Source organism: Fibrobacter sp. UBA3718, from assembly GCF_002371935.1.
Taxonomy (GTDB): domain Bacteria; phylum Fibrobacterota; class Fibrobacteria; order Fibrobacterales; family Fibrobacteraceae; genus Fibrobacter.
This window is the reverse complement of the sequence record NZ_DFHR01000024.1, coordinates 115,719-173,389: the sequence shown is the minus strand read 5'-3', so window position 1 is coordinate 173,389 and position 57,671 is coordinate 115,719. Positions and strand designations below refer to the sequence as shown.

53 protein-coding genes and 1 pseudogene (1 of these 54 only partly in view) are annotated in these 57,671 nt (G+C 53.6%); 36 read left to right on the top strand and 18 right to left on the bottom strand.

The window, feature by feature from the left end; all coding sequences use genetic code 11:
- Both B4A77_RS11245 and B4A77_RS11240 read right to left on the bottom strand, forming a co-directional pair.
- Positions 1-685: the 5' portion of an L-threonylcarbamoyladenylate synthase gene (locus tag B4A77_RS11245; RefSeq protein ID WP_290740792.1), read on the bottom strand. The gene continues 281 nt to the left of window position 1, outside the view; the window shows 685 of its 966 coding nt (coding positions 1-685); it begins with the start codon at positions 683-685; the stop codon falls past the left edge of the window.
- Positions 686-755: 70 nt separating this feature from the next.
- Positions 756-3,650 carry a DUF349 domain-containing protein gene (locus tag B4A77_RS11240; protein ID WP_290731921.1) on the bottom strand — a complete coding sequence of 965 codons (2,895 nt, stop codon included), beginning with the start codon at positions 3,648-3,650 and terminating at the stop codon, positions 756-758.
- A 146-nt stretch (positions 3,651-3,796) separates the two neighbouring features.
- On the opposite strand from B4A77_RS11240, the gene priA reads away from it, so the two are divergent.
- On the top strand, positions 3,797-5,863 hold the full coding sequence (priA, locus tag B4A77_RS11235) for a replication restart helicase PriA (protein WP_290740789.1): 2,067 nt from the start codon (positions 3,797-3,799) through the stop codon (positions 5,861-5,863).
- A 53-nt stretch (positions 5,864-5,916) separates the two neighbouring features.
- Here priA and B4A77_RS11230 read toward each other — a convergent pair whose 3' ends face one another.
- Together B4A77_RS11230 and ffh are read right to left on the bottom strand one after the other, a co-directional pair.
- Complete coding sequence (locus B4A77_RS11230; RefSeq protein WP_290723375.1) at positions 5,917-7,416, bottom strand: glutamine synthetase family protein; 1,500 nt, start codon at positions 7,414-7,416, stop codon at positions 5,917-5,919.
- 188 nt (positions 7,417-7,604) lie between these two features.
- Positions 7,605-8,963 carry a signal recognition particle protein gene (gene ffh / locus B4A77_RS11225; RefSeq protein WP_290740786.1) on the bottom strand — a complete coding sequence of 453 codons (1,359 nt, stop codon included), beginning with the start codon at positions 8,961-8,963 and terminating at the stop codon, positions 7,605-7,607.
- Between the two features lie 259 nt (positions 8,964-9,222).
- On the opposite strand from ffh, the gene B4A77_RS11220 reads away from it, so the two are divergent.
- Complete coding sequence (locus B4A77_RS11220) at positions 9,223-10,650, top strand: MATE family efflux transporter (RefSeq protein WP_290740783.1); 1,428 nt, start codon at positions 9,223-9,225, stop codon at positions 10,648-10,650.
- A gap of 4 nt (positions 10,651-10,654) precedes the next feature.
- Here the strand turns inward: B4A77_RS11220 and fliB are convergent, their stop codons facing one another.
- The 8 genes from fliB to B4A77_RS11180 form a co-directional block, all read right to left on the bottom strand.
- A complete protein-coding gene (fliB, locus tag B4A77_RS11215; protein WP_290740780.1) occupies positions 10,655-11,647 on the bottom strand; it encodes a flagellin lysine-N-methylase in 993 nt (330 codons plus the stop codon).
- A 36-nt stretch (positions 11,648-11,683) separates the two neighbouring features.
- A complete protein-coding gene (locus tag B4A77_RS11210; RefSeq protein WP_173365325.1) occupies positions 11,684-12,439 on the bottom strand; it encodes a fibrobacter succinogenes major paralogous domain-containing protein in 756 nt (251 codons plus the stop codon).
- Between the two features lie 44 nt (positions 12,440-12,483).
- On the bottom strand, positions 12,484-13,251 hold the full coding sequence (locus B4A77_RS11205) for a prohibitin family protein (protein WP_290734931.1): 768 nt from the start codon (positions 13,249-13,251) through the stop codon (positions 12,484-12,486).
- A gap of 38 nt (positions 13,252-13,289) precedes the next feature.
- Positions 13,290-15,194 carry a glycoside hydrolase family 44 protein gene (locus B4A77_RS11200; RefSeq protein WP_290740776.1) on the bottom strand — a complete coding sequence of 635 codons (1,905 nt, stop codon included), beginning with the start codon at positions 15,192-15,194 and terminating at the stop codon, positions 13,290-13,292.
- Positions 15,195-15,334: 140 nt separating this feature from the next.
- A complete protein-coding gene (locus B4A77_RS11195; protein ID WP_290740773.1) occupies positions 15,335-16,441 on the bottom strand; it encodes an iron-containing alcohol dehydrogenase family protein in 1,107 nt (368 codons plus the stop codon).
- A 21-nt stretch (positions 16,442-16,462) separates the two neighbouring features.
- Complete coding sequence (locus B4A77_RS11190; RefSeq protein WP_290740770.1) at positions 16,463-16,642, bottom strand: hypothetical protein; 180 nt, start codon at positions 16,640-16,642, stop codon at positions 16,463-16,465.
- Positions 16,643-16,734: 92 nt separating this feature from the next.
- Positions 16,735-17,430, bottom strand: a complete 696-nt coding sequence (locus tag B4A77_RS11185; protein ID WP_290740767.1) for a hypothetical protein — start codon at positions 17,428-17,430, stop codon at positions 16,735-16,737.
- A 14-nt stretch (positions 17,431-17,444) separates the two neighbouring features.
- Positions 17,445-17,999, bottom strand: a complete 555-nt coding sequence (locus B4A77_RS11180; RefSeq protein WP_290740764.1) for a GNAT family N-acetyltransferase — start codon at positions 17,997-17,999, stop codon at positions 17,445-17,447.
- A gap of 81 nt (positions 18,000-18,080) precedes the next feature.
- Between B4A77_RS11180 and B4A77_RS11175 the strand changes: the two genes are divergently transcribed.
- The 15 genes and pseudogenes from B4A77_RS11175 to B4A77_RS12860 all read left to right on the top strand — a co-directional run.
- Positions 18,081-18,791 (top strand): SDR family oxidoreductase, encoded by a 711-nt coding sequence (locus B4A77_RS11175; RefSeq protein WP_290740761.1) that lies wholly within the window; start codon positions 18,081-18,083, stop codon positions 18,789-18,791.
- 484 nt (positions 18,792-19,275) lie between these two features.
- Positions 19,276-20,451: a fibrobacter succinogenes major paralogous domain-containing protein gene (locus tag B4A77_RS11170; protein WP_290740758.1), complete on the top strand. Its 1,176-nt coding sequence runs from the start codon at positions 19,276-19,278 to the stop codon at positions 20,449-20,451.
- Between the two features lie 6 nt (positions 20,452-20,457).
- Positions 20,458-21,054 carry an alpha/beta hydrolase gene (locus B4A77_RS11165; protein WP_290740755.1) on the top strand — a complete coding sequence of 199 codons (597 nt, stop codon included), beginning with the start codon at positions 20,458-20,460 and terminating at the stop codon, positions 21,052-21,054.
- 289 nt (positions 21,055-21,343) lie between these two features.
- Entirely contained in the window at positions 21,344-21,649 is a 306-nt protein-coding gene (locus B4A77_RS11160; protein WP_173348386.1) for a type II toxin-antitoxin system RelB/DinJ family antitoxin, read from the top strand.
- On the top strand, positions 21,646-22,263 hold the full coding sequence (locus tag B4A77_RS11155; RefSeq protein WP_290740751.1) for a PIN domain-containing protein: 618 nt from the start codon (positions 21,646-21,648) through the stop codon (positions 22,261-22,263). Before B4A77_RS11160 ends, B4A77_RS11155 begins: the two co-directional genes overlap by 4 nt.
- Positions 22,260-22,502, top strand: a complete 243-nt coding sequence (locus B4A77_RS11150; protein WP_290740748.1) for a DUF2442 domain-containing protein — start codon at positions 22,260-22,262, stop codon at positions 22,500-22,502. Before B4A77_RS11155 ends, B4A77_RS11150 begins: the two co-directional genes overlap by 4 nt.
- Positions 22,503-22,602: 100 nt before the next feature.
- Entirely contained in the window at positions 22,603-23,697 is a 1,095-nt protein-coding gene (locus B4A77_RS11145; protein ID WP_290740745.1) for a fibrobacter succinogenes major paralogous domain-containing protein, read from the top strand.
- A gap of 227 nt (positions 23,698-23,924) precedes the next feature.
- Entirely contained in the window at positions 23,925-24,917 is a 993-nt protein-coding gene (locus B4A77_RS11140) for a fibrobacter succinogenes major paralogous domain-containing protein (RefSeq protein WP_290740742.1), read from the top strand.
- A gap of 419 nt (positions 24,918-25,336) precedes the next feature.
- The gene (gene ilvC, locus B4A77_RS11135; protein WP_173382941.1) at positions 25,337-26,815 is read left to right on the top strand and encodes a ketol-acid reductoisomerase; all 1,479 of its coding nucleotides are present in this window, start codon (positions 25,337-25,339) and stop codon (positions 26,813-26,815) included.
- A 261-nt stretch (positions 26,816-27,076) separates the two neighbouring features.
- Entirely contained in the window at positions 27,077-28,798 is a 1,722-nt protein-coding gene (locus B4A77_RS11130; RefSeq protein ID WP_290740738.1) for an adenylyl-sulfate reductase subunit alpha, read from the top strand.
- Positions 28,782-29,108, top strand: coding sequence for a 4Fe-4S dicluster domain-containing protein (locus B4A77_RS11125; protein ID WP_290740735.1), 327 nt, complete (start codon positions 28,782-28,784; stop codon positions 29,106-29,108). The genes B4A77_RS11130 and B4A77_RS11125 overlap by 17 nt, the downstream gene beginning before the upstream one ends.
- A 58-nt stretch (positions 29,109-29,166) precedes the next feature.
- Positions 29,167-30,066, top strand: coding sequence for a sulfate adenylyltransferase subunit CysD (gene cysD, locus B4A77_RS11120; RefSeq protein ID WP_290740732.1), 900 nt, complete (start codon positions 29,167-29,169; stop codon positions 30,064-30,066).
- Positions 30,066-31,751 (top strand): sulfate adenylyltransferase subunit 1, encoded by a 1,686-nt coding sequence (locus B4A77_RS11115; RefSeq protein ID WP_290740729.1) that lies wholly within the window; start codon positions 30,066-30,068, stop codon positions 31,749-31,751. Before cysD ends, B4A77_RS11115 begins: the two co-directional genes overlap by 1 nt.
- 147 nt (positions 31,752-31,898) lie before the next feature.
- Positions 31,899-32,978, top strand: a complete 1,080-nt coding sequence (locus B4A77_RS11110) for a hypothetical protein (RefSeq protein WP_290729081.1) — start codon at positions 31,899-31,901, stop codon at positions 32,976-32,978.
- A gap of 97 nt (positions 32,979-33,075) precedes the next feature.
- Positions 33,076-33,165: pseudogene (locus B4A77_RS12860) on the top strand (hypothetical protein); the annotation flags it as partial.
- Between the two features lie 85 nt (positions 33,166-33,250).
- Here the strand turns inward: B4A77_RS12860 and B4A77_RS11105 are convergent.
- Complete coding sequence (locus B4A77_RS11105; protein WP_290740726.1) at positions 33,251-34,675, bottom strand: PLP-dependent aminotransferase family protein; 1,425 nt, start codon at positions 34,673-34,675, stop codon at positions 33,251-33,253.
- Positions 34,676-34,814: 139 nt separating this feature from the next.
- On the opposite strand from B4A77_RS11105, the gene pdxS reads away from it, so the two are divergent.
- The gene (gene pdxS / locus B4A77_RS11100) at positions 34,815-35,693 is read left to right on the top strand and encodes a pyridoxal 5'-phosphate synthase lyase subunit PdxS (RefSeq protein WP_290740723.1); all 879 of its coding nucleotides are present in this window, start codon (positions 34,815-34,817) and stop codon (positions 35,691-35,693) included.
- Positions 35,693-36,292 carry a pyridoxal 5'-phosphate synthase glutaminase subunit PdxT gene (gene pdxT / locus B4A77_RS11095; RefSeq protein ID WP_290740721.1) on the top strand — a complete coding sequence of 200 codons (600 nt, stop codon included), beginning with the start codon at positions 35,693-35,695 and terminating at the stop codon, positions 36,290-36,292. Before pdxS ends, pdxT begins: the two co-directional genes overlap by 1 nt.
- Here the strand turns inward: pdxT and bioB are convergent.
- The 4 genes from bioB to B4A77_RS11075 are packed head-to-tail and all read right to left on the bottom strand — an operon-like array spanning position 36,281 to position 39,993.
- Positions 36,281-37,231: a biotin synthase BioB gene (gene bioB / locus B4A77_RS11090; protein ID WP_290740718.1), complete on the bottom strand. Its 951-nt coding sequence runs from the start codon at positions 37,229-37,231 to the stop codon at positions 36,281-36,283. The two genes, pdxT and bioB, sit on opposite strands and share 12 nt — an antisense overlap.
- A 3-nt stretch (positions 37,232-37,234) precedes the next feature.
- Complete coding sequence (locus B4A77_RS11085) at positions 37,235-38,407, bottom strand: MalY/PatB family protein (RefSeq protein ID WP_290740715.1); 1,173 nt, start codon at positions 38,405-38,407, stop codon at positions 37,235-37,237.
- Positions 38,408-38,421: 14 nt separating this feature from the next.
- Positions 38,422-39,429 (bottom strand): DsrE/DsrF/DrsH-like family protein, encoded by a 1,008-nt coding sequence (locus tag B4A77_RS11080; protein ID WP_206674490.1) that lies wholly within the window; start codon positions 39,427-39,429, stop codon positions 38,422-38,424.
- Positions 39,430-39,453: 24 nt separating this feature from the next.
- A complete protein-coding gene (locus tag B4A77_RS11075) occupies positions 39,454-39,993 on the bottom strand; it encodes a DUF6803 family protein (protein ID WP_290740711.1) in 540 nt (179 codons plus the stop codon).
- Between the two features lie 244 nt (positions 39,994-40,237).
- On the opposite strand from B4A77_RS11075, the gene B4A77_RS11070 reads away from it, so the two are divergent.
- Positions 40,238-41,287, top strand: a complete 1,050-nt coding sequence (locus B4A77_RS11070; protein ID WP_290740707.1) for a sulfate ABC transporter substrate-binding protein — start codon at positions 40,238-40,240, stop codon at positions 41,285-41,287.
- A 115-nt stretch (positions 41,288-41,402) separates the two neighbouring features.
- On the opposite strand, the gene B4A77_RS11065 is transcribed toward B4A77_RS11070, so the two are convergent.
- On the bottom strand, positions 41,403-41,978 hold the full coding sequence (locus B4A77_RS11065) for an HD domain-containing protein (RefSeq protein ID WP_290740704.1): 576 nt from the start codon (positions 41,976-41,978) through the stop codon (positions 41,403-41,405).
- 143 nt (positions 41,979-42,121) lie between these two features.
- Here B4A77_RS11065 and cysT point away from each other — a divergent pair, with 143 nt between their 5' ends.
- From cysT to B4A77_RS10985, 16 genes are all read left to right on the top strand, one after another.
- Entirely contained in the window at positions 42,122-42,952 is an 831-nt protein-coding gene (cysT, locus tag B4A77_RS11060; RefSeq protein WP_290740701.1) for a sulfate ABC transporter permease subunit CysT, read from the top strand.
- Positions 42,952-43,794 carry a sulfate ABC transporter permease subunit CysW gene (gene cysW, locus B4A77_RS11055; RefSeq protein WP_073115762.1) on the top strand — a complete coding sequence of 281 codons (843 nt, stop codon included), beginning with the start codon at positions 42,952-42,954 and terminating at the stop codon, positions 43,792-43,794. The genes cysT and cysW overlap by 1 nt, the downstream gene beginning before the upstream one ends.
- Before the next feature lie 17 nt (positions 43,795-43,811).
- Positions 43,812-44,870 carry an ABC transporter ATP-binding protein gene (locus B4A77_RS11050; RefSeq protein WP_290729057.1) on the top strand — a complete coding sequence of 353 codons (1,059 nt, stop codon included), beginning with the start codon at positions 43,812-43,814 and terminating at the stop codon, positions 44,868-44,870.
- A gap of 123 nt (positions 44,871-44,993) precedes the next feature.
- Positions 44,994-46,220, top strand: a complete 1,227-nt coding sequence (locus B4A77_RS11045) for an O-acetylhomoserine aminocarboxypropyltransferase/cysteine synthase family protein (RefSeq protein WP_290740697.1) — start codon at positions 44,994-44,996, stop codon at positions 46,218-46,220.
- Between the two features lie 16 nt (positions 46,221-46,236).
- Entirely contained in the window at positions 46,237-47,094 is an 858-nt protein-coding gene (locus B4A77_RS11040) for a 4Fe-4S binding protein (RefSeq protein WP_290740696.1), read from the top strand.
- Positions 47,095-47,103: 9 nt separating this feature from the next.
- Entirely contained in the window at positions 47,104-47,481 is a 378-nt protein-coding gene (locus B4A77_RS11035; RefSeq protein ID WP_290740693.1) for a M67 family metallopeptidase, read from the top strand.
- Positions 47,482-47,600: 119 nt separating this feature from the next.
- Positions 47,601-49,079, top strand: a complete 1,479-nt coding sequence (locus B4A77_RS11030; protein ID WP_290740690.1) for a ThiF family adenylyltransferase — start codon at positions 47,601-47,603, stop codon at positions 49,077-49,079.
- A gap of 125 nt (positions 49,080-49,204) precedes the next feature.
- Entirely contained in the window at positions 49,205-50,170 is a 966-nt protein-coding gene (locus B4A77_RS11025; RefSeq protein ID WP_073115771.1) for a family 2A encapsulin nanocompartment shell protein, read from the top strand.
- On the top strand, positions 50,157-51,899 hold the full coding sequence (locus tag B4A77_RS11020) for a SufS family cysteine desulfurase (RefSeq protein ID WP_290740686.1): 1,743 nt from the start codon (positions 50,157-50,159) through the stop codon (positions 51,897-51,899). The genes B4A77_RS11025 and B4A77_RS11020 overlap by 14 nt, the downstream gene beginning before the upstream one ends.
- Positions 51,900-52,003: 104 nt before the next feature.
- Entirely contained in the window at positions 52,004-52,963 is a 960-nt protein-coding gene (locus tag B4A77_RS11015; protein WP_072810166.1) for a serine O-acetyltransferase, read from the top strand.
- 199 nt (positions 52,964-53,162) lie between these two features.
- Entirely contained in the window at positions 53,163-53,408 is a 246-nt protein-coding gene (locus B4A77_RS11010) for a sulfurtransferase TusA family protein (protein ID WP_072810168.1), read from the top strand.
- Positions 53,409-53,422: 14 nt separating this feature from the next.
- Positions 53,423-53,629, top strand: coding sequence for a sulfur carrier protein ThiS (thiS, locus tag B4A77_RS11005; protein ID WP_072810170.1), 207 nt, complete (start codon positions 53,423-53,425; stop codon positions 53,627-53,629).
- Positions 53,629-54,438, top strand: coding sequence for a HesA/MoeB/ThiF family protein (locus tag B4A77_RS11000; protein WP_290729048.1), 810 nt, complete (start codon positions 53,629-53,631; stop codon positions 54,436-54,438). Before thiS ends, B4A77_RS11000 begins: the two co-directional genes overlap by 1 nt.
- Before the next feature lie 67 nt (positions 54,439-54,505).
- A complete protein-coding gene (locus B4A77_RS10995; RefSeq protein WP_290723285.1) occupies positions 54,506-54,916 on the top strand; it encodes a M67 family metallopeptidase in 411 nt (136 codons plus the stop codon).
- Between the two features lie 209 nt (positions 54,917-55,125).
- A complete protein-coding gene (locus tag B4A77_RS10990) occupies positions 55,126-56,739 on the top strand; it encodes a glycosyl hydrolase family 8 (protein ID WP_290740683.1) in 1,614 nt (537 codons plus the stop codon).
- A gap of 227 nt (positions 56,740-56,966) precedes the next feature.
- On the top strand, positions 56,967-57,671 hold a 705-nt coding region (locus tag B4A77_RS10985; RefSeq protein ID WP_290740680.1), incomplete at its 3' end, for a DUF1846 domain-containing protein.

Below are 57,671 nucleotides of genomic sequence, written 5' to 3'. Positions count from 1 at the left end.
GGCGGTAATGCGTATCGCACTGGCCCGGCGCCTGCATGGCCTGCCCGGGCTTGGATGTGGATTCCTTGACGGCGACTTCGCCGAGCACCGACTTGAACATCTCGGGCGTAATCGCCCCCGGGCGGAGCACTGTCGGCACATCCCCGGCAAGCGAGATGATGGCGCTTTCGACCCCTACGGAGCACGGCCCGCCATCGACGATTCCCGCGATGCGGTCTGCAAGCTGTGCGGCCACGTGCTCTGCGGTTGTTGGGCTCACGTGCTTGAACAGGTTTGCGCTCGGGGCCGCAAGCGGGAGTCCCGATTCCTTGATAATCGCCTGCGCTACGGGATGGCTCGGGAACCTTACCGCCACCGAAGGGAGCCCGCTTGTGCACAGGTCGGGAATGCAGTCCTTTTTGGGGAGGATGATGGTCATCGGCCCGGGCCAGAAGGCTTCTGCCAGTCGGTATGCGCTTTCGGGAATGTCGCGGGCGACGTTCTCCAGTTCCGCGATGTCGGCAATATGCACGATAAGCGGGTCGAACGTGGGCCGTTCCTTCGCGGCGAAAATCTTCGCGAGCGCTTCGGGGTTGTATGCGTTCCCCGCAAGCCCATAGACGGTCTCTGTCGGGATGGCGACGACCTCGCCGGCCTTTAGCAGGTCGGCCGCTTCCGAAACGCTTGTCCAAGGGGGAAACTTCATTATGGCACAAAAATAGAAAAGGGATGGCGGTTGTGCCATCCCTAAATCCTGTTTCGTTGCTTACCGCGCTTTATGCCGGATTGCTCGGTGCTGCGGGTTCGTCCTTGCGGCCAAACGCGAATACCTTGTCGCATGCTCCGTTGAAGCGTTTCCAGACCTTGTCGCTCTGCTCGCGCGGCACTGCTCCCACGTCCTTCCACAGGCGGCGCAGGTGCTTGACCTTGTTCATGGCCTCGCCGACGGTCGCGTCGCTCAGGCCTTCGAGGAGGGCTTCTGCCTGTTCGCAGAGCAGCACTTTCTTCTGGAGGTTGTTCTGGCGGGCCTGCTCCTGGATGTCGAGCTGGTCGCGGCGGCGAGTGAAGAAGTCGTCGCAGGCTTCGCGGAACGCCTTGTAGAGTTCCGTATCCTCGATGCCGCAGGAACCGATGGTGCGCCAGTCCTTCTGGAGGTCGCGCACGGCGTCGGCCAGCTGGTTGCTGCCAGCGCTTTCGGCAAACTGCTTCACCTTCTCGATCATTTCCTGCTTCTGAGCCTTGATCTTGGCGAGCTGCTTGCTGAGGGCCTCGTCGGTAGCTGCCTGGGCCGAGATGAACTGGTTCATCTTGGTGTTGAAACGTTCGTTCACGCTCTCGATGGATTCTTTCGGAATCATGCCGATGGACTTCCATTCCTCGTCGATGGCCTTGACCTGTTCTACGACTTCGGGCGTAATGTTGCTTACGTCGATGGTGTCGAGCTTGTCGCAAAGGGCCGTTTTCTTGGTGAGGTTTTCCTGCTTGGATGCGTCGAGCGTCTCGAAGTGGGCGCGCTTCTTTTCGAAGAAGGAGTCGCATGCCTTGCGGAAGCGTGTCCAGACTTCTTCGGACTTGCTCTTGGGCACGGGCCCTGTCGCCTTCCACATGTCCTGCAGTTGCTTTAACTTATTCGAAGTTGCGTTCCAGTCGGAAGATTCCTGCAGCGCTTCGGCCTGTTCGCAAAGCTTGAGCTTCTTTTCGAGGTTCGCTTCGCGGTTCTGGTCTTCCTGCTTGAGGCTTTCCTTGTACTGGGCGAAGAATGCTCCGGTCGATGCCTTGAAGCGCTCCATGAGGGCGTTCAGGTTTTCCTTGGGTACCATGCCGATGTTCTTCCAGGATTCCTGGATCTCCTGCATGGCCTTGTACTTGTCTTTCCAGAACATCTCGGTGTTTGCGACAAGTTCGTCTACCTTCTGGCAGAGGGCTTCCTTGTCGGCGAGGTTCTTGACGCGTTCGGCCATGCGCTCTTCGATGAAGGGGGCGCAGTTCTGCTTAATCTGTTCGAACAGGGCTTGGAACTTGTCGCGGAATTCGGTAAACTTCGCGGCGGAGACGGGGCCGATATTCTTCCACTTGTTGCTGTATTCGCGCAACTTGTCGAGGACATCTTGGCTGCCGGGCTCCTTCGCGAGCATTTCCATCTCTTCGAGGACGGCTGCACGGTCTTTCTCGTTGTGCCAGGATTCCCACTGGCGCATTTCCTGGAAGCGTTCGGTGGCGGACTTGTATTCGAGCCACAGGTCGTGGTACTTGAACTTCTGCTCGCCGACAATCGTCTTCCATTCCTGGAAGGCTTCGCGGAGCTTCTGGCTGATGACCTTGAAGTCATCGTTCTCGTCGAACGACTTGACGCGGTCTATGAGGGCGCGGAGCTTGGCGGAATTTTCTTCGAATGTCTTTTGTGCGGAATCCTCGAATGCGGAAATCTTTTCCTTGAGCTTGTTGCGCAGCGAATTGTAGGTCTGCAGGATTGGGTCTTCGCCTTCGAGCAGCGGGAGCTTCTCCCAGTCGCGGACGATTCCGTGGAGGTGCTTGGAAGTGGTTTCGTTTGCGTCGGTGTCGGCGAGGGCGCGGAGCATGTCGAGCAGCTGGGTGCGTGTCTGGGTCTCGTCCGTCGCCGCTGCAGGGTTTTCGCCTTCGGCAGGCTGATCCTGCTTCTTGAGTTCCTGGCTGCGAACGAGCGCGAGGTTGAAACGCTTCACGCTTGCGGCATCCATGATGGATTTCTGTGCGTTCCATTCGTCGATGATTTCGGCGATGCGGTCTGCCTTTTCGGCGGCGTTCTCGCTATCGAGGATGCTTTCGACTTCTTCGAGCGTCTGGGTGAGGTGCGTGCGCTTTTCGGCCTTTTCGGCTTCGGCATTTTCGGCGGCGATGCGTGCTGCGTCGGCCTCGTTCACGAACTTGATGAAGCTTGCGTAGATTTCGTCGAGGGTCGCCTGGTCCGGACCCATGCCCAAGGTCCTAGCTTCTTGCATCAGGGCGTCGAACTGCGGCTTGACGGCGAGCGGATCCTTCTGGGCGGCGAAATGGTGGGCCTGCTGGACGAGCGCGTTCCTCTTGCCGGCAAGGAGAGCCGCAGCCTTGCGGCCGCCGTCTTCGGTTTCCCTCTTGACGCGGAGCTTCTCGGCGGCAATTTTACGGACGGAGGAATGCTTGGAATTCTTGGAGATGTCGGTGAGCGAAGCTTCAGACTCGATGCGTTCGACGGCAGCCTTCGCGATGTCTTCCTTGGCGTCCCTGTTCGCGGCGAGGACGAGCACGTTCACCTTGCCCGTCTTCTTGATGAGTTCGAGGCGGAGCTCGGAACTGGGCAGGGACTTGGCGAGTTCGTCGGCGTAGCGCGTGTCTTTCAGTTCGTCGATGAAACGGAGGACATCTTCGTTTGCGGGTTCGCGGAAAACCTTGAGCTTCTTGGCGACCTCTTCGAAGTAGCGGGTTTCGGCCAGGCGGCGGATGCCGGCCTCGCTGTCCTTCTTCGAAATTGCAGCGAGTGACGGGATAATCGTCAACTTCTTTACGGCTGCGGTCCTTACGCTACTATCATCATCGGAAAGGGCGATTCGTTCCAGGGTGCTCTGTTCGCGCGGATCCATCTCGGTGACGGCCTCCATGCGCTTTTCGGGGTTGGAATTCTGCCATTTCGGTTTAAATGCGTCCAATAAGCTCATAAAAATCTCCAATAGGTGGACGAACCGGTTAAGGTTCGTATATCATAATCTAAATAAAAAGATAAGAGAACGTTTAAGAAAATGGCGAATTTTTGGCAATAAAGGGGGCTGAAATAGGGCTGTCTTTACCTATCTTTGGGGGTAAAATGGCAAAACGCATACCCAAAACGGAAGCGCCCGAGCAAATTCGGGTCAAATGCGCCCCGGAAACCCTGGAGCGGTTCTGCGAGGTCTATATCCCGCAGGCGCCCTCCGTCTATACCTACGGGGTGCCCTCCGGGCTGTTCGCTGGCCCTGAAATCCGGCGGGGGAGCGTGGTCTGGGTGCAGTTTGCCACACGCAAGGCGCCATCGCTTGCGGTTGTCGCGAAGGTGCATGCGGAAAGGCCCGCGTTCAACGTGCGGTGCGCCTACCCGCATGCGTCGGGCTACGTTTTTAGCGAACGGTACATGGAATCGCTCGAGTGGGTGGCACGTTATTATATATGCACACCGATGAAGGCGCTGGATGTCTTTTGGCCTGCCGATTTCGGGAAGTATCTCGATGCGCTTGCGGCGCGGGAGACGGAACGTTCTGGCGAGGAAGGTGCGGCTGCCCAGATGCCCGCGCGCCCCGACGTGCCTCCGCTTACCGATGAACAGCGGGTGGCGCTTGACTCGCTCGTGGCCGACCTTTCGGGTACGGGCTTCCGGGGCTCGCTCTTGCATGGCGTGACCGGTTCGGGCAAGACGCGCGTGTACCAGGAACTTGCCTACGAGGCGTTGCGCTGTGGCAAGAAGGTCTTGATTCTCGTTCCCGAAATTGGGCTCACCCCGCAGACGGCGGGCCGGTTCGAGGACTTTTTGCAGGTGCCCGTGCACGTGCTGCACTCGGCGCTCTCCGCCCCGAAGCGGCGCGAATCCTTCGTCTCGATTCTGGAAGGGAGCGCGCGTGTGGTTCTCGGGACCCGGAGCGCGATACTTGCACCGTTCGATTTCGATGTCGTGATTCTCGACGAGGAACACGATTCCTCGTTCAAGCAGCAGGACCCCGCCCCGCGCTACCATACCCGCGAACTCGCGTTCCACCTGGCCTACAAGTACGGGGCGCTCGTGGTGCTCGGGAGTGCGACTCCGTGCATTGAAACTTTCCATAACGCAAGTACAGATAAATTAAAATACCTCAAGTTGCAGAAGCGCGCGACATCGGCGAGCCTGCCCGAGGTGAGCATCGTCGATATGGGGCAGGTCCGCCAGCAGAAGGGAATCCTCATGTCGCCCGATTTGCGCGACGCTCTCGTGAAGTGCGTTGCGGATGGCGACCAGGCGATTGTGCTCATGAACCGTCGCGGGTATTCCAAGGTCCGCATTTGCGGGGAATGCGGCGAGACGCTCTACTGCAAAAACTGCCATGTGCCGCTCGTTTACCACAGGCAGTACAATTCCCTGCTGTGCCACTACTGCGGGCTGCTTTACCCGGTGAACACGCCGTGCCGTGCCTGCGGGGCCGAAACATACGAGTTCGTGGGCGGAGCCATCGAAAAGCTCGAGGAAGAAATCCTGGAGTGGGTGCCGGATGCAAAGATTGTGCGCATGGACCGCGATACCACGCAGAACGTGGGCTCGGTCGAGAAGATTCTGGAATCGTTCCGGAAGGGCGAATACAACATCCTGCTCGGCACGCAGATGGTCGCGAAGGGCCACGATTTTCCGGGCGTGAAGCTCGTGGGCGTCGTGGGTGCCGACAGCGGTTTCGGGATGCCCGATTTCCGCAGTACGGAGAGGCTGTTCCAGTTGCTGAGCCAGACGGCGGGGCGAGCGGGCCGTGCCGGGGGTACGGGCCGCGTGCTAATCCAGACGCAGAACCCGAACGAGCCGGTGATGAACTTCGCGCTCCACCACGATTTTGCGGGCTTTGCCGAGATGGAAACCCGCGACCGCAAGGATGCATTCTATCCGCCGTTCTGCAAAATGGTGGAGGTCTCCTTCGGGAGCCGTGACGAGGGCGCCCTGCGCGATGCTGTCGCCCGCGTGGAAGCGCTTTGCCGCGCCGAAAAGAGCCTGATGGTCATGGGCCCGGTGGATGCGTTTATCCCCGTGGTGCAGAACGTTCGCTGGGTAAAACTGTACCTGAAGTCGAACGACCTCTCGGCGGTGCGCCGAATCCTTTCGCCTGTCGTGAACGCGCCGAAACCCGTGTTCCCTGGCGTGGATATCAAGGTGGAAATCGAATAAAGAAAGGGTCCCGGTAAAAACCGGAACCCTGTTTTGAAATTGCGCGCGATGTATTAGCCGCAGTAGAAGTACGTCTTCACGAGCTTCTGCATGGCGGTCTTGGACTTCGTGACCTGGGCGCGGAGCGTCTTGTCCTTGAAGGCCTTGAGCTGGGCCATGATGCCGTCGATCATGGCGGGGCTGAACACGCCGAATTCCTCGTACACCTTCCTCTGCTTGGCAAGGCAGTCGGCGCTGGCCCAGCAGCTGTCCGGCAGAGTGTCGAGCTTGCTCAACAGCTTCGCGTTTTCCTTCTTGTGGATGTTCACGTTCACGTAGGTCTGCTCGGCCACCTTCAGGCCGTCCTTGAGGCTAAGGCCGTAGCGGCAAGCGACGCAGAGGCCGGCCATGAGCAGGTACACGTTGGCACTGGCGTCCGGGGAACGCATTTCCACAGTCTGCTTCTGGTGCGTGTCGTAACTCGTGCCCTTCTCGTTCGGGTTCGCAATCTTGCAGAGGTCGGTCTTGGATGCCCAGCCGAGCGGTACGCGTACCAGCACGGAGCGGTTGCGGTCACCCCAGCATACGTTGGTCGGGGCTTCCTGGTGGGGTACCAGGCGCAGGTAAGAAGTCGGGTTCTGGTTGCCGAACGCGGTGATGGACGGGGCGAGTTTCATCATGCCGGCGATGGCGCGGCGGGCGGTTTCGCTGATGACTCCGTTCTTGAGCATCTGGTTGTTGCCGTCCTTCATGATGCGCATGTGGATGTGCAGGCCCGAGCCAGCCTTGCCAACGGTAATCTTCGGGGCAAACGTCACGTCGAGGCCGAGCTGTGCGCCGAGGTTACGGATAATCCACTTGGCGATGGTGAGCTGGTTGGCCGCGTCTTCTGCCGGGCAGGGGAGGAACTCGATTTCGTTCTGCTCGTAGAGCTTGCCGTCTTGCGTGAAATTGCCCACTTCGCTGTGGCCGTACTTGATCTGGCCGCCGGCCTGCGCGATGTAGAGCATGCACTGCTGGCGGAACTCGTTGAACTTCGCGAACGGTGCGGATTCGTGGTAGCCCTTCTGGTCCACTGCCGGGAATTCGCCCATGTCGTCGGCAATCACGTAGTATTCCAGTTCGCCCATGGCCTGGAATTCCATGCCGGTCTCCTTCTTGAAGGCTTCGCATGCCTTGTGGAGCGTGTATTCCGGGGAGGATTCGAGCGGCTGTCCGTCCTTGTTGAAGAAGGAGCAGAGCAGGCAGAGAGTCGGGAGTTCCGCGAACGGGTCCATGAATGCGGAGGAGAATTTCGGCACCACGTAGAGGTCGGAAGAAGAGGCCTCGATGTAGCTGAACAGCGAGGAGCCGTCCACGCGTTCGCCGCAGCTGAGGATTTCGTCCAGGTAGTCGGCATCGTTGATGACGAAGTTGAGAGTCTTCAGGCGGCCGTCTCCGCCGGCGTACATGAAGTTCAGATGGCGGATGCCGTTGTCGAAGATGTACTTCTTGATATCTTCCTTGGTGAATTTGTCGCGGGGTTTCTTGAGGGCCGTGACGAGCGCGTTAGCGGAATAGGAGGTAGATGCCATTTATTTTTCCTTGTTTTTATTGTTTTTCATTTTTTTGAAAATATTGCTGTCTACAATCTACCATTTTTCTTACAAAAAAGAAAACACTATACGAAAAAATTTTTCATATAGTGTAAAATTACGTCATTTTGTAATTATTTACGCTAAAACGCCGAAAATGCCCACGAAGGAGAACCCCTCCCTAGTCTTTATTTTCTTTTCTTTTTGACCTTGGGCGGCGTATAGTTAGACCCAATCTGGCCGCCGTTGTTCTGCTTGCGGGCCATGTCGCCCACCTTCTTGAACATTTCCTTCATGTCGTCGTACTGCTTGAGCACGGCGTTCACGCGCGAAATCTCGGTGCCCGAACCCTTCGCGATGCGGTTCTTGCGGCTTCCGTCCAGAATTTGCGGTTTCTTCCTTTCCTTCGGGGTCATGGAGCTGAGGATGGCTTCCACATAAACTAACTGCTTCTCGTCAATCTGGTCGAGCGGTAGTTTGTTCAAACCCGGGATGAGCCCGAGGATATCCTTGATGCGGCCGAGCTTCTTGATGGTGCGGAGCTGGTTCAAGAAATCGTTCAGGTCGAACGTGTTGTTGAGAATCTTCTTCTTGAGGTCCTTCGCATCCTTTTCGTCAATAACCTGCTGCGCCTTTTCCACGAGGCTCACCACGTCGCCCATGCCGAGAATGCGGCTCGCCATGCGGTCGGGGTGGAACAGTTCGATGTCGGGGAGTTTTTCGCCCACGCCGATAAAGCATATGGGCACGCCCGTCATCTTCTTGATGCTGAGGGCCGCACCGCCGCGGGTGTCGCCGTCCATCTTCGAGAGGCACACGCCCGTAAACGAGAGGCGCTGCCAGAAGGTCTCGGCCACGTTCACCGCTTCCTGACCGATCATCGCGTCGGCCACGAACAGGATTTCGTCGGGGTGGACGGCTTCCTTAGCTTTCTCGAGTTCCTGCATCAGCTCTTCGTCAATCTGCAGGCGGCCTGCGGTATCGTAAATCACGAGGTCGAAGCCATTGTCCTTTGCGAACTGGTAGCCGTGCTTGATGATTTCCACCGGGTCGCCCTGGCCTTCTTCGTAGACCGGGATGCCGATAGACTTGCCGAGTACCTGCAATTGCTTGATTGCCGCCGGGCGGTACACGTCAGCTGCCACGAGGAGCGGCTTCCTCTTCTTCTTGCTGCGCATCCAGAGGGCGATCTTGCCGGCGAAGGTCGTCTTGCCGGAACCCTGGAGGCCCGCCATCATGATGCCGACCGGAGCGGGGCCGGAGAGGTTGATTTCTTTGGTTTCGCCACCCATGACGGCCACAAGCTCGTCGTGGATGATTTTCACAATCTGTTGACCGGGGGTCACGGAATTGAGAACCTCGCTACCGAGGGCTTTTTCCTTGACGGCCTTCACGAAGTCGCGGGTCACGTTGAAGTTCACGTCGGCTTCGAGGAAGGCGCGGCGCACTTCGCGCAGCGATTCGGCGACGTTTTCTTCGGTGAGCTTGCCCTGCCCGCGCAGGTTCTTGAGGGTAGATTCTAGAGAGTCGGTCAATTGTGAAAACATAGTAGGCCAAATGTAGCAAAAACGAATTTTCCGTTGGATGGACCGGATGTCCGTGGTGCCTGTTTTTGCCGAAAAATCCCATAAATGTTGCTGTAAGCAATTCGTAATAAGTTATTTTGCGAAAAAACGGGGTTAGTCATTGAAAACAAACTTTATTTGTTATATTTGACGCATCCCCCAAAACCGTTTTTTTATACACCTCAAAAAAACGGAGGGCAGGGCTGCAAGGCCCTGTCTTTTTTTATATTTACGCGCGTTTATGGTCGATGCGATACTGAACAAGTTCTATAGGCCGCCGAAGTTCAAGAAAAACGGTGATGTGAAGGATGTGCTTGTTGTGGCGCTTCCGATGCTCCTGTCGATGTCGTTCGATACCTTCATGACGTTTATCGACAGGTTGTTTCTCTCAAAGCTCGGACCTGCCGAAATGAACGCAGCGCTTGGTGCGGGCGCGGTGCAGCTTGCGCTTACGACCTTTTTTACCGGAGCCATTAGTTACACGACTGCGATGGTGGCGCAACGCCTGGGCGCAAAACGTCAGGGGGACTGTGCGAAGGTCTTTATGCAGGCGCTCTATGTTTCGATAGTCGCGGTGCCGCTTTTGTATTTGACCATCCCCATTGGGCACTGGGTGTTTGGACTCGAACACCTGTCGGCCGACCAGCTGGAATATCAGAAAACTTACTTCAACATCTTGATGTTTGGCGGCGCCATAACGCTTGTGCGAAATGTGGCCCCTTGCTTTTTTAGTGGCATTGGCGAAACCAAGATTGTAATGCAGGCAGCCTTTGTCGGGATGATCGTGAATGTGGCCTGCAATTTTTTGCTGATATTCGGTTGCGGGCCTATTCCGGCACTGGGCGTTGCAGGGGCCGCTTACGGAACGCTGATTGGCAATCTGGTATCGACTGTTATTTTGTTTGCAAAATTCTGGGGCAGGTCGTGCAATGCCCGCTTTAGCACGCGCCGCTCGTTTGCGTTTAGCGGGGCGCTTACCCGCGAACTTCTGCAGAAGGGGATTCCCTCGGGTGTCGAGATGTTCCTGAACATGTCGGCGTTCCAGATGCTTATTCTCATGTTCCATGCTCTCGGATCGGAATCGGCGACGGCATCCTCAGTCATGTTCAACTGGGACATGGTGGCTTACGTTCCGCTGATGGGGCTCGAAGTCGCATCGACAAGCCTTGTGGGGCGCTACGTGGGAGCGAGGGACGGCGCCGCAGCATCGCGCTCAACTTATTCCGGGTTGAAACTCGGCTGGGGGTATTCCCTCGTCATGGGAATTTTCTTCGTATTCTTGCCGGGAGTGCTGACCGATATATTCAGGCCCGACATGGCGGAGGCATCGTCCGGGGCGATTGCGATTTTCGATGCCGCTCGCCCCATGAGCATCTTCATGCTGCGCATAGCGACCTTCTATATCTTCGTGGAGGTGCTGCTTGTTATCTATGCGGGAGCGCTTCGCGGTGCAGGCGATACGCTGTGGGTGATGTTTGCTAGCGCCATCATGAACTGGTGCGTGGCGGGGGCGCTGTATGTTGCCGCCTACGTCTATCACCTGCCGGCCCATTACGCCTGGATTGCTGTTGTTGCAGTCTACAGTACGGCGCCGATTATTTTCTGGCGTCGTTGGAAGAGCGGCAAGTGGCGCAAGTGCGTGATGGAAAAAGATTGCCCTGCTTCTTAATCCTTTATCCGTCAAGCGAAATCTCGACGATCTCCATGATTTCTTCGGCGTATTCCAGCTGCTTGGAAAGAATCTTGATTGCGCCAATCTTGATGGACTGCGCGTCGGCTGTCGCATTGCCCGCGAGTTCGCGCGTAAAGAACCGTGCTAGGTTCCAGAAGAATAGGGCGAACATGAGCTTGCCCTGCTCGCGTCCTTCGAAGAGACACTTGGAGTAATGGCGGTAGACGAGGTAGGCGAGTAGTCTCGCGCTTTCTGTTTCCGAGAAGAATCCCTGGTCTTCGAGAATCGTGGAATCCTTATCCAGGCGTCCTGCTTCTTGTGCGGCGTAGACCTTCGCCTTGATGCGTGCAAGAGCCGCGTCCCAGTCGGCGCCGTAGCTTTCCAGTTGCGCTAGGAATTCTACCATGGCGCTTGCGCTTTCGAAAGGTGCGAGCGGTTTGTCGCCTGTGTAGCCGAATGCTTGGTGGAGCCTTTCCTTGAAAGGGATGGATGTGTCGGCGAGCGCCTTGAAAATCTGTTCGCGGGCGAACATCACCTCGTCGCGGACTTCTCTGTCATCTTCGTCCATCTCGTCTTCGGGTTCATCGCATTCCTCGCTTGTGAAGGCGAGCGGGCCTTTGCCTTCGAGCAACAGCCGTGACGCTTCTTCGCAGCATAAACCCAGTCCACGCTCCATGATGTCGCCGTAGACTTCCACGAACCTCGGATGCTCGCGGCAGATTTCGCAGAGGGCGCCTGCGCCCAGGTGCGTGTAGATCTCGCAGAGGTTTTGCTTGTCCAAGAACGGGCAGCGGTCGTGGGGTAAAAGCTTGAAATGCCCGTCTTCGATGTTTTGGCGCAGCTTGTCGCCAAAAGCCCCTGCCACCTTGCGGTATGCCTTCTGCGATGCATCGTCGATGTCGATTTCCCAGCCCACGCAACATGTGTCGGTGCACCGCGAGGCGATGCACCTGAAGCTGTCGTAAAAGTCGGGCTTTCTTAAAATCAGCGACAAATCCCTGCGTCCAGAGTGCGCCAGATGCTTGTCTCGTTAGGCGTTCTTCACGCAGCGTACGGAAAGGGCGTCGGATCTGTAAACCCCTTCGATGTCGATGGAGTTTTCGGTGATGCTCATGCGGTAGGCGTTGGCCGTGCCGTATTCGTCCTTGCTCCAGAAGCGGGCGCGCCTGCCGAAATGGCGGAAGCTTCCGTCGTTGAAACGGTAACCGGCGGGCAGCGCGAAGAACCCGAGAGAATCCTTGCCGGGTTTCTGCCATACGCATGCGCTGCGGAGCTCGGAACCGGTCGACTTGGGGTCTATATTGGCCATGAGCTCTTCCCATTCCTTGTTGCTCGGAATGTGCCAGCCTTCCGGGGCGATGCCCTGGAAGTTCGCGTCTTTCATCTTCTCGTACATGGCCAGGTCCTTTGCGGGGGACTGGTCTGCAAATTCCGCCGGGATGTCCAGGGCGGATGTCCAGGTGTAGAGCCTTCCGAATTTTTTGATGTTGGATTCCTCGTTGCCGGGAGCGAAGCTTGCGTTCGTCTTGAAACGCAGGTTCTCGGCCATCCAGACCTGGTTGCCGATTTTCACGGTGCGGTAGGTCTCGCCGTCGCGGGCGTCGGTAAAGGAGCCGTACTTGAATGCCTTGGCGTTCTTGGCCAGGCAGTCTTCGAAGGAAATCTTGTTTTTCGCTTCGGGGGATTCTTGTTTGGCCGCCTTGGATACGTGGACGCCGATACGGTATGCGGCGATTGCCACGATGATGATGCCGAGGACGACGAATGCGATGAAAGATGCGTGCATATGGAATCCTTTGTTTGGATGTTTTTTTTAATATAACATATTTTTTACTGCATATTAATCATCGGAATGACTTTATCGTTCCCATTTACCTGCGGAAGCTTGCCATCCCACTTCTCGATCCACTTGAGCATCAGGTATTCCTTGCCATTTTGCTTCTTGAGGGCTTCCATCTGGAGCGCGATGACCGCTGAATCTGCTTTTGCTTTCGCGACGCGCTGCTCGTTCTGGTAGTCCATCTTGATCTTGATGTTCTTTTCCTTGAGCGCTTCCTGCTCCTGCACCTGCTTGGCCTCGATGGCCTCGTTGAAGGCGCGGCTGAACTGGAATTCGGTGATGGTGAAGCCGTCGATGACGATATGTGCGCCCGCGGAATCGAGCTTGGCCTTGAGTGCCGATTCCATGCGACTGCGAATTTCTTCGCGCTTCTGAAGCATCTCTTCGGGAACGTACTGCGGGGTGATGCCCGTGATGGTTTCCTTGATCTTGGGCTGTAGAACCGTGGAAACGTAGCGGGTGCCGTACTTGGAGTAAATCTTGTCGACGTTCAGCGGGTCAACGTGGTAGTTTACGTTCGTGCCCACGTAGACGGTCTGCAGGTCCTTCGAACCGGATTCAATCTTGACGGCTTCGAGTTGCGTGCTGACGGGGATGCGGACAATCTCTTTGGTGAGAATGTTGTAGAAGTTGAGGCCGGGTTCGAACGTCTCGCTGTACTTGCCGAACTGGAGAACAACGCCGCGTTCCGTTTCGTCAATCTGTGCACAGCCGAGAAGCGCGAGGGTGGCGGCTATGGTGAGTATGAGTTTTTTCATGTCAGAATCCTTTGCTGTAATCCTGACAGAAATATAATTTATTTCACATCGATTTTCTGAATTTGCATGCCGCCTGCGCTCTTGACACGCACGACGAAAACGCCCTTGCCTAGAGTTTCGCTGGCGAGTCGTATGCTGCCGCGGGCGGGGTGCTCCACTTGCAATACGTTTTGGCCGCGACTGTTGAACACGTGGAGGCTATGCACGTTGCCCGCGCCGTTGTCGATGAACCAGCTCCCGTTTCTGCGGTGCAGCAGGTTGCCGGTGGGCCTCTTGTCCGCAGAAACCACGCCCTGCTTCGGATTTGCCGTAGTGAGCAGCACTGCGGTGATAGACTTTGCCGGGAGCTTGAGCGAAACCTTGTTGCCGGCGGCAGTGGCTGTCCCTGCCTGTAGCGCATTTTCTGTATGAGAAACGAACGTTTCGCCCTTGAGGCCCTGCAGGGTGAGCGTTTTGACCGTTCCATCGGAGGCGAAGTTCGCGAGGCTGAGGTTCACGTCCTGGGCGTCCTTCTCTGCGCGGTTCACGAAGATGACCGTGAGCGAATCGCCCTTGTTACTGATGGAACTGTAGGCCGACACCAGCGAGTCGTTGCTGGAGGTAGACTGTACACGGTTCGGATGGCCGTAGCGGCTGAACAGGTGCACCGTTTCGTACATGCCGTCGCCCCATGTCCACGGGGTGAAAATCTCGACACCGTTGTCCTGCATGGTTCCGAGGAAAGACGCATAGATGAGCGCTGTCACCATAGGATCAGAATCGTTCAGGTCGGTTTCGGTAATGCCGAGTTTGATGCCGTGATCCTTGCCAAAGTATTTTTCGAGCCACTGATTGATGCGTACGAAAATGTAGGATCTGTAGCCCTTCTCCTTGTCGCTCCAGTCGCATTTGCCAGTAGCGCAACGCACCCCGTTGCCGCCCTTGTAGTAGTAGGTGGTATCGAACAGAACGCGATGCCAGTTGACGCGGCTTTCGTAGTCCTTTTCAGTGGGGTACCAGTGAATGTCAAACACGTCGAGAAGTCGTGTGCCGCTCGCTTTTTGCGCTTCGGCGATTTTCTTGGTGAAGAATTCTAGCCAGCAGTATTCCTGACCGTCGATCTTGGGCCTGCTTTCTTCGTTGTAGGCATTGATGTGGCACCATTGCCATTCGTTGGCGACCACGGGGCCGGTGAGCTTGATGTCGCCCCAGGCGGCGCGCGCCTTCTTGGCTACGTCAATGTAGTGTTCAACGAGGAAGTCGCCGGTCACGGGCAGATTCAAATCGTTGTGCGTGCCGCGCCAGATTTCTATCTCGTTGTCCATGCTCCAGTATTTAAAACGGCTCATGTCGTACTTGAGTTCATCCTTCCAGTGCGGGATGATGCCGACCGTGGAATCGGCGGGCCATTCCATATTGTAGAGCGAGGCATCGCCCGCCTTGATGAGCGTCTGGCCGTCTTCCGATACTTCGCCACCGCCCGCGAGGTCGAATGACCGTGACGGATACGAGCCGTGTTCCTGTTTCCAGTTCCAGTCGGGGAAATTGTATTCGGTGCTGCTTGCCGCGTAGCCCGTGAGCTGGAAGGCGTACATCGCGTCGACTCCCGGCATCTTGTCGAGCACCTTTTTCGCGGTGATGTCCCAGTCGTGCGCGTACACGTTGTTGAACCAGTCCGGGTGAACCGTCATTTTGTGGCTCCAGTTGTAGCGCGTGGAGTTGTTGCCGTTGTTCGCGCGCATCATGTGGATGCCCGCGTCGAGCATCTGGGCGATAAACGCTTCTTCGTCCGCGTCGCTTGCGGCGTCCGTATCGCTGATTTTGTCGATGTTTCGCCCGTAAAGGTACGGTGAAATCTTCTTGATGCCCGCATCTGCATCGACGGTAACATCGATGGCGAGTGCGGAAGAGACTGCGAGCAACGAACCGAGTACCGCACCCGCGAAAAACCTTGAATTACCCATATACAACACCTCTAGCCGCGTTTTGACCGCGGCTTTTGATAAATATATACTCAAAAAACGGGAAAGTTCAAGAAAAATACTCGTTTGTGGACAAACATGACAACAGTCACTACATTTGTCGATTGAAGACCAAATTTGATTTAGTCTATAACCAGCGACTTGCCGTAAATAAAGTCGACTTCTTCGGGCGTGATTCCTCCGGGAACGAGGTCCAGCTTGGAGCGGTTCACCTTCATGGCGGCGGCGAACTGGTCGCGCATTTCGCGTGTAACCTTGCATTTGCCTATGAGCCTTTCGAGCATCGCGGAGAAATCGGCGGTACATTCGAGGCCCAGGAGTGCCAGGATGCGCTTGACATCTTCGGGAACCTTCTTTTCGCAGACTTCCACGTAAGCGGCGAGGAAGTAACCGACGGCGGGGCCGTGCGGCACACCCTGGTGCAGCGTGAGGTCGTAGCTCATGCCGTGCGGAACAGCTGTGCTTGTGTGCGCGATGGACATGCCCGCGATCGTCGAAGTGAGCATGAGTTTTTCGTAAAGGTTTTCGCTTACGGGCGCGTCGGAAAGGAGCGCTTCCTTGAATTCGCTCCAGAGCCTGAGGCCGTATTCCGGGCACATGCGGTTGAACGCGTTGGAATAGACATTCAGGATGCTTTCGACCATGTGGGCGAGCGCGTCGACAGCGGTGTTCACGATTAGCGCTTTCTTGGCCGAGGCGAGGTACTTGCCGTCGACAAGCGCGAGCGCCGGGAAAATCTTGTGCGGGATGCTCTTCTTCAGTTGAATCTTGTGGTTCGTGATGATGGCGACCGGCGTTGCCTCGGAACCCGTTCCGCAGGTAGTCGGTACGGCAACGACAGGCACGTGGCCGAGCGGCTTTTCGGGAGCCTTGTGCAAGTTGTCCGCGATAAGATTTGGATTCGCAAGGAGTAATGCTGCTGCCTTTGCTGCATCGATGGCGGAACCGCCCCCGATGCCGATGATGTAATCGGCCCCGAATTCGCGAGCTTGCTGTGCGGCGTTCCCCACGGTGTCGGTGGACGGATTTTCTTCGACCTGGTCAAAAATCTGGTACGGCACGAGGCCTGCATCCAGAACGGCGGTGACATCGTTCAAGGAACCGTTCTTCTTGGCAGAAGTTTTGCCCGTCATGATGAACGCACGCTTCCCCATCGCAAGCAGGTTTTGCGCGTGGTTCTTCACGCAGTCCTTTTCGACGTAGATATCCGTAGGTACATAGAAACGCATAGAAAATTCCTTTCCTAGTTATTATAATCCGAGTCCTTCGATTATTGAGCGAACAGACGACTCGTCCGTGATTTCCACTTTGGCAAGAATGTTTTTTATTCCATCAATGTTTTTTGTCCGGGCGAATTCATCAAATTGGTTCATAAAACCGCCGAGATACAGCCGTTCGTTTACCGTCATGCCTTTGTATTTTTCAGTCATGTAATCATCCGCTTTAAAACTATAAGTCTTGTCTTGAATATACAAATCTTGCCGTTCGAACACCTGTCAATGTTCCAGAACGACTTGATTGATTAAGGCTTAATTACTTCTTGCTGTAGCTGGTAGAGCTTATTCCCCTGTTCTACGCAGGGGCGTAATACGCGCAACCAGGTTACCATAATCCCAATAATCGAGGCACACATTGCAAAACAGCCGGGCCTGGTGGCTACAATCCCTTCATACGCCACAATGTTGGCGAGGAGAAGGAAGATGACGAAAAGAACCAAGTCGCGCCTGGCCACGGGAGTGTATTGAATGCCGAGCACGTCTAGCAGCTTCTGCTGCCGCCGCGCGATATCCCACAAAATAAAGATGCCAATAAGATACCCGATATCAGGAATAGCCGCGCACAAGATTGCAATGGTCGGGGAAAAAGTTGTCTTGGTGAGGCAACGCAGGTTCGTCAAGGCATGGTCGAGCCACGATGGCCAGTAAATGGAAAACAGCACCCCCATAAGAGCGCCTATGACCGAAGAAGCGATTATTAGAACTATATTCACTATCGTCAAATAGTAGAGATAGTAGAGAAACCGAGCGGTATCTGCATCATTCCCGTCTGCGTTCGCCATATAGCCAGCAATCTCCATGGCGATAATGCATAGCACCATGCATACAACAATAAGGATAAGCCAAAGTTTCAAGAAGAACATGGTGCGGGCGCCGCGCCGGGAATTGTCTTCCAGACGCTTGCTATCTGAACTTGTATTTTTTGGTTGCAACGACGGCATTGAAAAAAATATAATTACGGGTACTTCGCTCCGGGGATGTCCTTGAGGATTTCTTTCCAGAAGTCGCGGAATTCTTTTTCGGTGACAATGCCGCCAGCGCTGAGTAGGCGGTAGTGTTCGCCCTGCCAGTGGTATTCGACGGGTGCGGCGCCAAAGCCGTTGCGCTGGTAAAAGTCGCGGCGTCGGTTCCTGCGTTCGAGTTCTTCGGCGTCCTTGGAATCTTCTTCGACTTCGATATCGACGACGATGCGCGTGTCGGGGTGTTGCCTGCGGATGGCCTGCAGGATTTGTGAACCGTACCCGCGGCTGCGCAGTTCTGGAACGACTGCGAAATAGACGATGTTCGTGATGCTCCCGTGCGTGATGGAGTTCGAGAACCCGCAGAACTTGGGTATCGCTGCGTTCGCGCCATCCTCCTTGTCGAAAAATGCCCAGAATTCCCGCTTGATTTTGTTGTCGAGCAAATGCTTTATCGGGATGCGTTCGTTCGCCGGAAACGCCGATTCGTACAGCGCCTTGACCTGCGGAAACCAGGGGGCATCTCTTGTGACATCGAAAAACTGGAGCATCAGCGAAAAGAATAGGATAATGCGGCATGTGCGTCAAGTGGAGGCGTGCGCTTCGGTGCGTTTTAGGGTATATTTACACTCATGAAATCGTTTGAAAATAAAGTGGTCGTGGTGACGGGCGGGGCGCACGGAATCGGCGCTACTGTCGTGAGTGAATTCGAAAAAGAGGGCGCGAAGGTCGCGTATATCGACATCCGCGAGAATCCCAGCTTTGTGGGGGATCTCTCCAAGAAGGATGTGCTCGAAAAATTCGCACAGTTCGTTATCGAAAAGTACGGGCACGTGGATGTGCTGGTGAACAATGCGCTCCCGCTGATGAAGGGCATTGACGAGTGCAGTTACGAGGAATTCAGCTACGCGCTGGCGGTCGGCGTGACGGCCCCGTTCTACCTCGCGAAACTTTTCGCGCCGCATTTTGGGTCGGGCGCGAGCATTATAAACATTTCTTCGAGTCGCGACCGCATGAGCCAGCCGCAAACAGAAAGCTATACAGCGGCGAAGGGCGGGATTGCAGCCCTCACCCATGCGCTGGCCGTGAGTTTTGCGGGCCACGTGCGCGTGAATTCCATTTCGCCGGGCTGGATAGATACGGATTTCAAGACCTACGAAGGCCCCGATGCTACGCAGCAGCCTGCGGGCCGCGTCGGGAACCCCTTGGACATCGCGAACATGGTGCTTTACCTCGCAAGCGAAAAAGCCGGATTCATTACCGGCGAAAACATCTGCATCGACGGCGGCATGACCCGCCAAATGATTTACCACAACGACTGCGGCTGGAAATTTGAAGGGTGAAGCCGCACTTTCTGGACAAGTGGGGTAGGAAAGGTTATATTTCTATTAAATAACAGGCCGTTGAGGCGAAGGAGTTCTTATGCGAAACGTCATTGCGAGGAGCCGTAAGGCGACGTGGCAATCTCTAGCTGCTTTTTTATTGCCCTTGACGCTAACGCTCGCGGCGTGTGGCGACGACGATAGCTCGTCTGCATCGGCAGGGCCGAATGATGACCCAGGTGTAGAATCTTCTTCTTCTGAGGCAATCACTTCAAGTTCCTCGGAGGAGGTTTCTTCAATTCCTTCTGTGCAAGAACCCTTTAATCCAGGGGAATATCGTACTTGTGATAAAAAGTACGAGGGTAAATTTTTAATGTATCAGTACCGGGAAACGTTAGACGCTTGGAATGGAACGTATAGAATCAATGCCGATTTTTACAAATGTGAAAATGGTAAGTGGTCTGGACCTTCTGCAACTTCTCCGGAAAATCTAACGGAAGGTGATGTGATTCGTGCTGCTCCAGACGATTGGGAAGGTGATGAGTTTTATGTTGCTCCTGACGATTGGGAATGCGATGCGGAAAACGAAGGTCAGGTGCAATCGTGGAGGTTTATGGTGTTTTCGGTTCCCCATTCGCCGATGGGTTACACGCCTACTTATTATGCACGGTGTGAGCAAGGTGACTGGGTTTTATGCGAACCGGAAAGTTCGTCAAGCAGCAGTATGGACAATGCTTCGTCGAGTTCGGTGAAGTCGAGTAGTTCTTCATCCGTCATTCTGAGCGCAAGCGAAGAATCCAGTAGTAGCTTGGCAGAGTCCTCGTCTAGCGTCGCGGAGTCGTCTTCTTCAGTCGTCACACCGCAGTCGAGCTCCAGCTCGACAAGCGTGTCCAGCAGTTCTGCTGATGTGCAGTCAAGTTCTAGCGAAACTGAGTCAAGTTCCAGTAGTAGCGAGGACAATGTGGACTGTTCGGCTCTTCTGGAAGAAGAAAGGGAAAAAGATAGGTGGAATTGGGATATTCCCAAAGAATGTCGCTTCAATCCGGATATTGCCTATGGCATCATGACTGACTCCCGCGACGGACAAACCTACAAGACCGTAAAGATAGGAGACCAGACCTGGATGGCCGAGAACTTGAACTTTGATCCAGGGCAGGGTGGTTCTGACGATGCTAAATACGATTGGTCCTGGTGCAATGAAGAACCTAAAAACTGTGCCGTGGCCGGACGCCTTTACACTTGGGCGGCAGCGATTGACTCGGTGAAACTGGCGACCGATGCCGACAATCCGCAGGACTGCGGTTACGGCAAGACCTGTACGATTCCGGCAAAGGTGCAGGGCGTTTGCCCCGAAGGCTGGCACCTGCCCACGAGTGACGAGTGGGCAATTCTGTTTGATGCGGTGGGTGGTCAGAGCAATGCGGGCAAGGTTCTCAAGTCGCAGACGGGTTGGTATCATAATGGCAACGGTACGGACGGCGTGGGCTTTTCCGCGCTGCCTGCCGGCAGGGTCTACGAAGGCAACATCGGCGTGGCTGGCATCAGCGCGTTCTTCTGGAGTTCTACCGAGGACGATGAAGACGACGCGTACAACTTGTTCTTGGACTACGACGGAGGCCTTGCGTACCTGTCCTTCCGCAGTAAGGTCAATGCCTACTCGGTCCGTTGCCTCAAGGACTAGCCGGGTATGAAAAGCCTTGTCATTTACGTGCACGGGAAGGGCGGGAACGCCGACGAGGCGCTGCATTATAAAGGTTTATTCCCTGATGCCGATGTTCTCGGGTTTGATTACAAGGCTGAAACCCCGTGGGATGCCAAGAAGGAATTTCCGGTATATTTTGATTCTGTCGCGGCGGGCTACGGCGAAGTGATTCTTATAGCAAATAGCATCGGGGCGTTCTTCTCGATGAATGCGCTGGCCGATAAACCCGTCAAACAGGCGTACTTTATTTCGCCGATGGTCAACTTGGAAAAGCTGATTTGCAACATGATGATGTGGGCGGGAGTCTCCGAAAAGGAACTTCGTGAAAAGAAAACCGTGCCGACGAATTTCGGCGAGACGCTCTCGTGGGAATACCTGTGCTATGTGCGTGAAAATCCGATTGAGTGGAGCATTCCGACAAAAATTCTGTACGGATCGAACGACAACCTGACCTCGCTAGATACGATGCGCGATTTCGCCCAGAGAATCGGTGCGCCCCTGACCATGATGGATGGCGGCGAACACTGGTTCCACACCGCCGAGCAGATGGCCTTTCTGGACAAGTGGATGCTAAATTGCTAAAAAAAAACACGATTTTAGCCTTATTGGTGCAAAAATTGTGAGTTTTGTTGCGTTATTCGTATGAAAAATGCAGAAACTATTGCAAAATTGATATGAATAATGATGGGTGTTGGATATATTAAATTACAATTAGTTCGGCCTAGATTTATAAATTATACCATTTGGTATTATATCAAATGGTATAATTTTTTTGGTGAGGGGGGGGGCGAAAAATGGTGATTCTATGCAAAAGTATTGCTTTTTGCAGTTATTTTGACTATATTTTGATATGATAGTGCAGGAGGTCTCTATGCCGATGTCGGTTTTGCAAATAAGGATTGAAGAAGATTTGAAAAAGCAGGTTTCCGACCTGTTTGAAAGCCTTGGGATGGATATACCCACGGCTGTGCGTATCTTTTTCAAGCGTGCTCTTGTCGAAAACGGAATTCCGTTTGAGGTGAAGGGAACACCTCCGACGTATAAGGGGCATGATTTGCTTTATTACCTCAATGAGGCGCAGAAACAGGCCCATGAACATGGCGTTGACAACTTGAGCGAAGAAGAAATCGAGGCCGAAATCAAGGCTGCCCGTGCGGAGAGAAGAAAAAAGAAATGATATACGCCGTAATTGATACGAATGTTTTGGTTTCTGCAGCATTGGCTTTTGGAAGGGCGTTTTCTGTTCCCTATTCTGTATTCAAGGCTGTTGTTGAAAGAAAGTTTGTTCCTTTGGTTGACGATAACATTGTTCGAGAATACTGCGATGTACTTTCCCGTTCGAAGTTTTCGTTAAAGCAGGATGTTGTTGATGGCATTGTTCAAACGATTGTTCACGCTGCGATAAATCAGCCGGTTCAACCATCTGATATAGAACTCCCTGATAGCGATGATGTTGTTTTTTATGATGTGGCTAGGGCTCATCAAGATAAAGGTGCTTATCTTGTGACTGGAAACTTGAAACACTTTCCAAATTGTGGGTTTGCTGTTTCTCCCCGTGATTTTATGAATGTCATTACACTGAATAAGGGTGCGCTTATGTTGAATGACAATACGGTAGCTTACAATCCTACTCCTACGAAACAAGATGGTTTGAATTTGCTTGCCGCCTTGCACGAGGCGCAGCGTCAGGCTCATGAAAATGGGGTGGACAATCTGACCGAAGAAGAAATCGAGGCCGAAATCAAGGCTGCCCGTGCGGAGAGAAAGAAACGGCTTGGAACGAACGGATGAACGAGATTTCGGAAAAAGATGTAAAAAGGCTTTGGGTCGAGAAAGACGCTGTTTGTGTCGAACTGAAAGACGGCCGAATCGGGCGTGAACTCATCCGCGATTACGAACCGCTGAGGAAGGCTACGCGAAAGCAGTTGGAGAATTGCCGCGTTGATTGCGATGGCGTGTGGTTTGACGATCTGGACGAAGGCCTGGAACTTTCGGGATTCTTTTCGGGTGAAAAATTTAGTCGTTCGTGATGTGCGGGCGGCTTTTGTGTTGGTGCTTTGGGCTTGTTTTGCTTTTTTGGGGTGAAAATAAATTACATTTTCTTTAGATAAATATTGTTTGGAGGCGTTTATGAAGAAGTTTCTTGTGCTGTCATCCTGGCGGACAGCACTTGGCAACTTGTTGCCTAGTGCGCATGGCCACCAAGGTGGGAGCCGCATTGCGGCGATAGGATTTATGCTTATTATGGCGATGTTGTTTGCCGCCTGCGGGGATGACGACAGCAGTTTTGCCCCACGCGACAATACTGTGTCCGATTCCGACATCGTTGCGGAATCTTTTGACGATTTGCCGGTTTGCAGCAGCAAGCGCGAGGGTGCGACAGCCTACATAAAGGACGAAAAGAACGCCTACATGTGCGTAGACGGCGACTGGACCTTGAATGACGATGCTACATCTTCATCCAGCGTCACAGCGGACGAAACGAAGCAATCCTCTTCAAGCGAAGCCCTGCAATCTAGTAGTAGTGAAGTCAGAGCAATAAGCAGTTCTTCTGAAAACATAAGCGCAGGTAGCATTTACGATGCAACCGCAAAAACGCTGAAAGATTTGCGCGACGACAAAACCTACAAGACTGTGACCATTGGCACCCAGACCTGGATGGCGGAGAACCTGAACTACGAGACGGGGAATAGCTACTGCTACGGCGATGATGCTAGCTACTGCTCCAAGTACGGCCGGCTGTACACCTGGTCGGCAGCCATGGACAGCGTCGGCACATGGACCACAAACGGCAAGGGCTGCGGTTACAAAAAGACTTGTTCTCCGACTTATCCCGTTCGTGGCGTTTGCCCCAGCGGTTGGCACCTGCCCAGCAAAACTGAATTCGAGACCTTGTTCTCGGCAGTGGACGGAGTGCAGGACGAATATTACACTACTCGTTGGAATGGAGCCGGTACGGCCCTCAAGTCCACCAGTGGCTGGAACGAATATGAAGGCGAAAGCGGTAACGGCACGGATGCTTTCGGGTTCTCGGCGTTGCCTGCCGGCATCAGGGACAGCGGTGGGAATTACGGCAACGAGGGCTACTTCGCGATCTTCTGGAGTTCTACGGAGTACTATAGCAACTACGCGTACAGCATGTACTTGTACTACTACTGCGACTACGCGGACCTGATCGACACCAATAAGGACTACGGGCGTTCTGTTCGTTGTCTCAAGGACTAGGTTGCCAACCGTCACACACCCGCTGTCACCCTGGAGCCGAAGGCGATAGGGTCCATGGCAATGCACCCGCATGGCGCCGCACCCGCAGTCGGGAACCCTCGTCACACCGTCGCCACGTAGTGGCAAGTGTGTCCATTGGCATGACGATGCGGGATAAACTAGTGCGTCCCGTGCCGAGAAATGTCAACTTAATTGCTATTTTGTAAAAAAAACAGGAGGAAACCCGTATGCGAAACAGAGTGTCCTTGGCGTTCCTTTTTTCCGGGGCCCTGCTCGTGGCCTGCAGCGACGACGACTCTTTTATCCAGCGCCCGTCCGGTGGCTTGCCTGCCGAGGTGGCCGACAAGGCAGAGCTGGAAACCTACGAGTGCAGCATGGACGTCATCGGCGAGAAGGTCTATGTGGTCGACCTCGGGGAGAACTATGAATGTGACGGAGATGAGTGGTTCCGGTCCTACGACCAGCCGAAGTCGAGCAGTTCAGCGAAGTCTTCCTCCAGCGTCACGCCGAAGTCGAGCGGTGCTACAGGCGAGGCGTCTCCCTGTAGCGCATTGCCAGGGGGTGATTGCAATTACGGTACCCTGACCGATACCCGCGACGGCCAGACCTACAAGACGGTGACCATCGGCGACCAAGTGTGGATGGCGGAGAACCTGAACTATGCCTACACCGGCGTTCCCTATAACTATAGCGGTTACACCTCCGATTCCACTAGCTGGTGCTATAAAAACGAACCCGAAAACTGTGCCAAGTACGGTCGCCTGTACACCTGGGCGGCAGCCATGGACAGCGTCGGCACATGGACCACAAATGGCAAGGGTTGCGGCTATGGTTCGGAATGCTCACCAACCGGTACTATACGCGGCATTTGCCCCGAGGGCTGGCACCTGCCGGACACCACGGAATGGAATACGCTGTTCTCGGCGGTGGGCGGCAGTTTCACAGCCGGTACGGCTCTCAAGTCCACTAGCGGCTGGAATGAAGATGAAGGCGAAAGCGGCAACGGTACGGATTCTTTCGGGTTCTCGGCGTTGCCTGCCGGCTACAGGTACAACGGTGGGGATTACGACAACGAGGGCTACGACGCGTACTTCTGGAGTTCTACGGAGTACAATAGCAACTACGCGTACTACATGCTCTTGTACTACAACTACGACTACGCGGCCCTGTACGACGGCAATAAGAACTACGGGTTTTCTGTTCGTTGTCTCAAGGACTGATTTTTGTCCTGGATTTTGAATTCGTTCATTTGTTGTGAACGGGTTCTTTTTTGTTTGGTCGGAAAGACTTGAAAAGCTGATGCTGACCTTCGTCAGCATGACTGTAGGCGAGAAATGCCGGGGCGTTGCGGGCTGGCGACTGAAGCCCGCAGAGGGGGTGTATGGAAGACTAGCCTTGGACCCTATCGCTGCGCTCCAGGGTGACAAGAAGGCTAGGCTGCAATCAGGGGGAGGCTTCCCCCTTTTATAGACGAAAGAACGGGCCATTGGCCCTATAGACTATAGGCGAAAGAGGAAAAAAGGCGTTTTGCGTGGAAAAAACTTATAATCTTTCGTCTTTCGTCTACCAGCGAAGCGGTCTTTCGTCTAATTTACTATCTTTCCCCCCGGAAACATTCTAATTAACAGAGGTTCAAAAAATGAATTATTTCAATTCTATCCCTATGCGTCGCCAACTCGAAGAAATTGGCCACTGCCGTTTCATGGAACATTCTGAATTCAGCCGTGGTGTTGAAGCCCTCAAGGGCAAGAAGATCGTGTTCGTCGGTTGCGGTGCCCAGGGTCTCCATCAGGGTCTTGACCTGCGCGATAGCGGCCTCGACGTCTCTTACACGCTCCGCAAGGAAGCCATTGAACAGAAGCGCCAGTCCTGGAAGAACGCTACTGAAAACGGCTTCAAGGTCGGTACCTACGAAGAAATGATTCCGGATGCAGACCTCGTTTGCAACCTCACACCGGACAAGCAGCACCACAACGTGATCCCGGCCATCATGAAGCTCATGAAGAAGGGCGCCGCCCTCTCTTACAGCCACGGTTTCAACATCGTTGAAGAAGGCCAGGAAATCCGCAAGGACATCACTGTGATCATGGTCGCCCCGAAGGGCCCGGGTTCCGAAGTCCGTAGCGAATACGTTCGCGGTTTCGGTATGCCTTGCCTTATCGCTGTGCACCCGGAAAACGACCCCGAAGGTAAGGGTTGGGACTACGCCAAGGCTTACGCCGCTGGCCTCCATGCCGACCGTCCGGGCGTTCTCGAAAGCTCTTTCGTTGCCGAAGTGAAGTCCGACCTCATGGGCGAACAGACCATCCTTTGCGGTATGCTCCAGACCGGCACGATCCTCTGCTACGACAAGATGGTGAAGGATTTCGGCGTTGAACCGGCTTACGCGGTCAAGCTGCTCCAGTACGGCTGGGAAACGATTTCCGAAGCCCTGAAGCACGGTGGCATCACCAACATGATGGACCGTCTCTCCAACCCGGCCAAGATCCGCGCCACGGAACTCGCCGAAAAGATGAAGAAGATCATGAAGCCGCTCTACTGCGAACACCAGGACAACATCATCTCTGGCAAGTTCTCCAGCACCATGATGGTTGACTGGGAAGCCGGCGACAAGGACCTCCTCAAGTGGCGTGGCGAAACGGGCGAACTCGAATTCGAAAAGGTCGAAGCTACTGACAAGGTGATCACCGAACAGGAATACTTCGACCGCGGCGTTCTCATGACCGCTATGATCAAGGCCGGTGTGGAACTCGCATTCGAAACCATGTGCTCCGTGGGCATCAAGCCGATGAGCGCCTACTACGAATCCCTCCACGAAACTCCGCTTATCGCGAACCTCATCGCTCGTAAGAAGTTGTACGAAATGAACCGCGTGATCAGCGATACCGCCGAATACGGTTGCTACCTGTTCGCCAACAAGTGCGTGCCTCTGCTCGCCGACTTCATGAAGAACGAAGTGAAGAAGGACGACATCGGCGCTATCTACGGCGAAGGCAAGACCACCGCTGTGGATAACGAAGAACTCATCAAGGTGAACAAGAGCATCCGTCAGCATCCGGTGGAAGAAGTCGGTGCTTGGCTGCGCGAACGCATGTCCGGCATGACGAAAGTTGTCTAAGCTTCGTCTAGCTTCGTTCTCGACCCTCTCGCTGTACTAGTTGTACAGCTTCGGGATCTGCGGCCTCGCTATACTCGCTTATCCAAGCTTTCGGAAAGAAGTGTAAAACTGGCTGTAATGAACATTTTCAAAAGCCTGTCGGGAACGCCCGATGGGCTTTTCTTATAGAAAAATTCGATAACTCCGCATAAAAACATTGTATTGGACGGGGTGAAAATCGCGTTCTATATTTGGCAGCACCTAAAGTTGTACGGAGATGCTGTGAAGATAGAACGGCTTAAAACGGATTTGCTGATTATAGGCGGCGGGACGGCCGGCTGTTATGCGGCTATTACTGTCGCTGGCGCCGGCCTCAAGATACTCGTCGTTGAAAAGGCGAATATCAAGCGGAGCGGCTGCCTCGCGGCGGGCGTGAACGCGCTGAATGCCTACATTACCGAGGGTCGCACGCCTAGGGATTATGTGGAATACGCGAAGAAGGACGCCGACGGAATCGTGCGCGAGGATTTGCTCTATTCCATCTCCGAGAGGTTTAACGAAGTCACGGCGCACTTGGAAAAGCTGGGCCTGGTCATCTTGAAGGACAAAGACGGCAAGTATGTGACGCGCGGGAACCGCAACATCAAAATCAACGGCGAGAACATCAAGCCGATTCTGGCTGCGGCAGTCGCGAAGGCGCCGAACGTTCAGGTGCTGAACCACGTGAACATTTTCGATTTTTCCGTTCACGACAACAGGATTGACGGTGCGTTTGGTTTCGGGATAGAGAACGATACTTTTTACGCCATCGAGGCGCGCGCGGTGATTGTCGCAACGGGTGGTGCCGCCGGGCTTTACCGCCCGAACAATCCGGGATTTTCGCGGCACAAGATGTGGTACCCGCCGTTCAATACGGGTGCGGGTTATGCCATGGGTATCCGTCACGGTGCCGAGATGACCACGTTCGAAATGCGGTTCATAGCGCTCCGTTGCAAGGATACGATTGCCCCGACGGGGACGCTTGCGCAGGGCGTGGGTGCGAAGCAGGTGAATACGCTTGGAGAAGTTTACGAGACCAAGTACGGGATTTCTACCTCCGAACGCGTTTACGGGACGGTGGCCGAAAATCTGGAAGGCCGCGGGCCGTGCTACCTGCGCACCGTCGGGATTACGCCCGAGCAGGAAGAATCGCTTTTGAAGGCTTACCTGAACATGGCTCCATCGCAGACGATTCGCTGGATTGAAAACGACACGCCGTCGAAGGCGAATGTGGAAATCGAAGGTACGGAACCCTACATCGTGGGCGGCCACACCGCAAGCGGTTACTGGGTGGATACCAAGCGCGCGACGACTATTGAAGGTCTCTATGCCGCGGGCGATGTTGCCGGTGGCGCTCCGCAAAAGTACGTGACGGGCGCGCTTGCCGAAGGCGAGATTGCAGCAAAGAGCGCGGCGGAATATATAGAGAGTTTGTCGGCCCTTCGGCAAGCTCAGGGAACTGACGCGCCGGGCGTGAACCCGCTGGGGAAAATTTTGGAAGAGGAGGTTGCAGAACATGTCGCAGAAATCGAGAAGTTCCTCAATAACAAGAACGGCGCGGACACCGCTGAAAGTCTTGAAGAAGCAATGCAGGCGGCTATGGACGCTTATGCAGGCGGTATCAAGACGGGCTATCGTTATAGCGAAAATCAACTAGCGATTGCCCTCAAGGAAATCGAGAAAATCGAGGCCCGCGTGGGCGACTTGCATGCCGCCGACTTGCAAGAAGTCATGTACATCTACGAACTCAAGGAACGCCTGACGGTCTGCAAGAGCGTGATTGCGCACCTGGCCGCACGTCACGAAACCCGTTGGCACAGCTTCGCCGAAAACACCGACTATCCCGAAAAAGACAACGAACGTTTCCGCAAGTACGTGAATTCCCGTCTCGAAAACGGACAAATTAAAATCATCTTGCGCGAACTCACCACAGAAGGGCAAAGGAACTATGAGCATCATCATTGATCAAGGCAAGTGCATCGGGTGCGGGCGCTGCCACGATGTTTGCCCCGGCACGTTAATCAAGATAAACGAAAACAAGAATGCGTTTATCAAGTACCCCAAGGACTGCTGGGGTTGCACATCGTGCATCAAGGAATGCCCTGTTCACGCCATCAGTTTCTTTCTCGGCGAAGACATCGGTGGCAAGGGCTGCAAGGTGCATACCGAAAAAGTCAAGGGCGAAAAGAACGATATCGTGCGGTGGTTTTTTGAACTGAATGACGGAAGCGTCAGAACCATTGACATCGACCCCAAGGAATCGAACAAGTATTAAAAGAATTCACAACAATCGTCATTCCGGGCTTGGCCCGGAATCTTAATGGAGATTTAATTTGAGCGAATTTTCACACCTCGACGAGCTGGAAGCCGAAGCAATTTACATCATCCGCGAAGTCGCTGCAGAATGCGAGAAGCCGGTGATGCTCTATTCTATCGGCAAGGACAGTTCAGTCATGTTGCATTTGGCCATGAAGGCCTTCTACCCCGAAAAGCCGCCTTTCCCGTTCTTGCACGTGAACACCACGTGGAAGTTCCGCGAGATGATTGAGTTTCGCGACCGCACGGCGCAAAAGCTCGGCATCGAGATGCTGGAATACATCAACCAGGATGGCGTCAAGCAGGGAATCAACCCGTTTGACCACGGCGCAGCATTCACCGACATCATGAAGACGCAGGCCCTGAAGCAGGCTCTCAACAAGTACGGTTTTACCGCCGCATTTGGCGGTGGTCGCCGCGACGAGGAAAAGTCCCGCGCAAAAGAACGTATTTTCTCGTTCCGCAATTCAGCACACGCCTGGGACCCGAAAAATCAGCGTCCCGAAATGTGGAAACTTTACAATACCAAGATTAACAAGGGCGAAAGCATCCGCGTGTTTCCGATTTCGAACTGGACCGAAAAGGACATCTGGCAGTATATCAAGCGCGAAAAGATTGACATTGTCCCGCTGTACTTTGCAGCCCCGCGCCCGGTCGTGGTGCGCGACGGCAACATCATCATGGTGGATGACGAACGCTTCCCGCTGCGGGAAGGCGAAACGCCCGAAATCAAGTCGGTACGTTTCCGCACGCTCGGTTGCTACCCGCTTACGGGCGGCATCGAATCAACTGCCACCACACTTGACGAAATCATTGACGAAACCTTGAGCGCGGTATCTTCGGAACGCACTTCCCGCGTGATTGACAACGAAGCCGCGGGCAGCATGGAACGCCGCAAGAGGGAGGGATATTTCTAATGAAAGGCTTGTTGAAATTTATTACATGCGGTAGCGTGGACGATGGAAAATCAACGCTCATCGGGCACATTCTTTACGATTCCAAGTTGCTTTACGCCGACCAGGAAAAGGCTCTGGAACTCGACAGCAAGGTGGGCAGCCGCAGCGGAAAGATTGACTATTCCCTTTTGCTGGACGGCCTGATGGCGGAACGCGAACAGGGCATTACCATTGACGTGGCGTATCGCTATTTTACGACGGATCGACGCAGCTTTATTGTGGCTGACACCCCGGGGCACGAGGAATACACCCGCAACATGGCGGTGGGCGCCTCGTTTGCGGACCTCTCCGTGATTCTCGTGGATGCTTCGCAGGGCGTGCTGGTACAGACCCGCAGACATGCCCGCATCTGCAAGCTCATGGGCATCCGTTACTTTGTCTTTGCGGTCAACAAGATGGATCTTGTTGGTTACAGCAAGGAACGTTTCGAAGAAATTCTCGCGCAAATCAACGAACTTGCGGCAGAACTTTCGCTCCACAGCGTCTACGTGATTCCGCTTTCGGCTACTGAAGGCGACAATGTGACCGAGAAATCCAATAATATCGCCTGGTACTCGGGCAAGGCCCTCCTGGATTATCTCGAAACCATTGATATCGACGACGCACAAACTGAAGCAGGTTTCTACCTGCCCGTGCAACGCGTGTGCCGCCCGGATCGCACTTTCCGCGGGTTCCAGGGGCAAATCGAAGCGGGCGCAATCCATGTGGGCGATACGCTTACGAGCCTTCCGAGCAACGAGAAGGCGACTGTCAAGGGAATCCTGCGCGGCGACAGGAATGTGGAAGAGGCTCACGCCGGTGAACCTGTCACCATATCGCTTGATCGCGAGGTGGACGTGTCTAGAGGTTGCGTGCTGGCGAAAGACGTGGACATCGGCAGTTACAAGAAAATCAAGGCGTCGCTTTTGTGGATGGACGATGAACCGCTTTCGCTCGGCAAGGACTTCCTTGTGAAACTCGGAACGAAGACGATTCCTGGAATCATAAATAAAATTGATTATTCCGTAGATATTAATAACGGAAAACATATCAATTCCGATGCGCTTGAAAAGAACGGCATTGCCGTAGTCGAGATTGTGTTTGCTGAAGCCATTGTCGTGGACCTTTTCGAAAAGCACAAGACTTTGGGCGAACTGATTTTGATTGATCGCGTGACCCATGCGACATCGGCATGTGGTGTTGTGGAAGGCCTTTACGAAAGGCTGATTGCTGCAGGCGAAAAGGCCGAATTCGTGCAAGGCGAACGCCATGGTCGCGGAGAAATCTTCGAAGAGTTCTTCTACGATACGGCGACACTCTCTGTGGTGAAGCAACAGCCCGTAAGGCAGCACTACACCGTAGGTGACGAAATTCCGACAGTGGGGGAGAGCTACCGCTATCCCGATGATTTCGACATTATCATTTTGCGTGACAGCGTTGCCGTGAAGGTGCGCGATAGGCGCATTTCCGAAATCACGGAAGCAGATGCGTACCTTTACGACGGTTTCCCGGTCATTAACGGACGTGGCTTTGAAATCAAGGTCCACTCCGACGAGGATGTGTCTCGTTTGCTTCGCGAATACGCCGAAGCGGGTGAAATTGACCGTGAGGAATTCTTCAAGAAGTGGACAGTTTTTGACACGTACAGGAAGGTTGTGATAAAGTAAAATATAAGGTCCCCTAGCGGGGACCTTTTTTTATAGCAAAAACCGATAACTCCGCATAAAATTAAAGTATTGGACAATGCGAAAAACCCCTTCTATATTTGTGCGCACAAAAAAACAAAACAATAACCATAACCAAGGAGTTTAAGAATGAACCAGAATTTTGCAAAGCTCGCCGCCGCTGCGGTCATTACGACTTCCCTTTTCGCCTCCAACGTTTTCGCCCAGGAAGCCCCGAAGGCAGAAGCTGCCGCGCCCGAAAAAGCGAAAGAGGAACCCGCTTTCAAACTCACCGGAAACGTGCAGGCGCAGGCCATCAAGGCCGTTTACGATAACGATGCCGACAACACGCTCGACAATTCCTTCTTGCGTGCAAACATCGGCGGAAAGTTCACTTCCGGCGATTTCGAGGCGGTAATCAACATTCGTATCTTCTCTCCGGTCTTTGGCAACAAGGTCAAGGACGGTGACGGCAAGAACTTCAGCTTCGACAAGATCAGCGCCGATACCTACTACGCCAAGTACAAGTGGAATACTGATTTCGGTGATTTCAGCGCGCAATTCGGTCGCTTCCGTACGGACTGGACTGTTGCCGGTAACTTCGGTACCTACGTGGACGTGCACCTGAACAAGCGCGGTTTCCTTGCCCGCGATTACCAGCACGACGCTCTCGGCTTCGGCTTTGACAAGGGAATTTCTAGCTTCAGCCTGTTGCTCGGTACATACGATAACAAGTTCGATACCGGTTACCTCCGCGCCGAAGAAACCGTGAAACTCGGCGATGCGAAAATCAGCGCCGCCTACCGTGGAAACCTTCTCGACCCGATTCAGCACACGGCAGAAGTCTCGCACCGCATTGCAGGCCGAGCAAGCTACTATTTCGCGAAGAATCTCGGCCTCTACGGCGAAGTTGCCTACATCACCACGGGTGACGGCGAAAACCTCTCGGCAGCAAATGCCATCAAGTCTGAATACGCCCAGGGTACCGACTACGTTCCGTTCTTCGTGGGTGTGGAAATCCCGACTGCGGGCATCTTGAACAGCCTCTATGCGGAACTTGAATACGTTGGCGACCGTGACGAAATCCAGGCCGGTGCCGATGAACTCGCCTGGACGGTGAGCCTCATCAAGAAATTCGGCAAGCACAGCAAAATTCAGTTGAGCGCCTACAGCGAAAAGGAACTCTCTGATGTTGCCATTGCTGCCCGCTTTACCGCAAGCATCCAGTAATTACATCTCCAAAACCTTCCCCTGGCGTAACCCGCGCCGGGGGCCTTTTTTTTATTTGCAATGCCTTAAAAGGGCTGCAATGTAGGCTTTGGCGTAGCGCGACGAAGTCCTTGACCTCGAAAAGAACGGCATTCGCATTATCCAGATTGACGAAGCCGCCCTCCGCGAAAAGCTGCCGCTCCGCAAAGAAACTGCGCAACGAAAAGTAAGTCGCTTTTGCATCTCGACTCGCAAAACACGTCCTCGACGTTATCAAACGCCAAGGGCGTTTTTTACTTACAGAGCAATGCGAAAGCCTGCACCGCCTTTTGCACATTCCTCTTATCCACCGAGGAATAGTTAATGACGAACTTGTGCACAGAGGGCTGCGCTTCGAAATAGTATTCCGAAAGGGCCTTGATGTTAACGCCTTTTTGGCGCAGCTGTCTGCAAAAATCGGAATCAGAACATTTTATCGACGCTTCCAAAATAAAGTGCAGACCGGCATCTTCTTCATAAATGCGAACAACGCTTGAAAGCCTGCTTTTTCTTATTGCCGATAGCAGCGCGTCGCGCTTGGCGCGGTAAAGGTTACGCATGCGGTTGATGTGCGTCTCGTAATACCCCAAGTCGATGAATTTAGCCATGACGTACTGGTCCAGATTCGATACGGAACAAGAGTAGAACGAAAGTTTCTGATGAAATTTTTCGACAAGATGCGGCGGGAGCACCATATAACTAAGCCTAATCGCAGATGTCATCGTTTTGGAGAATGTATTCAGGTAAATCACCTTCTCAGAAACATCGATGTTTTGCAACGCAGGAATAGGCTTTCCCGTCATGCGAAATTCGCTGTCATAATCATCTTCTACAATGTAGCGTCTCGGCGATTCAGTAGCCCAGCTGAGCAGGCGGTAACGCTCGCCAATGGGCATCACCTTTCCTGTCGGAAAATGATGGGCAGGGGAAATATGCATCACGTCAACGCCGAAATCTGCGACCGAGTCCACAAAGTTATCGTTCAGAATAGGGACGTGACGAACTTTGACGCCGTATTGGCTATACAGCTTCGATATTTTGCTCCAACCAGGGTCTTCTACGCCATAGCACTTGTCAAATCCGAGCAATTGTACTAGCAAGCCATAAAGGTAATCAGTCCCGGCACCAATGACAATCTGTTCTGGCGACACCTGGATATTTCTGAATTCGCGGAGCATGCGAGCGATGGCTCGGCGAAGTTCCAGCGAACCCATTCCCGGAGAAACTTGCAACAAATCGTTCTGCCTTTCGCAAAGGACCTCGCGAGTGATTTTTGCCCAAGTGGTAAAGGGGAACGCCTCGATATCGGAACCGTTGCTTGCGAAATCAGCGATATATTTCGGGTTGATATGTTCTGACTCGTCGGTGAGTTCTGCGCGGAGCCTGCGCGTGCGGGGTTTCTTGCGGTTCCGATGGACTTGCGCGTTAACCGCAGCATTTATGTCTACAACAAAGAAGCCTTTTTTAGGGAGCGAGTAAATGTAGCCTTCGGCGAGGAGCTGGGCGTAAGCATTTTCAACCGTCACGACGCTAATGCCAAGATTCTGCGCAAGATTACGTTTGGAAGGGAGTTGCTCTTCGGCAAGGACGTTTCCGCCTACGATATCTTTTTTGATGCATTGGTAAAGGTAATGGTAGAGGCTGTTTGCTCCCGCCTTGGACATATCGTAAGTGAACATGAAACTGACCTTATTAGTATTGCTAATCTGATATTTAACTGACCTTATAAAAATAGTAAAAAACTGAATATTGTGCAGGTCAAGCGAATGTTTTAAATTAAGCGCCGTAAACAAAACAATCACTTTCAAGGAGATTTACATGGCTGACCAGAATCGTTACGAACTCAATAAGAATCTTGCCCAGATGCTCAAAGGCGGTGTCATTATGGATGTGACAACCCCCGAACAGGCCAAAATCGCCGAAGCCGCAGGTGCCGCCGCCGTGATGGCCCTGGAACGCATTCCTGCCGACATCCGTGCCGCGGGCGGTGTATCGCGCATGAGCGACCCCAAGATGATCAAGGGCATTCAGGATGCTGTCTCTATCCCGGTCATGGCCAAATGCCGTATTGGCCACTTTGCCGAAGCGCAGATTTTGCAGGCTATCGAGATTGACTACATTGACGAAAGCGAAGTGCTTTCTCCTGCCGATGACATTTTTCACATCAACAAGCGCGAATTTGACGTTCCGTTCGTCTGTGGCGCGAAGGACTTAGGCGAAGCGCTGCGCCGTATCGAAGAAGGCGCATCGATGATCCGTACTAAGGGGGAGCTGGGTACGGGCGACATCGTCCAGGCCGTACGACACATGCGCCTAATGAACCAGGAAATCGCCCGCATTTCGAGCATGCGCGAAGACGAGCTCTATAACCGTGCCAAGGAACTCCAGGTGTCGTACGACCTGGTGCGCTTCGTTCACGACAACAAGAAACTCCCCGTGGTGAACTTCGCTGCCGGTGGTGTTGCCACCCCCGCCGATGCCGCCCTCATGATGCAACTCGGTGCCGAAGGCGTTTTCGTAGGCTCCGGAATCTTCAAGTCCGGCAACCCCGCCAAGCGTGCCGCAGCCATTGTGCAGGCAGTTACCAATTACACCGATGCAAAGCTTATCGCCAAGCTCTCTGAAGACTTGGGTGAAGCCATGGTCGGTATCAACGAACAGGAAATCGCGTTGCTGATGGCCGAAAGGGGAAAGTAATGGGAATTAGACCGCAAATTGGCGTACTCGCGGTGCAGGGGGCGTTCATTGAACATGAACGCATCCTCAAATCGCTGGGTGCCGAAGTATTTGAAATCAGGCAGTTACGCGACCTTGACCGCCATTTAGACGGTCTCGTACTCCCCGGTGGCGAAAGCACCGTGCAAGGGAAGCTGCTCCACGATTTGGGGCTTTTCGAGCCTCTTCGAAAAAAGATTGTCGAAGGCCTGCCTGTGCTTGCAACATGTGCCGGCGCAATCCTCCTTGCCGAAAAAATTGCAGGCGAAAACAAGGCGCATTTCGCGACACTCCCCGCCATTATTCGCAGGAATGCTTACGGAAGGCAGCTTGGCAGTTTCTTTACGGAAAACGAAGTCGCGCACGTCGGAAAAGTTCCGCAGACCTTTATTCGCGCGCCCTTCTTTGAATCAGTCGGCAAAGGCGTCGAAGTCCTTTCGCGTACGGCAAGTTCAAATACTGCAGATGCTCCCGAGCAAATCGTTGCCGTTCGCTACAAGAACCAGATTGCACTTTCGTTTCACCCGGAACTTAATAGCGACACGAGCATTCACCGGTATTTCTTGAAGTTAGTGGGATGATTCGCTTTCTACTTGCCAGGTGAAGCCCGCCGCCTCGATGGTGCGGAACGTTTCTTCGAGGCTCTGGCCGCCTTCGGTGAGGTAGCCCGAGGCAAAAATAGAATCAGCGATTTTGAAGAGCGTCTTCTCGTGCCCCTTGAAATACACTTCGCGACCGGCGGCGCAGCGGATATCCGATTTCGGGAGCATCAGGCGCGCAAGGCAAAGCACCTTGATGCAGTATTCGGGCGTCAGCGCCGAAATATCACGCTTCGCTAGGCGCGTGCCTTCTACCGGCAACAAGAAATTGATGGGCACCGAATCCGGATTGATTTCAAGCAGTTCGAAAAGCATATCGACGACATCTTCGGGCGTTTCACCCATGCCGATGATGCCGCCGGAGCAGATTTCGAAGCCGAGGCCTTTCAGCATTTTCAGGTTGTCGATTCGTTCCTGGTAAGTGTGCGTGGTGCAGATGCTCGGGTAAAAACGACGGCTGCTGTTCAGGTTGTGATTGATGCGGTTGAGGCCTGCCTCTTTAAGAATCAACGCCTGCTTTTCGGTCAGGAACCCGATGGAACAACAGATTTGCGTGTCGTTCTTTTTCATCTTGCGGATGCGTTCGGCAAGTTTTTCGATGTCATCGTCCGCAAAACGGATGCCGCTGAGCCCGATGCAGTGTCTCGCCAAATGCATTTCGTCAACGAGGTCGTTGTCGCCATAGAGTTTTTTATCCTCTACATAGCGGTACTTTTCAATAGGTGCCTCGGAGTCGCGCGACTGGGCGCAATACGCGCAGTTCTGCGTACAGTTTCCGCTGCGGACATTGGTGAGCAACTGAATGCTTACGCGGTTGCCTTTGTACTTGGTACGCAACTGATATGCCTGTTCAATCAAGTTCGGCACCGAATCTGCGTTCGCATTCAAAATTTTAAGAGCTTCTTCTCGTGTCAAAGACATAATTTATCCTAAATTTTCAGTTTCAAAGGATTTTACGCCCTGCTTAAGGCGATTCAACCCGTCAAGGCAAACGCTTCTGGGACAGGCTATGTTCATTCTCAAAAAATGTTCTCCGCCAGAACCATAGGCATCGCCTCCGATAAGGAACAGGCCCGTCTTTCGCCTTAAATAGGCGGCAACATTCCTTCCCGTATCTTTCAATGATGAAATATCAAGCCACACGAGGTAGGTGGCGTCGCCCTTCACGGCAGAAATCTCCGGAAGTTCTTTTGCTAAAAAGTTTTCGACGAGTTTCTGGTTTTCAAAAACGTACTCACGCAGGCTATCAAGCCATTTTTCGCCTTGCTCAAAGGCGGCGACGGTAGCCACTGTCGCAAAAGAATTTGGTGCGCTAAACTTGTCTGCGTGCAGTGCATGTCGAACCTTTCTCCGCAAAGCAGGATTCAGCACATACACTGCCGATGTATGGAGCCCGGCCAAGTTGAAAGTCTTTGTCGGCGCGATGCAGGTGATGCTCACTTCGCGGCAGACCTCCGACACGGCGGCAAAAGGCGTATAGCGCGTTCCCGGTCTCGTAATGTCGCAATGAATTTCGTCTGCAATGACGGTCACGTTATATTTTTTGGCTAGTTCGCCAATCGTTGCCAGGTCTTCTACGCTCCAGATTTTACTGATTGGGTTGTGGGGATTGCAAAGAATCATCAGGCTTGTTTGCGGGTCGGCGAATTTTTCTTCCAAGTCCGCAAAATCAATGGAGTAGGTTCCGCCCTTGTACAAAAGGCGATTTTCTGCCACGCGAAGCCCAGCGTCTTCTATGCAATTATAGAAGTTGTTGTAAACGGGCGATTGCACCACGACCTTTTCGTTTGCGGCCGCCAGATGCTTGAGAATTGCCGAGATAGAATAGACGACTCCCGTAGAGAAAAACAGGTTTTTCTGTTCCATTTTAAGGCCGTGCCGTCTTTCCCACCAGTCAATGTAGGCTTTATACCACGAATCGGGAATGTCCGTATAACCAAAGATGCCAAGTTCCAGGCGATTTCGGAGAGCCTCCAGAATTTCGGGCGCAGTCCGGAAATCCATATCCGCCACCCACATGGGGAGCTCGTTTTCGGCGACATTCCATTTTATAGAATCGTCATTTCGACGGTCTATGACGGTATCGAAATCATACATAATGCATGCTTCGCCTAAATAAAATAGGTCAAGTCGGATTTTTCAGTGGAACCGAGCATGGTCGCAACACCGCCAAGTTCCACACCGTCAATCAACTCTTCGGCTGTGATTCCCATGAGTTCCATCGACATCTGGCAGGCGACAAACTTCACGCCCTTCTGCCTTGCGCTTTCAATCAGTTCTTCTAGCGAAGAAACACCGTTCTGCTTCATGACCGCGCGAATCATCTTTGCGCCGATTCCGCCAAAGTTCATGCGCGAAAGTCCGAGTTTCTTGGAACCGCGGGGCATCATGAATCCAAACATTTTTCCGATGAGCGATTTCTTGACGCGCACCTTTTCGGGCCTGCGCAAAATGCTTACTCCCCAGAAGGTGAAGAACATGGTAACCGGGCGTCCCATGGCGGCAGCTCCGTTCGCCATAATGAAAGAGGCTATCGCCTTGTCCAAATCGCCGCTGAAAACGACAAACGTCTTGCCATGCTCAAAATCCCTTTTTTCGAGAGATTGGGGCGCGTCACGCTTTACGATGGTCGCATAGATTACGCCGTCTTTTTCGGAAAGCGATTTCAATTCATTGCCGGTTCGCTGGCACCAGACATCCACATCCGAAAAGAACGCTTTCTCGGTCGCTTCCACCTGGACTTCTTCGCCGACGGATACACTTTTGACCGCTTCGTCCACCTTCACGATTGGGCCTGGGCACTTGAGGCCCTTAGCATCCACATAGTGAATTTTCGGGACGGCGTCAAGCCCGCCTTCCACATTGTACACGTCGTAATCGCGGTCGGCGAGGATTTCAGCGACCTCTTCGGAACGGTCTCCCGTAGAACAGAACACGTAAACGGGCTTGTCCTTCGGGAGGCTGTCTATCTTCTTGGACAGTTCAAAGAACGGAACCTGCAGCGCACCATTTACAGGGCGTACGATGGATTCGCTGGGTTCGCGGACATCGAGCAGTGTCGAATTTTGAGCATTGACCGTGTAGAAATCTTTTGCAAGGAATTTTTTGACTTCGGACATTTTCTTTGTTGTGTATAAAAGTATTTAGTGATGGTGGTGATGATGGTGGTCCATCTCTACCGCAGGGGCTGATACCGCAGAGGTCGCCTTGTCGGGGGAATAGCCGGCAATGCCCGGATCCACCATGCCAAAAATCATGGCGATATGAGAGAATACGAGGAACGCCGCCAACAGCAGAATGCGGACAAGTGAACGTTGCGCTTCGCTAGCCTTTCGCCACAATACGCGCACATTGAGCAAAGCCAGCAAAATCATGGGGACGGCGGCAATCACGTAGGAACCGATGGCAACGGCATCGACCCAGGTGCGGAATTCGCCGTTAGATGCGAGCGGCACGACGATATTTGGAATAAAGTAAATGGCGATGATAACAAAGGCGATTCCGCCCAAAATTCCGCAGACACGGTTTATCTTTTTTACTAGGTTACTTCGTTTATCCGCAAAAGGCAAGAGCAATTCCGTAATGGCAACCGTTTCGGCAAGCACTACCGGGATTGCCATAAAGTAAATTAGGTTCCACGGGGAATTTTGCATGAGCAAATCCATATAGTGGGTAGAATACATATTGACCTCTTGAATTTTGGGGTGATACTATAAAATACAAATCGGGTTTACGTGGCGCAATATCCGGTGCTATACTATTTTCTTATACCTGCCGATAGCAAAAGGCTATTTTGCGTTCGATACTTATAAAAAAATCCGATAATACCGCATAAGAATTAAGTATTGGACAATGGCAAAAACGGGTTCTATATTTCGGCGCACAAAAAAACAACAAACAAAAACAATAAACAAGCGAGGTATAAGAATGAATCAGAATTTTGTCAAGTCCGCCGTTGCGGCAAGTCTCCTGATTGCGGGAACTATCGGGTTTAGCGCATGCTCTTCTTCTGACGAACAGAAGAGCGAAGCATCCGCCAAGAAGGTCGAAAAGCAGACGCTCACCAACGTGTCTTACGACCCGACCCGCGAACTCTACGCCAACTACAACGAAGTGTTCAAGAAGCACTGGAAAGAAAAGACCGGTGGCGAAGTGGAAATCACGCAATCTCACGGCGGTTCCGGCAAGCAGGCCCTGGAAGTGGCCAACGGTCTCGAAGCCGACGTGGTGACGCTCGCCCTTGAATTCGACGTGAATGCCGTGCGCGACGCGGGCCTCATCGAAAACGGCTGGGTCAAGGAATTCCCGCTGAACAGCTCCCCGTATACATCTACCATCGTGTTCCTGGTCCGCAAGGGCAACCCGAAGAACCTGAAGGACTGGGGTGACCTCGTGAAGCCGGGCATTGGCATCATCACGCCGAACCCGAAAACTTCCGGTGGCGCACGCTGGAACTACCTCGCCGCCTGGGCATGGGCCGAAAAGCAGTACAACAATGACGAGGTCAAGGTCAAGGACTTCATCAAGAAACTGTTCCAGAACGTGCTCGTGCTCGCTTCCGGTGCTCGCGGCTCTACCACCACCTTTATCGAAAACGGCCAGGGCGACGTGCTTCTCGCATGGGAAAACGAAGCCTTCCTCGCGCTCAAGGACTACCCGAACGACTATGAAATCGTAATCCCGAGCATCAGCATTCTGGCTGAACCTTCCGTTGCCATCGTGGACAAGGTGGTCGACAAACGCGGCACCCGCGAACTTGCCACCGAGTACCTAAACTACCTCTACAGCGACGACGGCCAGCACATTGCAGCGAAGAACCATTACCGCCCCTCCAACAAGGCCATTCTCGACCAGTACAAGGAATTCGACCAGAACGTGAACTTGATTTCTATCGAGCACTTCGGCGGTTGGGACAAGGCGCAGGGAACGCACTTCTCCAACGGCGGCATCTTTGACCAGATTTACGAAAAGAAGTAAGCCAGGTTGTCACTCTGGAGCCTCGAAGAGGCGATAGAATCTAGAGCCAAATTGTCATAGCGAAAATCCCTGCTCTCCGGAGCGGGGATTTTTTGATATTTTAAGTTTTATTCCTTTATTGAGCCCCGGCGTTCCCCGCCAATCCGATTTCGGCGGCGTGTTCACGCATGCCCTCGATGCAGATGGCAGCAACATCCTTCACGTCCATGCCGAGCAGGGTGCAGCCTTTCAAAATGTAGTCGCGATTGCATTTGGCGGCGAATTTCTTGTCCTTGAACTTCTTCACGAAGCTTTTCACTTCGAGGTCCAGAATGCCGTTGGGGCGCATTCTCGCGCAGGCCTGGATGATTCCGGTGAGTTCGTCCACGGTGAACAGGCTCTTTTCCATGTTGGTCTTGGGTTCCACCTGGTTCACGATTTCAAAACCGTGCGCCAAAATGGCACGCACGTCTTCTTCGGAGACGCCCTGCGCGAGCAGTTCCTTTTCGGTGTGCTGCAGGTGTTCTTCGGGAAATTCCTGGTAGTCGTAATCGTGCAGGTAGCCCACGGCCTGCCAATGTTCCACGTCTTCGCCGAAGTGCTTGGCCATCGCGCCCATGGCATAGCATACGTTGAGGGAATGGATGACCAGCGATTCTTCGGTTACGTGGCCCTTGTTGATTTCTTTTGCGCGTTCAAGTGTCAAGCTCATCTAATGCCTCCAAATTTTCAGTGGTAATATAAATATTTTCGCATGTCGGTTACACCCTGTTTGTTATAGAAAAAATTGATAATTCAGCATAATTATTAAGTATTGGACACGCGTGAAATCCCGTTCTATATTTGGCGACGCTTATGAAAAGAAAGAGTGTTGTCATACCGGGCTTCGGCCTTACAACAGGGGTGACCCTGGCGATTTTGAGCGTGGTGGTGTTGATTCCGCTTGCCTCGCTGGTCGTGTTTTCGGCCCAGATGAGTGCAAGCGAGATTATCGATGTCATCACGCGGCCGCGCGTGCTGTCCAGTTTTAAAGTGAGTTTCTTGACGGCTTTTATCGCATCGCTTATCAACGCGGTGATGGGCGTGGTTCTCGCCTGGGTGCTGGTGCGTTACACGTTCCCGCTCAAGCGCATCGTAGATGGAACGATTGAGCTCCCGTTTGCGCTCCCTACGGCGGTGGCGGGCATCGCGCTTACGGCGCTCACTTCGGATACGGGCCTTGTAGGCGGCTTTTTTGCGAATTTCGGCATCAAGATTGCGTTTACGCGCATCGGCATCACGGTGGCGCTGGTGTTTATCGGCATCCCGTTCGTGGTACGCGCGGTGCAGCCGGTGCTCGAAAAACTGGACCCCGCCTACGAAGAGGCTGCTGGGGTGCTGGGCGCAAGTCGCACGCGGATTTTCTGGAAGGTAATATTGCCGGAACTGATTCCCGCCATCTTTACGGGGTTCGGGCTCGCTTTCGGGCGCTGCCTCGGCGAATACGGTAGTGTCGTGTTTATCGCTGGCAACATGCCCTTCGAAACCGAAATCGCACCGCTCATCATCATGTCGGAACTTCAGGAATACGACTATTCCAGCGCGACGACGATCGCCCTCGTGATGCTGGTGGCGTCGTTCATTACGCTGTTCCTGGTGAACGTGGTGCAGAACAGGAACGCCAAGATTCTCAAGGGAGGTAGCTAATGAGTGCAGTTACGCAGAGCGGGCTACATCGCGATACGAAGGGTTCTAAGCTGGTCAGGTATTCGCTGATTGGCATAAGCCTGCTTTTCGTCTTCCTGATGCTTATTCTCCCGCTGATTACGGTAATTACCGAGGCCTTTAAGCAGGGCTTTGCGGTGTACAGCAAGGCGGTTAGCGACGATTACACCATCAAGGCGATTCTTTTGACGCTGGAGGCTTCGTTCTTTGCAGTCGCCATCAACACGGTCTTTGGCTTGTGTGCCGCCTGGAGCCTTACGAAGTTCAAGTTCAAGGGGAAAAAGATTCTCGCGACGCTCATTGACTTGCCGGTGACGGTTTCGCCGATTATCGCAGGCCTGATTTTCTTGCTCACGTTCGGCCGTCAGAGCCCGATTTTCCCGCTGTTGCAGGATGCCGACATCAAGATTGTCTTTGCTGTGCCGGGAATTGTGCTCGCGACGATTTTCGTGACGTTCCCGTTCATTTCGCGTGAATTGATTCCGGTGCTGGAATCGCAGGGAACCGACGAGGAAGAGGCGGCGGCGCTGATGGGTGCGAAAGGTTTTACGATTTTCAGGCGCATCACCTTCCCGCATATTAAGTGGGCGTTCCTTTATGGCGTGGTGCTCTGCGCGGCGCGTGCCATGGGCGAATTCGGTGCGGTGTCTGTCATTTCGGGCCACTTGCGCGGAAAGACCAACACGCTCCCGCTCCATGTGGAAATCCTTTTTAACGAGTTCCAGTACGTGCCTGCGTTTGCGGTGGCGTCGATACTGGTGATGCTTGCCATTCTCATTCTGGTGGCAAGAAGCGTCATTGAACATAAGGGAAGAAAGAAATAGCCTTGAAAGGAGATTTTATGTACGTCGAACTCAAACATATCAACAAGCATTTCGGAAATTTCAAGGCCTCGGACGATGTGACTGTCGGCATCGAGAAGGGGAAACTCATTGGCCTTCTGGGCCCGAGCGGTTCGGGCAAGACGACGATTCTCCGCATGATTGCGGGGCTCGAGAACCCGGACAGCGGCGAAATCATCATCGACGGGAAGGTCATCAACGATGTGCCCGCGAGCAAGCGCGGCATCGGGTTCGTGTTCCAGAGTTACGCATTGTTCCGCTACATGACCGTCTTTGATAACGTGGCCTTCGGTTTGAAGATTGCGAAAAAGCCCGCGAATGAAATCAAGGAACGCGTCCACGAACTCTTGGAACTGGTGGGCCTTTCCGGGCTCGAGAAACGTTACCCGAGCGAACTTTCGGGCGGGCAGCGCCAGCGTGTTGCCTTTGCGCGTGCGCTCGCTCCCAATCCGCAGTTGCTCCTGCTCGACGAACCCTTTGCCGCTATCGACGCGAAGGTGCGTCAGGAACTGCGCAGTTGGCTCAAGGGTATGATCCAGAAGCTCGGCGTCACGAGCATCTTTGTGACCCACGACCAGGACGAAGCCATCGAAGTCGCCGACGAAATCATCATCACGAACAGGGGCCGCATCGAGCAGGTGGGCACGCCGTACGAGGTTTACAGCAACCCGAAAACCGCCTTTACGGCATCGTTCTTTGGCCAGCCCAGCATTTTCAAGGACTATAGTAATTTCCGTCGTTTTGACATCCTCGAGAATGCGGAAAATGCGATTGTGCGCCCGGAATTCGTGAAGGTCACCAAGAAAACTGAAGTGCAGAAGTACAAGAATTCTGCAGAAGAAGGCGTCGTGGAAGAAGTGGATTTCCGTGGTTACGGTATCGAACTGCGCGTCCGCGTGAACGGGGTCTTGCTTACGGCGCGGCGCTCCTTCGATCAGCCGAGAATCAAGGTGGGCGAGAAGGTGGATGTGTTCATCTATCGCATGTTCGTGACTCAGGGCGATACCGCGACCCTGCTCGAAAACAAGTCGCTGCGTGAGCCGGTGGTGGTGATTTAACGAACGGATGCGGCTTTGTTATAGAAAAAACTGATAATTCCGCATAAAAATTAAGTATTGGACGGGGTTGAAATCCCGTTCTATATTTGGCTGCGGATAAAAAAATGTACGGAGACATGCTGAATGGAATTCAATACTGCTTTATTGCACCAGAATTTTGGTAGTGACCGATGTAGCGGTTCTACGCTTGCGCCGATTTACCAGGTGAGCGCCTTTTCACAGGATTCTGCCGAAAAACTCGAAGCCGTGTTCAACAACAAGGCTCCAGGTTTTGCGTATACGCGCATCGCGAACCCCACGAACGATTCCTTTGAACGCCGAATCGCGTCGCTCGAGAAGGGCATTGGCGCGGTGGCCTGCTCTTCGGGCATGGCCGCGGTGACTATCTCGCTTTTGAACATTTTGCACGCGGGTGACGAGGTGATTGCGAGTGCCGGGCTTTTTGGCGGCACTATCGACCTGTTCCACGACCTGGAGGCGTTCGGCATCACGACGCGGTTCGTTACCGAAGTGACAGCCGAAAGTGTCCGCGAACAGCTGAACGAAAAGACTAAGGCGGTGTTTACCGAACTTATCGGGAACCCGAAACTGAACGTTGTTGACTTGAAGGCCGTAGCGGATGCTGCCCACGAGGGCGGTGTCCCGTTCATTGTCGATAGCACGACGGCGACCCCGTACCTTGTGCATCCCTTCGATTTCGGCGCGGATATCGTTGTGCATTCGTCTTCGAAGTACATTAACGGCAGCGGTTCTGCGATTAGCGGCCTCATTGTCGATAGCGGGAACTTCCCTTGGGATTACGCCCGCTACAAGGGCCTCGAGGAATACAGGCGTTTTGGCAAGTTCGCCTATATCGCGAAATTGCGCAACGGAATCTGGCGCAACGTGGGCTGCTGCGTTGCTCCCCAGACGTCTTTCCTCAATTCGCTCGGTCTCGAGACTCTCGGCCTGCGCATGGATCGCCTTTGCAGCAACGCGCTGCAACTCTCGGAATTTTTGCAGGGCTTTGATGACGTTTCTGTCAACTATCCGGCCCTGAAAAGCAGCCCCTATTACGACCTGGTGCAGAAGCAGCTTGGCGGCAGGGGAGGCGCAATCCTCACGATTGATGCAGGCACGAAGGAACGGGCGTTCAAGCTGATTAATGGGCTCAAGTACGCCACCATCGCCACCAATATCGGGGATATCCGCACGCTGGTGATACACCCGGAAAGCACCATCTTTACGCACAGTTCCAAGGAACAGAAGGAACATGCGGGAATTTTCGAAGGGACTATCCGCGTGAGCATCGGTATCGAGAATATCGAGGATCTGAAGGAAGATTTCGAACAGGCTATAAAGAAGATTTAAACGGAGACACAAAAATATGGCAACGGATTATGCAACTCTTAAAAAGGGCGGTTGGATGCGCCAGAAGCAGAAGAACAACTTCTCGCTTCGCGTACGCGTGGTGGGCGGTAATTTGACCGCAACACAACTCGCCAAAATCGCGGAAGTCGCCGACAAGTACGGCGAAGGTTACGCCCATTTGACCTCCAGGCAGAGCGTCGAAATCCCGTTCATCAAACTCGAAAACGTGGAAGACGTGAAGGCAGCCTTGGCCGAAGGCGGCGTGGAACCGGGCGTTTGCGGCCCCCGCGTGCGAACCATCACGGCGTGCCAGGGTGAAGCCGTTTGCCCGAGCGGGTGTATCGACACCTACGCACTTGCCAAGGAACTCGACGACCGCTATTTTGCACGCGAACTCCCGCACAAGTTCAAGTTCGGCGTGACCGGTTGCCAGAACAACTGCCTCAAGGCCGAAGAAAACGACGTGGGCATCAAGGGGGCCATCAAGGTCAAGTGGATTGAGGACAAGTGCATCGGCTGCGGGCTCTGCGCAAAGACTTGCCGCAAGGGCGCCATCAAGGTCGAAAACAAGAAGGTCATCTTCGACGAATCGCAGTGCAACTTCTGCGGTCGCTGCTACAAGTCTTGCCCGACGGATGCCTGGGAAGATACCCACGGCTACATCGTCTCCTTCGGCGGGCTTTTCGGCAACAATATCAACAAGGGCGAAACGATTGTCCCCTTCGTCGAAGACAAGCAAAAACTACTGGACATCTGCGATGCGGCCATCACGTTCTTTGCCGAGAACGCGAAACCCGGTGAACGCTTCAAGTACACCATCGACCGCATCGGTCGCGACGTGTTTGCGAAGAAAATCCTGGAAGCGAGTGTCTAGCGTTAAGAAATGAGCTGGCAGCAACGTATTGCAGAAGAGGCCCGGCAAAGTTATCCACATGAATGTTGCGGGATTTTGCTCGGGAAAAACGCCCCGGACGGCAAGTTCGAGGTGACGGAAATATGTGCTTTGCCTAACCGGATTCAGGGAGAGGGGAGAGGGACGCATTTCGAGGCGGACCCTCTCTTTCTTTACCAGGTGGAGCGGGAAATCGAGGGAAGCGGGCTTGAAATCGTCGGTTTTTACCACTCGCACCCCGATTATGAGGCGATCCCGTCCAGGGAAGATGTCGAAAATATGGTCCCAGGGCTTGTTTACGTGATAATTTCCGTGACAAGAGAGGGTGTTGCCGACATCAGAAGTTATAGGCGTTATAAGAAAAACTGATAATTCTGCATAAAAATTAAGTATTGGACATAGGCAAAATTCGGTTCTATATTTCGCGTTGAAATAATCCTGTTGATTATTTTGTTCAAAATGCCACTTTTTTTTGTACGGAGGAAAAAGTGAAAATATACATCTCGGCTACCCTTAGAAATTTTTTTGGTAGAAATGCGCGGATTGAAATTCCCGCGAGCACGGTACGGAAGGCTCTCGCCATCCTTTTGGACATGTATCCGGATGCCAAGAACGTCCTTTACGATGATGGTGGCAAGCTCCGGAACTTTATTCAGATTTATGTCAACGGCAAGAACCTGACGGTGGAAACCCTCTGGGAAACGCCGCTTCCCGAAGAAACGGAAATCCTGTTGTTGCCTGCGATTGCGGGCGGGGCGCCTGTTGAAGAAGCGGAGAGCGCTGCGGTCGAAAGTCTCATTTCGGACGAGAGGCGCAAGGAAGTCGCCTTCGATGACAGCGAGGTGGAACGCTTCGGCAAGCACCTGATGCTTAAGGAAATTGGCGTGAAGGGCCAGAAACGCATCAAGGCGGCCAAGGTCGTTGTCGCGGGTGCGGGCGCGCTCGGGTCGCCTGTAATCCAGTACCTAGCCGCGGCGGGTGTCGGGACCATCAAGGTCATCGATTTCAACGAGGTTTCGCTCGAAAACCTGCAGAGCCAGGTACTTCACGGTTCCCGCGATATCAAGCGCCCGAAAGTCGCCTCCGCCAAGGACAAGGTAAAAAACATCAACAGGAATATCGAATTTATCGCCGAAAAGGTGCAGCTAGATTCTTCGAATATTCTGGAACAGATTGACGGTTACGATTTGGTGATCGACTGCTCCGACAACTACAAGGCGCGCTACCTCATTAACGATGCGTGTGCGCTGCACGGCATTCCTGTCGTGTTCGGCGCGATTTACCAGTTCGAGGGCCAGGTGGGCATTTTCAATCTGGACGGCGGACCGTGCTACCGTTGCCAATTCCCGTCGCCTCCGCCGGCAGGGCTTATTCCCTCCTGTTCCGAAGGTGGTGCAATCAGTCCGCTTCCCGGCATTGTCGGGAGCATCCAGGCCAACGAGGCGCTCAAACTGATTCTCGGTATCGGCGAGCACCTGAACAGGAAGCTCCTGCATATTGATAGCCTGTACCTGACTTCGCGAATCTTGAAGGTGGAACGCGACAGGAACTGCCCTATTTGCGGGAACAACCCGACGATTACCGATGTCGAGGAAATCGATTACGATGAACTTTGCGGGCTCAAGACCGAAAACGAAATTCCGGTGGAGGGCTTTACTCCCGAAGAACTCGCGAAGAAGATTGACAATGGCGACCCGATGACTATCGTGGATGTGCGCGAGCCGCATGAACGCGCGATTTTGCGCTTCCCGAACGCCATTGTGATTCCCATCGGGCAGCTGGCCCGCAGGCAAAAAGAACTGGACCCGAACAAGGATACGGTTTTCATTTGCAAGCAGGGCAAGCGAAGCATTCTCGCCATCAACACCTTGCGCGAGGCGGGCTACACGGGGCCGCTCTACAACCTTAAAGGCGGCGTTGATGCCATGAAGGACATCATGTTCTCGCACGAAGGCGCATGGCTGTAAAATTTTTTCTCGCAAAATCCTATAGAACTAATAGGAATTCAAAAATCTGCACTGGATCCTATCGGCCTTCGGCCTCCAGGATGACGGGGTGCAACACTTAACACAAACCCAAGAGGTAAACCACTATGGCAAATGAAGCTACAGAAAAGAAAACCGGCATCAATGCGCTTGGCGCAAAGGCTGCCTACAACCTGGCGAACGTCACCAAGACCAAGCCGCAATTTGGTGCGCTGACTCCCAAGTGGCTCACCAAGTTCCTTGAATTCAAGGGTCTCGAAACGGGCCTGTTCCGTGTGAACAAGGTCGTGGAAGGCGAAACCCCGCTCGATGTTCTTTGCAGCCAGACCAAGAAAACCGACATTATTCCGGAAGGCTATGTCGAATACGAAACCGAACCGCGCGAATACAAGCTCAATTCTATCTCTACGATTATCAACGTGAACACGGCCATCGAAGACGTTTACAGCTCTCCGTACGACCAGGTTCAGGAACAGCTCGGCCTCGCTATCGAATCGCTCCGCGAACGTCAGGAAAGCCTGCTTATCAACAACGACGATTACGGCCTGCTGAAGAACGTGGCTGATTCCCAGCGCATCCAGCCGCTCCGCGCCGACGGCCGCCCCACACCGGACGATCTCGACGAACTCATTTCGAAGGTCTGGAAGGAACCGTCCTTCTTCCTTGCTCACCCGCGTGCCATTGCCGCATTCGAACGCGAATGCACCCGCCGTGGCGTGCCGCCCGTTGTCGTGGACATCGCCGGTGGCAAGTTCCTCACCTGGCGCGGCATTCCTCTCGTTCCGACCGACAAGCTTCTCGTGGACGGCGTGAAGAATCCAAAGTCCCAGGGCGGCAAGACCAATATATTGCTCGTGCGCACTGGCGAAGCCAAGCGCGGCGTGATTGGCCTCTTCCAGGCCGGTCTCAAGAATGAACACTCTCGTGGCCTTTCCGTGCGTTTCCGCGGCATCGACAACAAGGGCGTTGCTTCTTACCTGCTTTCCCTGTACTGCTCTGCGGCTATCCTTGCCGACGACGCCATTGCAGTCCTTGAAGACGTAGAGGTTGGCGAATACTATGATTACGAATAATCCAGATACCAGATCGCTGGAAGAGCTCGCCGGAGTTCCCAATGCGGCTGAACTGGAGCAGTTGGCAAATGAGTACTTTCCCGACTTGACGGACAGTGCTTATGCTGCAACTCCCGCGGCACCCGAAGTGCAGAACGCTTCGGCGGCTCAGGGAGTGAGCGCTGCCCAAGGGGCTGCTGCCATCAACCAGACTCCCGCATTCGACTGGGAACATCCGTTTGCGACCTATGGCGACCAGCCGACTTCTTCGGCTCCGTTCGCTTATGGCGGCAATTCCACCGATGCCTGGCTCAACTCCGTGGAAGCCCCTGCGGTTCCCGAAGCGGAATTTGTGTCGCAGTTTGGCGATGTCCCGGCGGCCCCCGCACCGGCTCAAGGATACTCCCCGAAGGTCGTGTCCAAGACGCAGGCTGCCCAGAACGCTCGCCCGATCGACGCTCCGACATCTCTCGGTGGCGATTCCGTGAAGACGGGTTCTGCAAACAGCGGCTCCAATTCCCGCAACGAATCCATCCGCATCGGTTCCAAGAATCTTGCGCAAATCCGTAGCGACTTCCCGATTCTTTCGAAGCAGGTCAACGGGCATCCTCTCGTTTGGCTCGATAACGGTGCTACGACGCAGCGCCCGCAGGTGGTGATTGACCGTCTCAAGTACTACTACGAAAACGAGAACTCCAACGTGCACCGTGGCGCCCATACGCTGGCGGCTACATCGACGGATGCCTATGAAAACGCCCGTAACATCGTGCGCGACTTTATCGGGGCCCCGTCTTCGCAGGAAATCGTGTTCGTGCGCGGTACTACCGAAGCTATCAACCTGGTGGCTAACGCCTACGTGAAGCCGACGCTCCAGCCGGGCGACGAAATCATCGTCTCTATCCTGGAACACCACGCCAACATTGTGCCGTGGCAGCTCATTGCCGAAGAAACAGGCGCAATCATCAAGGTGATCCCCTGCGATTCCACCGGCCAGCTCAAGCTGCACGATTACGAGGCGCTATTCACGAAGCGCACCAAGTTCGTCTCCGTGACTCACGTTTCGAACGTGCTCGGCACCGTGACACCGATCGAGGAACTCATTGCCATCGCCCACAGGCACGGCGTGAGAATCCTCATTGACGGTGCGCAGTCCATCGCGCACATTCCGGTGAACGTTTCCGCCCTCGACGCAGACTTCTTCGTATTCTCCGGACACAAGGTGTTTGCTCCGACCGGTATCGGCGTCGTTTACGGCAAGAAGGAATTGCTTGAAGCGGCCCGCCCGTACCACGGCGGTGGCAACATGATTGCCGATGTGACCTTCGAGCGCACCATCTACAATGGGATTCCGAACAAGTTCGAAGCGGGAACCGGAAGCATCGCCGACGCTGTTGGCCTCGGTGCAGCCCTCCAGTACCTCTCCGAAATCGGGATGCCCTGCGTGTTCCGCTGGGAACATGAACTGCTGCAGTATGGCCTCAAGGAACTGAAGACTGTCAAGGGTCTGCACCTTGTAGGTACGGCACTCAACAAGGCCTCTGCTCTGGCCTTCAAACTCGACGGTTATTCCGACGAAGAAGTGGGCAAGAGGCTCGACGCCTATGGTGTTGCCGTGCGTACTGGTCACCACTGCGCACAGCCGGTGCTCAGGCATTTCGGTTACGAAAGTACCGTACGCCCGACGCTTGCGCTGTACAACTCGCCGGACGACATCGACGCTCTCGTGAGGGCGTTGAAGACGTTCGCATAAAATGTGATGTGTGGAATGTGTAGTGTGGAGTGAAGATAATTTCATTTCACATCTCACATTTCACATTCCACACTATTCCTTAAATTTTTACCCTGAATTTTGTCATGCACGAACTTATCCAGGAATCAGAAGTCGAAAAAGCTGTCCAGACGATTTTTGCCGATTACAATCGCGGCAAGCATATCGACAACATTGACATCTATAATCGACCCGACCAGGCCGAGATTCAGACGATTTTGCAGAACCTGATCCGTGTGGTTTATCCCGGACATTTCAGGGACCGCTCGCACAAGATTTACAACCCGAAGAATAGTTTCGCGGTCATTATCGAAGATACTTTTTACCACCTCCACAAGCAGGTGGCCATCGCGCTTGATTATTGCAAGCTCCGTGGTACCATGACTTCGGACGAGCGCAAGATTGAAAGCTACCGCATCTGCAAGGAATTTTTCGCGAAGATTCCTTGGATTCGCGAATGTCTTGAAACCGATTTGCATGCCGCTTTTGATGGCGACCCTGCAGCCGGCTGCCTCGACGAAATTATTCTTGCGTATCCGGGCCTTATGGCGACAACCATCTTTCGCATTGCCCATGAACTTTACCTTTTGCACGTTCCGGTTCTCCCGCGGCTCATGACTGAGTATGCGCATTCCAAGACGGGAATTGACATTCATCCAGGTGCATCCATCGGCAAGTACTTCTTTATTGATCATGGTACGGGCATTGTGATTGGCGAAACTGCGGTTATTGGCAATAACGTGAAGATTTACCAGGGCGTGACTCTCGGTGCGCTCTCGACGCGCGGGGGTCAGCGCCTCTCCGGCAAAAAACGTCATCCGACCATTCAAGACAACGTAACTATTTACGCGAACGCATCCATTCTAGGCGGCGATACGGTTGTAGGCGAAAATGCCATTATCGGTGGCAGTGCCTTCATCACGAGTTCTGTCGCGCCCAATACTCGCGTGAGCATGAAGAGCCTCGAAATGGACTACGTTTCTACCGATAAGCAACACAAGACGGAAGAAATTACCCAGAGCGAGGAGTGGTACTACATTATTTAGACGAAAGATCGCTCGCAAACTCGCTACAGACGAAAGATTAATGTGCTCTGAATTAATTTAACGTCATCAAAAAATCACAGGATGGCAACTTGCTATAGAAAAAACCGATAATTCAGCATAAAAACAATGTATTGGACGCGTGCGAAAACGCGTTCTATATTTGGGCCAGATTAAAACAACAATGTACGGAGAAACAACAATGGCAGAAATAAAAATCGACGATACCATCGACATTACCGATGTCGTGTGCCCGACTACTTTCGTGAAGGCGAAGGTCGCCCTCGAGGAACTGGAAGAAGGCCAAATCCTTTCTATCCGCCTGAACGACGGCGAACCGGTGCAGAACGTGCCGCGCAGCATCAAGGAAGAGGGTCACGAAATCTTGAAACTTGACGACAACCAGGACGGAACCTACACGCTCATCGTGAAGAAGGTCGGCGACTAACCAAGGAGTATAAAATGATTATTACTGTTGCAGGAAACAAGAAAGAATACAAGGACGGCCTCACCGTCGCAGAACTGATTGAAGCCGAGAAAATTGACAACCCGCTTTACGTGACGGTTTCGGTGAACGAGGAATTTGTTGAGGGCGGAACGTTTGACAAGGCCGTGCTCAAGGACGGCGACAGCGTCGAGTTCCTCTATTTCATGGGAGGTGGCTGTTAATGGCTTTTACTAACGAACAGCTGGAGCGCTATTCGCGCCACATCATCTTGAAAGAGGTGGGCGCGAAGGGCCAGAAGAAGCTTTTGAATGCGAAGGTGCTCGTGATTGGCGCTGGTGGCCTCGGGGCTCCTGTGGCGATGTACCTTGCTGCAGCAGGCGTGGGCACCATCGGCATTGCCGATGCCGACGTGGTTGACCTTTCCAATCTGCAGCGCCAGATTATCCATGCGACGGCCGATGTAGGCAAGCCCAAGGTGCAGTCCGCGAAAGAGACGATGGAAGCGATGAACCCCGACGTGAAGGTGGTTACTTACCACACCTTCGTCACCAGCGAGAACATCCTCGACCTCATCAAGGATTACGATTTCATCATCGACGGCACGGACAATTTCCCGGCGAAGTTCCTCATTAACGACGCCTGCGTGATGGCGAAGAAACCGTTCTCCCATGCGGGAATCATCCGTTTCCAGGGACAGCTCATGACGTATGTTCCGGGCCAGGGCCCCTGCTACCGCTGCGTATTCAAGGAACCCCCTCCGAAAGATGCCGTGCCGACATGCAAGCAGGCGGGCGTGATTGGCGCCATGGGCGGAGTCATCGGTAGCCTGCAAGCGATGGAAGCTGTCAAGTACATTCTCGGTGTGGGTAATCTGCTCACGGGTTACCTGCTCACTTACAATGCGCTCACGATGGAATTCCGCAAGGTGAAACTGCCGACGCATACCGAAGACTGCGCCGTGTGCGGCACGCACCCGACCATCACCCAGCTCATCGACTACGAGCAGGCGGTCTGCGACTTGAAACACTAAATTAGATGAAAGAACGGGCTTCGCCCTATAGACGAAAGACGATAGATGGTCATAGGAATTATTTCAAATGATTACATTACCGAAATCTGAATACGAAAAAATCCTTGCGCACGCCCAAAAGAACCTCCCCGAAGAGGCCTGCGGGCTGATTGCGGGGCGCATCGAAGGTAGCGACAAGCATATCGAGAAGGTCTACCTGCTCACGAATATCGACCATTCCAACGAGCATTTTTCGCTGGACCCCAAGGAACAGCTTGCCGCCATCAAGGACATGCGTGCAAACGGCCTCTCGCCGCTGGGCAACTGGCATTCCCATCCGGAATCCCCTTCGCGCCCGTCGGAAGAAGACAAGCGTCTTGCCTACGATTCTAGGGCGAGCTACTTGATCCTTTCGCTCATGGACCGCGAACATCCGGTGCTCAATTCTTTCCACATCGAGGGCGATACCGCCACGAACGAAGGGCTTGTAATCGCCTAAAGATCTCCGTACAACGGTGCCTCCGGGGCTTATGCGAAATTCCTGCCCTGGAGGCACTTTTTTGCTTTTTTTAACGCAAAAACGCCGAATTTGCGTTGTTTTGGCTAACAACGGCTTTTTCTGTGCGGTAGATGAAATCGGGCCTCCCTTATCTATATTATACATGGGTTTGTTATGGATAGGTTGAAACAATCCGATTGGAGAGAAAAATGAAAAACCTATCCGTATTTTCGGTAGCTCTGCTGTGTGCCTCTATGGCCATTGCGGCGGAGAATTCAATATACACTGGCACCTTCTTCGACGATAGCGGAGCCTACTTTGGCCCCGACTGCGAAAAGGACGGTTCTCAGTCTACGGGTGCCTACTACACGGGCGATTACACGAGCCCGTTCAAGACTTTCCTCGGCAAGACGGACAAGGACATCCAGGACAAGCTGGATGAACTCTGGAACCATTACTTTGGCGGCCAGAACGACAAGACCGTGTATTACGAAGACAACGACGGCGGCTATATTGTCGATATAAACAACAACGATATTCGCTCCGAGGGCATGAGCTACGGCATGATGATTGCCGTGCAGACCAACCACAAGGAACAGTTCGGCAAACTCTGGAACTGGGCCAAGAAACACATGTGGAGCAATCCTGCCACGGGTGGTTCCGGCTATTTTGCGTGGCAGGCGAACCGCGACGGTTCCGTGCGCGACTGGGGCAACGCTCCCGACGGCGAAATCTACTTCATGATGGCGCTTTTGTTTGCGGCCAACCGCTGGGACGACGCGAACTACATGAAGGACGCACAGAGCATCTTGAGGGCCTGCTGGAAAGGCAACGGCCAATCCCTGTACAGCGAACAGTCCTTCATTGCTACGTTCCAGCCGAGCGACGGCAACAACACTTGGGGCGACGCCTCTTACAGTTTGCCCGCATTCGTGGACCTGTTCAGCCGCTGGTCCGACACCAACACCGACAAGTGGAAAAAGGCGACGAAGGCCACCCGCGACCACATCTACAATTCCGCAAACCCGCAGTCGGGCCTGTGTAGCGACTACAGCAACTTCGACGGGACTCCGCACTACGCCTTTAGCGACAATTCTACGAAGTATGCGTTCGATGCCATCCGTTGCCCCATGAACTACGGCATGGACAGCTACCTGTTCGGCGTGGATATGGAACGCCAAACGAAAATCGCGAAGGTGATTACCGACTTCTTCGAGAAGGACGGCTACAGGCACGGCCACTTCAACTGGGACGGCACCAACGGATACGGCGATTTCACCATCGGCCAGGCGGGCGCGAATGCGGTTGCTACCTACGCCCTGCTTGAAGAAGAGGGCTACAAGGATCTGGTGAAGAAGGTGTTGCAGAAGGCCTGGGATTCCAAGCCCATCGTGGGCAGCCAGCGTTATTACGACGGCCTGGTGCATTACCTCGCCATGCTCCATCTCACCGGTAACTTCAAGATCTGGAAGGAAAAGCCCGAGGTCGAGAAAAAGACGGCAGAAGGTGAATACAATGGCGTAAGTTATGAAAACGACACCACGTTCCATGCGTTTGAATCGTGCAAGCTCTACGAGGTGACGGTGAAGAAACCGGAAAAGGTGATTGCCACGGCTTCTCTCGGCAACGTGAAGGTCCATGCGTCCGGCAACTCGCTCTTTATCGATGGCGCAGCGGTCGGAACGAAATTCTTTGTTGCTGACCTCAATGGCCGTGTGCTGAAGGCTTCGGAAATCACTTCTGTGAATCAAGAAATCCGCATCAGCGCTCGGGGCGTGCTGTTCGTGAACGTCGGCGGCAAGGTCCACAAGATCGCGAAATAAAATTCTGTTGTTTGTTGCTTGTTTATCGGGGTGAGCTTGCCGCTTGCCTCGATTTTTCTTTTGGTGGTGCGCTTAATTTCTTGATACTTAACGAATTAGAAAAAAGAAAAATTTCCCGAAAACATTTTTAGGAAAGGCGTTTTTTACTTCGTAAATCAGACTGCGGCTGTGCTGAAAATTTTTTATTTTTGGAACGTTGAATTTTAATTTTGAATCGGTAGAAAAAGATGTTTAAAGTAGGTTTTGATAACGAAGCGTACCTCAAGACGCAGTCCGAAAAAATTGCCGAGCGCATCGCGAAATTCGGCGGAAAACTTTACCTGGAATTTGGCGGAAAACTGTTCGATGACCATCACGCATCCCGCGTGCTGCCTGGCTTTGCGCCCGACAGTAAAATCCGCATGCTCGAAAAAATCAAGGACAAGGCCGAAGTCATTATCGCCATTAATGCGGGTGACATCGAAAAGAACAAGGTCCGCGGCGACCTCGGCATTACCTACGACCAGGACGTGCTCCGCCTGATTGACGCGTTCCGCGGTTATGGCCTCTACGTGAGCTCTGTGGTGCTGACCCGCTGGCAGGAACAGCCGAGTGCTGTTGCCTACCAGAAGAAGCTGGAAGGACTGGGACTCAAGGTTTACCGCCACTACCCGATTGCGGGTTACCCGAGCAATATTCCTTTGGTTGTAAGCGACGACGGCTACGGCAAGAATGAATTTGTCGAAACGACGCGCGAACTTGTGGTGGTGACGGCTCCCGGCCCCGGGAGTGGAAAGATGGCCGTGTGCCTCTCGCAGATTTATCACGAGAACAAGTGTGGCATCAAGGCCGGTTACGCGAAGTTCGAAACGTTCCCCATCTGGAACATCCCGCTCAAGCATCCGGTGAACCTCGCGTACGAGGCGGCGACCGCCGACCTGAACGATGTGAAC

Excerpts from the sequence above, each read along its gene's own strand:
- B4A77_RS10995 (WP_290723285.1), top strand. The coding sequence starts at position 54,506 with ATGATTACATTACCGAAATCTGAATACGAAAAAATCCTTGCGCACGCC.
- B4A77_RS11140 (WP_290740742.1), top strand. The coding sequence starts at position 23,925 with ATGCGAAACAGAGTGTCCTTGGCGTTCCTTTTTTCCGGGGCCCTGCTC.
- B4A77_RS11125 (WP_290740735.1), top strand. The coding sequence starts at position 28,782 with ATGAGCATCATCATTGATCAAGGCAAGTGCATCGGGTGCGGGCGCTGC.
- B4A77_RS11230 (WP_290723375.1), bottom strand. The coding sequence starts at position 7,416 with ATGGCATCTACCTCCTATTCCGCTAACGCGCTCGTCACGGCCCTCAAG.
- priA (WP_290740789.1), top strand. The coding sequence starts at position 3,797 with ATGGCAAAACGCATACCCAAAACGGAAGCGCCCGAGCAAATTCGGGTC.
- B4A77_RS11085 (WP_290740715.1), bottom strand. The coding sequence starts at position 38,407 with ATGTATGATTTCGATACCGTCATAGACCGTCGAAATGACGATTCTATA.
- B4A77_RS11080 (WP_206674490.1), bottom strand. The coding sequence starts at position 39,429 with ATGTCCGAAGTCAAAAAATTCCTTGCAAAAGATTTCTACACGGTCAAT.
- B4A77_RS11155 (WP_290740751.1), top strand. The coding sequence starts at position 21,646 with ATGATATACGCCGTAATTGATACGAATGTTTTGGTTTCTGCAGCATTG.
- B4A77_RS11045 (WP_290740697.1), top strand. The coding sequence starts at position 44,994 with ATGGAATTCAATACTGCTTTATTGCACCAGAATTTTGGTAGTGACCGA.
- B4A77_RS11240 (WP_290731921.1), bottom strand. The coding sequence starts at position 3,650 with ATGAGCTTATTGGACGCATTTAAACCGAAATGGCAGAATTCCAACCCC.
- pdxS (WP_290740723.1), top strand. The coding sequence starts at position 34,815 with ATGGCTGACCAGAATCGTTACGAACTCAATAAGAATCTTGCCCAGATG.
- B4A77_RS11025 (WP_073115771.1), top strand. The coding sequence starts at position 49,205 with ATGGCAAATGAAGCTACAGAAAAGAAAACCGGCATCAATGCGCTTGGC.
- B4A77_RS11190 (WP_290740770.1), bottom strand. The coding sequence starts at position 16,642 with ATGACTGAAAAATACAAAGGCATGACGGTAAACGAACGGCTGTATCTC.
- B4A77_RS10990 (WP_290740683.1), top strand. The coding sequence starts at position 55,126 with ATGAAAAACCTATCCGTATTTTCGGTAGCTCTGCTGTGTGCCTCTATG.
- cysW (WP_073115762.1), top strand. The coding sequence starts at position 42,952 with ATGAGTGCAGTTACGCAGAGCGGGCTACATCGCGATACGAAGGGTTCT.
- B4A77_RS11010 (WP_072810168.1), top strand. The coding sequence starts at position 53,163 with ATGGCAGAAATAAAAATCGACGATACCATCGACATTACCGATGTCGTG.
- ffh (WP_290740786.1), bottom strand. The coding sequence starts at position 8,963 with ATGTTTTCACAATTGACCGACTCTCTAGAATCTACCCTCAAGAACCTG.
- B4A77_RS11040 (WP_290740696.1), top strand. The coding sequence starts at position 46,237 with ATGGCAACGGATTATGCAACTCTTAAAAAGGGCGGTTGGATGCGCCAG.
- bioB (WP_290740718.1), bottom strand. The coding sequence starts at position 37,231 with ATGTCTTTGACACGAGAAGAAGCTCTTAAAATTTTGAATGCGAACGCA.
- B4A77_RS11070 (WP_290740707.1), top strand. The coding sequence starts at position 40,238 with ATGAATCAGAATTTTGTCAAGTCCGCCGTTGCGGCAAGTCTCCTGATT.
- cysT (WP_290740701.1), top strand. The coding sequence starts at position 42,122 with ATGAAAAGAAAGAGTGTTGTCATACCGGGCTTCGGCCTTACAACAGGG.
- ilvC (WP_173382941.1), top strand. The coding sequence starts at position 25,337 with ATGAATTATTTCAATTCTATCCCTATGCGTCGCCAACTCGAAGAAATT.
- B4A77_RS11020 (WP_290740686.1), top strand. The coding sequence starts at position 50,157 with ATGATTACGAATAATCCAGATACCAGATCGCTGGAAGAGCTCGCCGGA.
- B4A77_RS11110 (WP_290729081.1), top strand. The coding sequence starts at position 31,899 with ATGAACCAGAATTTTGCAAAGCTCGCCGCCGCTGCGGTCATTACGACT.
- B4A77_RS11180 (WP_290740764.1), bottom strand. The coding sequence starts at position 17,999 with ATGCTCCAGTTTTTCGATGTCACAAGAGATGCCCCCTGGTTTCCGCAG.
- B4A77_RS11145 (WP_290740745.1), top strand. The coding sequence starts at position 22,603 with ATGAAGAAGTTTCTTGTGCTGTCATCCTGGCGGACAGCACTTGGCAAC.
- pdxT (WP_290740721.1), top strand. The coding sequence starts at position 35,693 with ATGGGAATTAGACCGCAAATTGGCGTACTCGCGGTGCAGGGGGCGTTC.
- B4A77_RS11210 (WP_173365325.1), bottom strand. The coding sequence starts at position 12,439 with ATGCACGCATCTTTCATCGCATTCGTCGTCCTCGGCATCATCATCGTG.
- B4A77_RS11115 (WP_290740729.1), top strand. The coding sequence starts at position 30,066 with ATGAAAGGCTTGTTGAAATTTATTACATGCGGTAGCGTGGACGATGGA.
- B4A77_RS11205 (WP_290734931.1), bottom strand. The coding sequence starts at position 13,251 with ATGAAAAAACTCATACTCACCATAGCCGCCACCCTCGCGCTTCTCGGC.
- B4A77_RS11105 (WP_290740726.1), bottom strand. The coding sequence starts at position 34,675 with ATGTTCACTTACGATATGTCCAAGGCGGGAGCAAACAGCCTCTACCAT.
- B4A77_RS11220 (WP_290740783.1), top strand. The coding sequence starts at position 9,223 with ATGGTCGATGCGATACTGAACAAGTTCTATAGGCCGCCGAAGTTCAAG.
- B4A77_RS11185 (WP_290740767.1), bottom strand. The coding sequence starts at position 17,430 with ATGCCGTCGTTGCAACCAAAAAATACAAGTTCAGATAGCAAGCGTCTG.
- B4A77_RS11015 (WP_072810166.1), top strand. The coding sequence starts at position 52,004 with ATGCACGAACTTATCCAGGAATCAGAAGTCGAAAAAGCTGTCCAGACG.
- B4A77_RS11165 (WP_290740755.1), top strand. The coding sequence starts at position 20,458 with ATGAAAAGCCTTGTCATTTACGTGCACGGGAAGGGCGGGAACGCCGAC.
- B4A77_RS11160 (WP_173348386.1), top strand. The coding sequence starts at position 21,344 with ATGCCGATGTCGGTTTTGCAAATAAGGATTGAAGAAGATTTGAAAAAG.
- B4A77_RS11000 (WP_290729048.1), top strand. The coding sequence starts at position 53,629 with ATGGCTTTTACTAACGAACAGCTGGAGCGCTATTCGCGCCACATCATC.
- B4A77_RS11065 (WP_290740704.1), bottom strand. The coding sequence starts at position 41,978 with ATGAGCTTGACACTTGAACGCGCAAAAGAAATCAACAAGGGCCACGTA.
- B4A77_RS11200 (WP_290740776.1), bottom strand. The coding sequence starts at position 15,194 with ATGGGTAATTCAAGGTTTTTCGCGGGTGCGGTACTCGGTTCGTTGCTC.
- B4A77_RS11150 (WP_290740748.1), top strand. The coding sequence starts at position 22,260 with ATGAACGAGATTTCGGAAAAAGATGTAAAAAGGCTTTGGGTCGAGAAA.
- B4A77_RS11175 (WP_290740761.1), top strand. The coding sequence starts at position 18,081 with ATGAAATCGTTTGAAAATAAAGTGGTCGTGGTGACGGGCGGGGCGCAC.
- B4A77_RS11195 (WP_290740773.1), bottom strand. The coding sequence starts at position 16,441 with ATGCGTTTCTATGTACCTACGGATATCTACGTCGAAAAGGACTGCGTG.
- B4A77_RS11035 (WP_290740693.1), top strand. The coding sequence starts at position 47,104 with ATGAGCTGGCAGCAACGTATTGCAGAAGAGGCCCGGCAAAGTTATCCA.
- thiS (WP_072810170.1), top strand. The coding sequence starts at position 53,423 with ATGATTATTACTGTTGCAGGAAACAAGAAAGAATACAAGGACGGCCTC.
- B4A77_RS11050 (WP_290729057.1), top strand. The coding sequence starts at position 43,812 with ATGTACGTCGAACTCAAACATATCAACAAGCATTTCGGAAATTTCAAG.
- B4A77_RS11075 (WP_290740711.1), bottom strand. The coding sequence starts at position 39,993 with ATGTATTCTACCCACTATATGGATTTGCTCATGCAAAATTCCCCGTGG.